Origin of the sequence: Corynebacterium sp. MSK297 (genome assembly GCF_030232885.1) — a bacterium.
Lineage (GTDB): Bacteria > Actinomycetota > Actinomycetes > Mycobacteriales > Mycobacteriaceae > Corynebacterium.
Genome location: NZ_JASPGD010000003.1, coordinates 57,672 through 115,342 on the forward strand (window position 1 = coordinate 57,672; position 57,671 = coordinate 115,342).

The 57,671-nt window shown below is 58.6% G+C and carries 50 protein-coding genes and 1 pseudogene (2 of these 51 cut by a window edge); 21 read left to right on the forward strand and 30 right to left on the reverse strand.

The annotated features are described in order from the left end of the window. From QP888_RS03930 to QP888_RS03975, 10 genes are all read right to left on the reverse strand, one after another. Positions 1-1,012, reverse strand: the 5' portion of a protein-coding gene (locus QP888_RS03930) for an ABC-ATPase domain-containing protein (RefSeq protein WP_284812215.1). It extends 617 nt beyond the left edge of the window; 1,012 of the gene's 1,629 nt are visible here — the first part of the coding sequence; it begins with the start codon at positions 1,010-1,012; the stop codon falls past the left edge of the window. 114 nt (positions 1,013-1,126) lie between these two features. Further along, complete coding sequence (locus QP888_RS03935; protein ID WP_284812216.1) at positions 1,127-2,362, reverse strand: pyridoxal phosphate-dependent aminotransferase; 1,236 nt, start codon at positions 2,360-2,362, stop codon at positions 1,127-1,129. Between the two features lie 21 nt (positions 2,363-2,383). Continuing rightward, positions 2,384-3,043: a DUF1707 SHOCT-like domain-containing protein gene (locus QP888_RS03940; RefSeq protein ID WP_284812217.1), complete on the reverse strand. Its 660-nt coding sequence runs from the start codon at positions 3,041-3,043 to the stop codon at positions 2,384-2,386. A 463-nt stretch (positions 3,044-3,506) separates the two neighbouring features. Next, positions 3,507-4,781, reverse strand: coding sequence for an ATP-binding cassette domain-containing protein (locus QP888_RS03945; protein ID WP_284812218.1), 1,275 nt, complete (start codon positions 4,779-4,781; stop codon positions 3,507-3,509). Then, positions 4,772-5,512 (reverse strand): energy-coupling factor transporter transmembrane component T family protein, encoded by a 741-nt coding sequence (locus QP888_RS03950; RefSeq protein ID WP_284812219.1) that lies wholly within the window; start codon positions 5,510-5,512, stop codon positions 4,772-4,774. Before QP888_RS03950 ends, QP888_RS03945 begins: the two co-directional genes overlap by 10 nt. Continuing rightward, complete coding sequence (locus QP888_RS03955) at positions 5,493-6,323, reverse strand: ECF transporter S component (protein WP_284812220.1); 831 nt, start codon at positions 6,321-6,323, stop codon at positions 5,493-5,495. Before QP888_RS03955 ends, QP888_RS03950 begins: the two co-directional genes overlap by 20 nt. Before the next feature lie 179 nt (positions 6,324-6,502). After that, a complete protein-coding gene (locus QP888_RS03960; protein WP_284812221.1) occupies positions 6,503-6,946 on the reverse strand; it encodes an NINE protein in 444 nt (147 codons plus the stop codon). Positions 6,947-6,972: 26 nt separating this feature from the next. Continuing rightward, positions 6,973-8,067 carry a nucleoside hydrolase gene (locus QP888_RS03965; protein WP_284812222.1) on the reverse strand — a complete coding sequence of 365 codons (1,095 nt, stop codon included), beginning with the start codon at positions 8,065-8,067 and terminating at the stop codon, positions 6,973-6,975. Between the two features lie 25 nt (positions 8,068-8,092). Next, a complete protein-coding gene (locus tag QP888_RS03970) occupies positions 8,093-9,469 on the reverse strand; it encodes an AI-2E family transporter (RefSeq protein WP_284812223.1) in 1,377 nt (458 codons plus the stop codon). A gap of 92 nt (positions 9,470-9,561) precedes the next feature. Beyond that, the gene (locus QP888_RS03975; RefSeq protein WP_284812224.1) at positions 9,562-13,017 is read right to left on the reverse strand and encodes a proline dehydrogenase family protein; all 3,456 of its coding nucleotides are present in this window, start codon (positions 13,015-13,017) and stop codon (positions 9,562-9,564) included. A 433-nt stretch (positions 13,018-13,450) separates the two neighbouring features. On the opposite strand from QP888_RS03975, the gene dnaK reads away from it, so the two are divergent. Genes dnaK through QP888_RS03995 form a run of 4 tightly spaced genes read left to right on the forward strand, consistent with a single transcriptional unit; the run spans position 13,451 to position 17,855 of the window. After that, positions 13,451-15,313, forward strand: a complete 1,863-nt coding sequence (dnaK, locus tag QP888_RS03980) for a molecular chaperone DnaK (protein WP_284812225.1) — start codon at positions 13,451-13,453, stop codon at positions 15,311-15,313. After that, positions 15,314-16,150, forward strand: a complete 837-nt coding sequence (gene grpE, locus QP888_RS03985; RefSeq protein WP_284812226.1) for a nucleotide exchange factor GrpE — start codon at positions 15,314-15,316, stop codon at positions 16,148-16,150. 25 nt (positions 16,151-16,175) lie between these two features. After that, positions 16,176-17,366 (forward strand): molecular chaperone DnaJ, encoded by a 1,191-nt coding sequence (gene dnaJ, locus QP888_RS03990; RefSeq protein ID WP_284812227.1) that lies wholly within the window; start codon positions 16,176-16,178, stop codon positions 17,364-17,366. Between the two features lie 30 nt (positions 17,367-17,396). Then, positions 17,397-17,855: a heat shock protein transcriptional repressor HspR gene (locus tag QP888_RS03995; protein WP_284812228.1), complete on the forward strand. Its 459-nt coding sequence runs from the start codon at positions 17,397-17,399 to the stop codon at positions 17,853-17,855. Between the two features lie 117 nt (positions 17,856-17,972). On the opposite strand, the gene QP888_RS04000 is transcribed toward QP888_RS03995, so the two are convergent. Further along, positions 17,973-19,238 carry an alpha/beta hydrolase gene (locus QP888_RS04000; protein WP_284812229.1) on the reverse strand — a complete coding sequence of 422 codons (1,266 nt, stop codon included), beginning with the start codon at positions 19,236-19,238 and terminating at the stop codon, positions 17,973-17,975. 2 nt (positions 19,239-19,240) lie between these two features. Beyond that, positions 19,241-19,534 carry a hypothetical protein gene (locus QP888_RS04005; protein WP_284812230.1) on the reverse strand — a complete coding sequence of 98 codons (294 nt, stop codon included), beginning with the start codon at positions 19,532-19,534 and terminating at the stop codon, positions 19,241-19,243. 112 nt (positions 19,535-19,646) lie between these two features. Between QP888_RS04005 and QP888_RS04010 the strand changes: the two genes are divergently transcribed. Further along, positions 19,647-20,474: a carbon-nitrogen hydrolase family protein gene (locus QP888_RS04010; RefSeq protein WP_284812231.1), complete on the forward strand. Its 828-nt coding sequence runs from the start codon at positions 19,647-19,649 to the stop codon at positions 20,472-20,474. Positions 20,475-20,498: 24 nt separating this feature from the next. Here the strand turns inward: QP888_RS04010 and QP888_RS04015 are convergent, their stop codons facing one another. From QP888_RS04015 to QP888_RS04030, 4 genes are all read right to left on the reverse strand, one after another. Continuing rightward, the gene (locus QP888_RS04015; protein WP_284812232.1) at positions 20,499-21,143 is read right to left on the reverse strand and encodes an ABC transporter ATP-binding protein; all 645 of its coding nucleotides are present in this window, start codon (positions 21,141-21,143) and stop codon (positions 20,499-20,501) included. 67 nt (positions 21,144-21,210) lie between these two features. Further along, entirely contained in the window at positions 21,211-23,250 is a 2,040-nt protein-coding gene (locus QP888_RS04020; protein WP_284812233.1) for a bacteriocin-associated integral membrane family protein, read from the reverse strand. 43 nt (positions 23,251-23,293) lie between these two features. Further along, positions 23,294-23,563 carry a lactococcin 972 family bacteriocin gene (locus tag QP888_RS04025; protein ID WP_284812418.1) on the reverse strand — a complete coding sequence of 90 codons (270 nt, stop codon included), beginning with the start codon at positions 23,561-23,563 and terminating at the stop codon, positions 23,294-23,296. 99 nt (positions 23,564-23,662) lie between these two features. Next, complete coding sequence (locus tag QP888_RS04030; protein ID WP_284812234.1) at positions 23,663-24,955, reverse strand: hypothetical protein; 1,293 nt, start codon at positions 24,953-24,955, stop codon at positions 23,663-23,665. Between the two features lie 243 nt (positions 24,956-25,198). Between QP888_RS04030 and QP888_RS04035 the strand changes: the two genes are divergently transcribed. From QP888_RS04035 to QP888_RS04080, 10 genes and pseudogenes are all read left to right on the forward strand, one after another. Continuing rightward, complete coding sequence (locus tag QP888_RS04035) at positions 25,199-26,596, forward strand: sodium/glutamate symporter (RefSeq protein ID WP_284812235.1); 1,398 nt, start codon at positions 25,199-25,201, stop codon at positions 26,594-26,596. 222 nt (positions 26,597-26,818) lie between these two features. Beyond that, positions 26,819-29,377 (forward strand): ATP-dependent chaperone ClpB, encoded by a 2,559-nt coding sequence (clpB, locus tag QP888_RS04040; RefSeq protein ID WP_284812236.1) that lies wholly within the window; start codon positions 26,819-26,821, stop codon positions 29,375-29,377. A gap of 67 nt (positions 29,378-29,444) precedes the next feature. Beyond that, positions 29,445-30,233, forward strand: coding sequence for a putative hydro-lyase (locus QP888_RS04045; RefSeq protein WP_284812237.1), 789 nt, complete (start codon positions 29,445-29,447; stop codon positions 30,231-30,233). Between the two features lie 97 nt (positions 30,234-30,330). After that, positions 30,331-31,160, forward strand: a pseudogene (locus tag QP888_RS04050) (sulfurtransferase). A gap of 9 nt (positions 31,161-31,169) precedes the next feature. Next, complete coding sequence (locus QP888_RS04055) at positions 31,170-32,702, forward strand: TtfA family protein (RefSeq protein WP_284812238.1); 1,533 nt, start codon at positions 31,170-31,172, stop codon at positions 32,700-32,702. Beyond that, complete coding sequence (gene pyrE / locus QP888_RS04060; RefSeq protein WP_284812239.1) at positions 32,695-33,237, forward strand: orotate phosphoribosyltransferase; 543 nt, start codon at positions 32,695-32,697, stop codon at positions 33,235-33,237. Before QP888_RS04055 ends, pyrE begins: the two co-directional genes overlap by 8 nt. Beyond that, entirely contained in the window at positions 33,237-33,926 is a 690-nt protein-coding gene (locus tag QP888_RS04065) for a TrmH family RNA methyltransferase (RefSeq protein WP_284812240.1), read from the forward strand. Before pyrE ends, QP888_RS04065 begins: the two co-directional genes overlap by 1 nt. Before the next feature lie 162 nt (positions 33,927-34,088). Further along, positions 34,089-35,294, forward strand: coding sequence for a glycoside hydrolase family 76 protein (locus QP888_RS04070; RefSeq protein WP_284812241.1), 1,206 nt, complete (start codon positions 34,089-34,091; stop codon positions 35,292-35,294). Between the two features lie 58 nt (positions 35,295-35,352). Next, positions 35,353-36,387: a class II fructose-bisphosphate aldolase gene (gene fbaA / locus QP888_RS04075; protein ID WP_018120752.1), complete on the forward strand. Its 1,035-nt coding sequence runs from the start codon at positions 35,353-35,355 to the stop codon at positions 36,385-36,387. A gap of 36 nt (positions 36,388-36,423) precedes the next feature. Beyond that, positions 36,424-37,653, forward strand: coding sequence for an FUSC family protein (locus QP888_RS04080; RefSeq protein WP_284812242.1), 1,230 nt, complete (start codon positions 36,424-36,426; stop codon positions 37,651-37,653). Positions 37,654-37,694: 41 nt separating this feature from the next. Here the strand turns inward: QP888_RS04080 and QP888_RS04085 are convergent, their stop codons facing one another. Next, the gene (locus tag QP888_RS04085; protein WP_284812419.1) at positions 37,695-38,612 is read right to left on the reverse strand and encodes a hypothetical protein; all 918 of its coding nucleotides are present in this window, start codon (positions 38,610-38,612) and stop codon (positions 37,695-37,697) included. A gap of 107 nt (positions 38,613-38,719) precedes the next feature. Here QP888_RS04085 and QP888_RS04090 point away from each other — a divergent pair, with 107 nt between their 5' ends. Further along, positions 38,720-40,012 (forward strand): adenylosuccinate synthase, encoded by a 1,293-nt coding sequence (locus QP888_RS04090; RefSeq protein WP_284812243.1) that lies wholly within the window; start codon positions 38,720-38,722, stop codon positions 40,010-40,012. A 6-nt stretch (positions 40,013-40,018) separates the two neighbouring features. After that, positions 40,019-41,602 carry a formate-dependent phosphoribosylglycinamide formyltransferase gene (purT, locus tag QP888_RS04095; protein ID WP_350338224.1) on the forward strand — a complete coding sequence of 528 codons (1,584 nt, stop codon included), beginning with the start codon at positions 40,019-40,021 and terminating at the stop codon, positions 41,600-41,602. A gap of 52 nt (positions 41,603-41,654) precedes the next feature. Here purT and QP888_RS04100 read toward each other — a convergent pair whose 3' ends face one another. From QP888_RS04100 to QP888_RS04110, 3 genes are read right to left on the reverse strand one after another with little or no spacing between them, the layout of a single operon-like run. Further along, on the reverse strand, positions 41,655-44,219 hold the full coding sequence (locus QP888_RS04100) for a serine/threonine protein kinase (protein ID WP_284812244.1): 2,565 nt from the start codon (positions 44,217-44,219) through the stop codon (positions 41,655-41,657). Further along, positions 44,216-45,277, reverse strand: a complete 1,062-nt coding sequence (locus tag QP888_RS04105) for a glutamate ABC transporter substrate-binding protein (protein WP_284812245.1) — start codon at positions 45,275-45,277, stop codon at positions 44,216-44,218. Before QP888_RS04105 ends, QP888_RS04100 begins: the two co-directional genes overlap by 4 nt. Beyond that, entirely contained in the window at positions 45,274-46,941 is a 1,668-nt protein-coding gene (locus QP888_RS04110) for a GlnX family signal transduction membrane protein (protein WP_284812246.1), read from the reverse strand. The genes QP888_RS04105 and QP888_RS04110 overlap by 4 nt, the downstream gene beginning before the upstream one ends. 50 nt (positions 46,942-46,991) lie before the next feature. Here QP888_RS04110 and QP888_RS04115 point away from each other — a divergent pair, with 50 nt between their 5' ends. After that, a complete protein-coding gene (locus QP888_RS04115; protein ID WP_284812247.1) occupies positions 46,992-47,531 on the forward strand; it encodes an NUDIX domain-containing protein in 540 nt (179 codons plus the stop codon). A 74-nt stretch (positions 47,532-47,605) separates the two neighbouring features. On the opposite strand, the gene QP888_RS04120 is transcribed toward QP888_RS04115, so the two are convergent. From QP888_RS04120 to QP888_RS04135, 4 genes are read right to left on the reverse strand one after another with little or no spacing between them, the layout of a single operon-like run. Next, a complete protein-coding gene (locus QP888_RS04120; protein ID WP_284812248.1) occupies positions 47,606-49,144 on the reverse strand; it encodes a phospholipase D-like domain-containing protein in 1,539 nt (512 codons plus the stop codon). A gap of 3 nt (positions 49,145-49,147) precedes the next feature. Next, entirely contained in the window at positions 49,148-49,972 is an 825-nt protein-coding gene (locus tag QP888_RS04125) for an exodeoxyribonuclease III (protein ID WP_284812249.1), read from the reverse strand. A gap of 35 nt (positions 49,973-50,007) precedes the next feature. Beyond that, on the reverse strand, positions 50,008-51,111 hold the full coding sequence (locus QP888_RS04130; RefSeq protein WP_284812250.1) for an N-acetylglutamate synthase, CG3035 family: 1,104 nt from the start codon (positions 51,109-51,111) through the stop codon (positions 50,008-50,010). Between the two features lie 6 nt (positions 51,112-51,117). Then, entirely contained in the window at positions 51,118-51,735 is a 618-nt protein-coding gene (locus QP888_RS04135) for a peptide deformylase (protein ID WP_284812251.1), read from the reverse strand. Between the two features lie 16 nt (positions 51,736-51,751). Here QP888_RS04135 and QP888_RS04140 point away from each other — a divergent pair, with 16 nt between their 5' ends. From QP888_RS04140 to QP888_RS04150, 3 genes are read left to right on the forward strand one after another with little or no spacing between them, the layout of a single operon-like run. Next, complete coding sequence (locus QP888_RS04140; RefSeq protein WP_502869105.1) at positions 51,752-52,006, forward strand: DUF3263 domain-containing protein; 255 nt, start codon at positions 51,752-51,754, stop codon at positions 52,004-52,006. A gap of 10 nt (positions 52,007-52,016) precedes the next feature. Beyond that, positions 52,017-52,889, forward strand: a complete 873-nt coding sequence (locus tag QP888_RS04145) for a LytR C-terminal domain-containing protein (RefSeq protein WP_284812253.1) — start codon at positions 52,017-52,019, stop codon at positions 52,887-52,889. Further along, complete coding sequence (locus QP888_RS04150; RefSeq protein WP_284812254.1) at positions 52,889-54,067, forward strand: glutamate--cysteine ligase; 1,179 nt, start codon at positions 52,889-52,891, stop codon at positions 54,065-54,067. The genes QP888_RS04145 and QP888_RS04150 overlap by 1 nt, the downstream gene beginning before the upstream one ends. Positions 54,068-54,075: 8 nt before the next feature. Here QP888_RS04150 and QP888_RS04155 read toward each other — a convergent pair whose 3' ends face one another. The 6 genes in view from QP888_RS04155 to QP888_RS04180 are tightly spaced (at most 3 nt apart) and all read right to left on the reverse strand, a layout consistent with a single transcriptional unit that may run on beyond the window. Further along, a complete protein-coding gene (locus QP888_RS04155; RefSeq protein ID WP_284812255.1) occupies positions 54,076-54,468 on the reverse strand; it encodes a monovalent cation/H(+) antiporter subunit G in 393 nt (130 codons plus the stop codon). A gap of 2 nt (positions 54,469-54,470) precedes the next feature. Further along, positions 54,471-54,746 carry a monovalent cation/H+ antiporter complex subunit F gene (locus QP888_RS04160; protein ID WP_284812256.1) on the reverse strand — a complete coding sequence of 92 codons (276 nt, stop codon included), beginning with the start codon at positions 54,744-54,746 and terminating at the stop codon, positions 54,471-54,473. A gap of 3 nt (positions 54,747-54,749) precedes the next feature. Further along, entirely contained in the window at positions 54,750-55,349 is a 600-nt protein-coding gene (locus QP888_RS04165; protein ID WP_284812257.1) for a Na+/H+ antiporter subunit E, read from the reverse strand. Further along, a complete protein-coding gene (locus tag QP888_RS04170) occupies positions 55,349-57,088 on the reverse strand; it encodes a Na+/H+ antiporter subunit D (RefSeq protein ID WP_284812258.1) in 1,740 nt (579 codons plus the stop codon). The genes QP888_RS04165 and QP888_RS04170 overlap by 1 nt, the downstream gene beginning before the upstream one ends. Next, the gene (locus tag QP888_RS04175; RefSeq protein ID WP_018120773.1) at positions 57,081-57,587 is read right to left on the reverse strand and encodes a Na(+)/H(+) antiporter subunit C; all 507 of its coding nucleotides are present in this window, start codon (positions 57,585-57,587) and stop codon (positions 57,081-57,083) included. Before QP888_RS04175 ends, QP888_RS04170 begins: the two co-directional genes overlap by 8 nt. Continuing rightward, positions 57,587-57,671: the final stretch of a Na+/H+ antiporter subunit A gene (locus QP888_RS04180; protein ID WP_284812259.1), read on the reverse strand. Its footprint extends 2,963 nt past the window's final position; only the last 85 of its 3,048 coding nucleotides appear in the window; its start codon lies off the right edge, out of view; it ends in the stop codon at positions 57,587-57,589. Before QP888_RS04180 ends, QP888_RS04175 begins: the two co-directional genes overlap by 1 nt.

Here is a 57,671-nt window from a genome sequence, read left to right on the forward strand (position 1 = left end):
GGATCATGAAATTCGTCGCGGAGGTGTCCTCGTCGATCAGCAACGTTGACGCCCCGGCCTCTAACGCCTCCATCAGCCCCGCAGCCTGGGACGTAGAACCGGAGGCATTATCCGTCGAAAAGCTCGTGGTATCCGTCTGCGCTGGCAGGTTAGAAATGAATTGCGAAATATCCACCCGAGTGATCGCGCGGCCATCCTCGGCGCGCAGGGAAGCAGCGGAATCGACGGTGATCGCAAACTCGCGGCCATCACCAGCAACGTGGTTGTACACGCCACGTTCCAGCGCTTTCAGCAACGTGGACTTTCCGTGATAACCGCCGCCAACAATCACCGTGACACCAGCAGGAACACCCATGCCAGCGATTTCGCGTCCCGACGGCAACTGGAACCTGGTGCGCAGCGAATCCGGTGAGCGAAACGGCACCGCCTTGTCTGCCGGGGTGTCGCGGTGGCCAGCAGCGCGCGGCAAACACGAGCCATCGCCGATAAACGCGATCAAGCCTCGTCCCGGAAGCTGTTCGCGCAGGTAGTTCTGGTCGCGCTCTAGCAGCACCGCTTCGCGCAGGTCGTCGGCAGGAAAATCGAGCGCCTGGTCCAGGGCTGCTGGAAGCACGTCGCACAGCAAAGCCCGTGCCTTGCGGCCCAGGATCTTGCGGCCGCGGGCTGGCAGTTGCACCTCGATGCGCAGGGTAGCGGTGCTAGAACCGTCGGCAAGCACGACGCTGGCCCGGTCCAATACCTGCTGGCCCGGCTGGTCAATGTGCAAGTCGCGGTCGCCGGAAAAGGCCTGGGCAATGCGGCGCGTCAGGAAATCACGCGCGGCCACCCCCGCCAACTCTGCAGGAACCGGATTGGGCACGTCGACCTGCATCAGTGACGGCGGAGCAAAAGGATCAGACTGCACTTTATCCACGCGCAGCCGGTATTCGCCCAGCTCATAGCTGCCGTGCAATTTCTTGTAGGCGCCATAACCAGCGCCGTCGAGGGAAGTTAATAAACGTGCAAGGCTCATGCGACCCAGCCTACGTATTGGGCGGGGTGTCGTGGAAAGCCACCGAAAAACTACCGCGGCGCCCTATTTCTGAGAGTTGTCCGGAGGGTTCTTCCGAGAATTAGCTGACGTAATCTACTGCCGATAACTAGCCAAGAAATTACCCAAGCGCTCAATCGCATTCTCGAGCTGTGACGCCCACGGCAATGTGACCACGCGGAAGTGATCCGGGTGCGGCCAGTTAAAGCCTGTGCCCTGCACCATCAGAATCTTTTCTTGTTTCAAAATATCCAGCATCAGCTTCGCGTCGTCATGAATTTCATGCACATTCGGGTCCAACTTCGGGAAGCAATACAATGCACCCTTTGGCTTGACGACGGATACCCCCGGGATTTCACTGAGCTTTTCGTAAGCGATATCCCGTTGCTTCAACAACCGCCCGCCCTGGCCGGTCAATTGGTAAATCGATTGCTGCCCACCGAGTGCCACCTGGATTGCGTGCTGCGCTGGCACATTCGGGCACAAACGCGTACCAGCCAGCATCTCCAAGCCTTCGATCAAACCAGCAGCATTCCGCTTCGGCCCCGTAATCACCATCCAGCCGGCTCGGTAGCCGGCCACACGGTAAGCCTTCGACAAACCATTAAAAGTAATGCATATCAGATCCGGCGCCAAGGACGCGGTGGAAATGTGCTTGGCGTCGTCATAAAGAATCCGGTCGTAGATTTCGTCGGAAAGCAACAACAGCTGGTGCTCGCGGGCAATATCAACCAGCTGCTGCAGCACCTCACGCGAATACACCGCGCCCGTGGGGTTATTCGGGTTGATGATCACCAGCGCCTTGGTTTTCGGGGTGATCTTGGACTTCAGATCCTCAATATCCGGGTTCCAGTCATCATCCTCATTGCCCAAATAATGCACCGGAACACCGCCAGCCAGGGAGGTGGCCGCAGACCACAAAGGATAATCCGGGGCTGGGATCAGTACCTCGTCGCCGTCGTTCAGCAGCGCCTGGGTGGTCATGGTGATCAGCTCGGAAACCCCATTGCCCAAAAAGACATCGTCAATATCGAACGCTGGGAAATCCTCCAACTCATAGCGAGTGACGATCGCCCGGCGCGCCGGAACAATGCCCTTCGAGGTGGAATAACCCTGCGCAGTGGGCAGCGCGGAAATCATATCCCGCATGATCACATCCGGGGCATCAAAACCAAACGTCGCCGGATTGCCTGTGTTCAGCTTCAGGATGCGGTGGCCGTCCGCCTCCATGCGCTCGGCCAAATCCGCGACCGGGCCGCGGATCGCGTAGGCCATATTCTTGATCTTGTCGGATTGATCAAAAATGCGCGCAGGGTGACGTGGATGACTCATTCCTCTATCTTGCCAAAAACGCTAACGGTTTTTCCATTTGTTCAACTGTTCGCGCGCCATGTTCATCGCATCCCCGCTCAACTCCGCAGCCTGCGCCCGACGCTCCGCCCACTGCTGGCGCGTCAACTCCTTGTGCTCTGCGCGACGCGAAGCCTCTGCAGCGCGGATTTCTTTGCGACGCTGCCGCTCCAACTGCGCCGGTGACGGGCGGTGCCAGGAATCCGGGCCGATCTGCATGACATACAGTGCGATCCAAATCGCCGGAACCACGAATGCACTCAGCATCGCTAAGCCGCCGAACAACACGGCAGTGCCGGTGCTTCCCGCCTCGAAGGCCAACGCGACGAAGCCCGGAAACGCGATCATGCCCGCCAGCGACGTCAGAATCGACGTGCCCAGCCGCGGCTTCTTCGCGGCCTCCCGTGCGCGCTGCACCTGGGATTCGGAATAGTACTTCTCGACGGCGCCGCCGGTGGCTTGCTGCGTAAACGGGATATCCACGAATACCTGATCCAGGTCGCGCTGGTATTGCGCCTGGGCGACGGCCGCGCACCGATCGTCAAATTCGTCGATCTGTAAACGGCCTTCCGCTAAGGCGTGTCCCAGGGCGTTCATCGCCTGGTCGCGGTCTGCATCCGACAGGCGCATCGACGCATCACTCTGATTGAACGGGGTGCTCATACGCTAAATATACAACAAGCAGCATAAACCCTGGATATGTCACCGTGAGCCAAAGCGAGACGCTCTTCATTGTGGGCCTCGAGTGCTCTTTCTGACATCGTAAATGCACGATCAGCAAAAGACGGATCGATGTTGCGAAACGCTTGCAACGTGTCTGGTGATGGTGTGGGCCCAGACCAATAATGAAAGTATTTCCGTAATTCGTCCCGTGTGACTAGCTCAGCATCGATTATGTCTTCATCGTCTGCATTGTTTTGTCTAGTGTGTTGAAGGTTTGTTGCCAGCTGTTCCGGATCCGTGTCTCCGGGGTTGGAATGAGCCTGTTCCGCAGCGGAGCTGGCGTTAGGCTCATTATTTCGACGCCCCGCTTGCGTGCCCTCATTTCTGCCTTTTTGCTCATGCTCACTCACTTCGCGTTGATGTTTCCCCGTGTTGGTCTGGTAGTAGTTTCTTACGATTGTAGTTATGGGTGAGAAAATGGGGGTAGGACACCGGGTTCGATTTGTACTTCTGTTACTTGCGCATATGAAATGACGGACTGTATAAACGTTGGATCGTGGCAGGTCATGATCACCGCCGCGCCACCGGCTAAACACTCATGTATGAGTTCGTGCATGCTTCTGTGATCAGCCGGGGTCAGCCCCACATCAGGTTCATCGAGCAGTACTACGTGCCGATGCTGTGCGACCACCGAAGCCACCTGTAGTAAACGCAGCTGTGAGGGGTTGAGATCCAGCGGGTGCGTATCGCGCGTTAGCTCACTGGTATCGCACTCGCGGTTCTGCGTGCCAGTGATGATTTCCCAGAGCTTTTCGTCTGCCAACATTTCGCTTGCCAACGAATCCAGCACCTGTGCTGCCGGATCTTGCAAGGCCAACGAGACTGCGATGTCTTCTGTGGCTGAGTTATCCGCGCTAATTCCAGCCAATTGCCGCAACAAAGTAGTTTTGCCAGCGCCGTTGGTCCCGCGTAGCCAGCACACCGCACCGGAACGTGCCTGGAGATCCACCGGATTGCTGGAAAATTCGCGGGCAGCGGTGGTGGATTTCTGCAACTGCCACCAGCGCCGCTTCGGCGCACCACGGCGAGCGCGAATCCCGGACCATTCTGCGAGGATCGTGCCCGGCTGGATGCGGGGCAAGCTGGGGTTTGGGCCGCCTGCTTGCACAGGCTCGGAAGCAGCGGTCTCGGACGTAGTCGCAGCAGGCTCGGACGAATTCTGGCTAGTAGTGGTGTCGTAATCCAGGCACAGTACGACACCGGCGCCGCTGCTTGCATATCCCCGCAATGCGTGCACGACTGCCTGCGCGGAATCTGGATCTAGCCCCGCTGCGGGTTCGCAGGCGATGATGAAATCCGGGCAGGCAGCTAAAAAGCTGGCCACCAGCATCCGCCGGGTTTGCCCACCCGAGAGCTGCGCGGGGTGGGCATGCGCGAACTCTTCAAGCCCGAGCTGGCGCAAAATTTCTCGACAGCGTGGTTCCATGTCTGCAGCTGCAATCCCTTGCTGCTCCATGGGCTGCGCGATTTCTTCGATGACCGTGTCGCGCTGGTGTGAGACCACCGAGCCGATCTCGTAGCCGAGGAGTAGCACGCGGGATGCCGAATCGTCGGTAAGAAAATCTCGATAATTCTGGGCCAGCCGCCAGGCATTGTCCTCGTCGGCAAGCAAGAGGTGACAGAATTTTTCGCTAAGCACCCGCTGATGCATGGCCTGGAGATCCGCGTTTAGCTCCATGCGAGCACCACCAACCCGATGGCTGCGGCGGGGAAGATGAATCGCAATAAGATCTCCCAGCGGTGTGCGCGGACCGGGTAAAGCACAGTCCGCCGGCCAGGTGCGTCGTACCCCATGCCCTGAAGAGCGATTCCACGGTCGGCGCCCCGGGTTAAAAGACGGGTGATCACGGGGATGATCATGCGGGGAATCACGGTGGTGAGGGTGACTTTGCGCCCAGCCAAGCGGTTGGCGGTGGTGACCTCACCGATCAAGGCGCTGGCCTGCGGGAGCAGCTGCAATGAGGCACCCAAAACATAGACGACGGAATGGTGCAGGCCGAGGTGCTGGAGGGCTTTGAGCAGATCCGGGATGTGTACATTTGCCATAGCTGCCAGCAGGGACGTCATGAGTGCGCAGAAACGCAGCGCGAGTTCACCCGCGCTAACCAGCCCGTCGGAAGTGAGCAACGGTGCGATCTGGTGTTCGCCGTGCGGGGCGTGCACCAGCAGCATCGACAACCCCGCGGGAATGGATAACGCGATGGACGTCGCCGGGACCGCTAAGCTGCGTGAACCAGCAATGCCCGCGAGCCAACCCAAGGCAATGATCGCGGCGTGCAGCAGCGGCCAGGAAATAGATAAGGCAGCCACCCACGCGGATACGCCAATAATGATGACCGTGAGCGGGTGCAAAAAATGCACTGGCTTGCCGACGGGCGCCTGAGCGATGCTAGCTGTGCTCGGCTTCATCGCGGTGTTGTGGCGGAAGCAATTGGCGTAGGGTGCGCTTCGGCAATGCCTTCCAGGCGGCCCAGACGATGAGCAGCACCAAAATTTTATCCAGCGGGTCCGAGATGAACGACTGCAGCGTCACCGACGCCAACAGCGACTGGCCCATCTCCCGGAACAAGGACACCACCGCACCAGTACCCACACCAGCGGTACCGCCGTAGACGAACGCGGCGACGGGCGCGGCGAGCGCACCAGCGATAATGCCGATGATCGCACCAGAGACAATCAGGCGCCACAGCTGGCGGAATGCCCCGAATTTGTGGATGGCCACACCGGACATCCAGCCGACGGCAGCCGAACCTGCTGCGAATGGCAGGGCAGCAGGGGCAATTAAAGCCCAGATGAGGTTGCTGAGAGCGCCCGTCGCCAAGCCCGCATAGGGCCCGGCGAGAGCCGCGATGAGCACCGTGCCGACGGCATCGAGGTACAGCGGAATACCAGAGGCGCCGATGATCTGGCCGACGACAATATTAAGCACCAACGCCACCGGAATAATCGCGAGTGTGCGCGCCGGGATATACGGCACGGTGGAAATCAGCAGCAAGACAGTGCCGATCAAGTATCCGCCCATGGTGAACAACGCGGCGGTGGAGCCGACAGATTCCCATTCCGTCGGGCGCGCAAAAACCAGGATCAGCCAGGTTGCGGTAATGGCGGCCACACCCAACCAGCGCAGGATCAGTGCGTTACGGGTGGGACTGACAGAGGATTGGGAAGAGGACCGGGCAGAGGACTGGGAAGATGAGGACGAAGATTTCGCAGGTGACATGAATACTCGTTTCTTCAGTGTTGCTGGGGCTTGGATTCTAAGCTCTGAACGCAAGGATCTCAGAAAACAGAAAACCCTCCGCCACCTGCCCCTATGTCACCTCGGGGTGGTCGGCGGAAGCTCGTGTCGGCGGCTGTGCCTGTGGGCGGACTATGGGAGTCGACAAGCAAGTACAGGTTTTAGTCTAATGGCACGCCGTTGCTGTCGGTAGCGTAGTCGCCGCTACGGGCCACAATGAGCACGAATTCCACGATCACCCAGATATACAGTGCACCCAGGAAGAGGAAGCCGACCAAAATAATCGCTGTTGCATAGCCCAGCAGGCACAGCACCAACTGGGTAACTGCCTTTTTCGTATTACCCAGGTAAAAATTGTGTACGCCGAGCGGGCCCAAGAAAAACGCTAGAAGCGCAGCCGCCAGCATCGACTTTTGTTTATAACCCGGGAACGGCAGCTGTGGATCACCGTACTGGATATTCTGTTGCATACCTTGGCCTTGGTAGCCATAGTTGTTCGAATAGCCCGAATACTTTTCGTTCGGCAGCCCGTCGTTGTCATACTGGCCGTACTGGCTGTATTTGTTGTAGCCGTACTCGTTGTAGCCGCGATCCTGCGAGTTCATGACGCTTAAGCTTAGTGGATTTTATTTCAGCGCAGGTAACCCGCGGCCAGTCGTGCCGCACGGTTGAGCTCGGCGAAGGCACCGGAAATATCAGCCGCGCGGACCACCCGAGCGTTGGGCTCCCGGCCCCAATGGTTTTTAAAATCCGCGACGCTGGTGCCCCGGAACAGCTCGGATTCCGCCTCGACAGCCACGCGCGTTTTCGTGCTGATGGTATCGACGGCACCCACAGCGATCATGACCGTCAACAAATCATGGATCTGTGCCTGGTAGCCTTCGCCGACGCTATCGTGAAATTCAAAATAAAACCGCGTGATCTCTTCTAGTAGCCCAGACCACGTGGTGCCTGGCATTTGATTGTGTAGCTCGCGCAGCCGTGCCGGGGTGAGCAGCATCTGCTCGGTAACGCCCAAGGAACACAGAGTGATCGGGACGGGGGCCACCTCGAATAATTGTTGTGCGGCGTGGGGGTCGACCCAGAAATTCCACTCGGCAGTCGGGGTCGTATTGCCTGGATAATTGAGAGAACCCCCCATCACCGTGATGGCAGAAAACCGAGCGAATAGCTCTGGGTGTTCCTGCGCAAATATTGCGGCATTGGTGGCGGGGCCGGTAACGACCAGGTGGACGTCGTCATGCGTGCGTAGCGCAAGCTCCCAAATATCCTGCCACTGTGAGCCCAAGTGCACCCCGTGGCCAGGGGTATCGCTACCCGCGGTCCCCGGCCAGGTGCTGGTGGCATACCCCAAACCAGTTAAACCGTGGGTTTCCGGAGTAGTTTCCAGCTCGAGTTCTAGCGGGGCGGGGTGGCCCATAGCAACTGGGATCCGGGAGATTCCAGGGGAGATTGCAGCTGCATGCATTGATGTCGCACCTGCGGGCGCACCCCGAGGAGGAGTCGGGGAGCAGTGACCGAGCACCCAGGCGGCATTACGGGCAGTATTTTCCACCGTCGTGTTTCCGGCGGTGGTGGTCACCCCGACCAGATTGATTTCGCGTGCATGGTGCAGCGCAGATAGATAAAACAGCGCGTAGGCGTCATCAATGCCGGGATCACAATCGAGGAGAATCGTCGGCACGTTCGAAGCAGATGCACGAGTTGTCGATGCACGAGTTGTCATAGTGCCGAGCTTAACTACTGAGCGGCTAGTGAGTTGCTTGGCTAGTTTTGCGTGCTCGAGCGGCCATTTCTGTGAGGGATTGCTTGACCTTTTCAAAGGCAGATAACGACGACTTCGCATCCTCGTCGTCCTCACTGGAAGCGATTTCAATGTCGTCGATGGTCAGGTCGCCGGCGCGCAGCCCCACCATCTCCGAGTGGTAACGCATAATTACCGCGACGGTAGCGGCAATTGGCACTGCTAAGAACGCACCAATAATGCCAGCCAGAGCAGAACCCAAAGTGATAGACAGCAACACGATTGCGGCGTGCAGCCCCATCGAACGCGACTGCAGTACCGGCTGCAAAATATTGCTTTCCAGCTGTTGCACCAAAATAATCAAGCCCAAAACCAGCAGAGCATTGGTCAAACCATTGGACACCAGCGCGATGATGACCGCTAAGGTACCGGCAGTAATAGCACCGATGATGGGGATGAAGCCAGCGAAGAATGTAATCGTCGCTAGTACAAACGCCAGTGGCACATTCAGGATCCACAAGCCCAAACCGATGAAGACGGCATCGACAAACGAAACCACCGCCTGGGTACGGAGGAAACCTGCGAGGGTGTTCCAGACGCGGGTCAGCAACTCCGTGGCATGCCAGCCGATATCGTGACCGGTGTATTGGCGCAGCCACGGCAGGAATTTCGAACCGTCTTTGAGGAAAAAGAACGTCAGCACAAACATGATCACGATGGTGATGACCAGCGTGCTGGCCACCGAAACACCCGAGACCAGGCTCGAGGCGATAGTGCCAGACTGATTGCGCAAGAATTTCACAATGCTATCGGAAAATTCCGAAACCTTGCTGACGTCGACCTCAAACGGCAGCCGGTCAGTCATGGACATTAACTCGTGGGCGCCGCGTTCCGCCTGATTAACAAGCTCAGAGCCTTGGGAGCGGATGGTTGGGCCCATTGCTGCAAAAATACCGACGACTGCGCCGATAGTACCCAACAACGTGGTTAAAGCGGCTAAGGCCGGTGGGAATTTTATAAACCGCAAAAGCTTAGCCAGCGGTGCTAGCAAGGAAGTCACCAAAACTGCCAGAATCGCGGGAAGGATCGCCCGCCAGGCGAAGTACACGATGACTAGAGCCAGCGCCAGGGCAGCGATCGAGATAATCATCCGCCATGCCCATGCCGCCATAGTTTTACCATCACGTGCCCAGATGACAGAGCGGTCTACATCCTCTACTACCACCGGGGTTTTCCGGTCTGGCGTAATATTGCTCAGCCCGGGTTCTGGTGCCGCGCCATCATTCGCCGTGATTTGATTGGCCGGACTGGCAGGGCGTGATGCCATCTCGGCTGATTGGCCTTCGGTGTTGGCACTGGCAGAAGTGTCATCGTGGTTAGTCACAACGTTGACTATAACTTACCAAGCCAAACAAAAAACGCCCCGGAGGGTACCGGGGCGTTGCGAAGTCTACGCAGCTAACTTAGCGCGTGAATCTAACGCTGGATGTGGCCGGTTGGGCGGATGATGCCGAAGCGGTGCATCGTCACAGACAAGGCCTGTTCCAGCAGGTAAGGCAGCAGCTCGCGACGGCCGTCGGCAAGAACCTCCCAGTCGATGATGACGGACTCGGACTTCACAGCCGCGCGGTACGCCTCTGGCTCAACCTCACCGATGGCACGAACGCGTGTCGACGGCACACCACCGAGTTCAGCGGCGAACTCATTGGTGTTAGCAACCTGGCAGTCGAAGCCCATCTCCTGCAGTTCTTCGGCGATCTCGCGGGTAGCCGACATATTCAGCTTCACGCCGGTGATCTCCGAAGCCAGGATCTGGCGTGCTACCTCGCGTGGCTTGTAGCCCTTGCCGACGCGCACACGCAGGCGCTCCCAGAATGGTCGGTAACGGAAGATATTGGCCTCCGAGACCAGGCCGGTGTAGTCGTTGGAGCGGCCGAACTCGTTGTGCCAGTTCTTGGCATCCAGCTCGGCAGCGCGCCACAGCCAGTTGATGTCGTCGTCAGACAGCTGGGAGTCGAGGCGCTCGGACAGGTCCTTGAGCAAACGGGTGATCCGTGGGGAGATTTCCACCTTGTGGTGCTCCAGCTTGCCTTCGGACCAGGTACCGAACTGGCGAACGTAGTTTGGTCCACCAGCTTTAGCGCCAGGTCCCAGCACGGAGTTCTTCCATCCACCGAAGGACTGACGCTGCACGATAGCGCCGGTGATGCCGCGGTTGACATAAGCGTTACCAACCTCGACATTTTCCATCCAGTACTCAACTTCGTCATCGTTCAGCGAGTGGATGCCGCCGGTCAGGCCATAGCCAGTGGAGTTCTGCCACTCGATGGCTTCTTCCAGGGTTTCGGCGTACATGATGCCCAGGACTGGACCGAAGCACTCGTTCTGGTGGTACCAGGAACCCGGCTGCACGTTGTCACGAATACCAGGCGACCACAGGGTGCCTTCTTCGTTCAGCTTCTCCGGCTTCAGCAGCCACTTCTCGCCTGGCTCCAGGTAGGTCAGGCCGCGGTAGAGCTTCTCAGTGGGCTCTTCGACCAGACCGTTCATGGTGACGGAGATGTCAGTACCGAAGCCTGGCTTCAGAGTCTTGACGGCGTCGACCAGCTGGTTCTTGACACGCTCGGAATCCTTCAACGAACCAACCAGGATCGCCAGCGAGGATGCCGAGCACTTCTGACCGGAGTGGCCGAAGGCGGACTTGTAGAGGTCTTGCACAGCCAGGTCTGGGTCACAGGCCGGGGTGATGATCATGGCGTTCTTACCGGAAGTCTCGGCGTAGATATTCATGTCCGGCTTCCAGGAACGGAACAGGGCACCGGTATCGGAGGCGCCGGTCAAAACGACAGCATCGGTCTTGTCGCTCGAGATCAGGTGCTTACCAGCTTCGCCCTCGTCGGCGTTGACCAGCTGTACCAGGTCAGGGTTCTGGCCAGCGGCTTCCAAGCCGGCGCGCACGGCGTCGACAGCGACCTTCGCACAGTGCACAACCTGTGGAGCAGGCTTGATGATGGCCGCGGAACCAGCAGCCAGAGCAGCGGTGATACCACCGACTGGAATGGCGATTGGGAAGTTCCATGGCGGAACGATGACGGTCAGCTTGTTCGGGGTGAATACCGACTGGGTGCGATCCAGCGCGATGGCTTGCTGGCCGTAGTACGTAGCGAAGTCGATGGCCTCAGAGATTTCTGGGTCCGTCTGATCGACGGCCTTGCCAGCTTCCCAGGCGGCGACGGAAATCAGCTTGCCGCGGGCTTTTGCCAGCTCATCGCCGACGGAGTTCAGGACTTCGCAGCGTTCAGCGCCGGATAAGGCTGCCCAGTCGTCGGCAAGACCCACTGCGGTGTTGATGGCCTCATCCACCTCGGAGGTTTCGGTGACGGACTTGACGCCGTGCTCGCCTGGGTCGGATGCCAACGCCTCCAAAGCCCATTCGCGGTTCGCGCGCAGAGCTGGGTCGGTGTCAGGCTCGTTGATGAAGCGCCCGGTGTTCGGGGTCTGGCGGCCGGTTTCGTTGTTGCGGTCCTGCTGACGACGCTGACCAGCGAAAGTCTTCCAACGATCACGCACGGATGCGTAGAAGCGATCCTTCTGCTCCTGCATTGGGGTCTTACCCTTGTCGCTAGCTTCGTCCGGCGCGAACAAGGCGTACAGGAAGTTTTGTGATTCGGCGTTTTCTTCCAGACGACGCACCAGGTAGGAGACGGCAACGTCGAAGTCCTTCATGTGCACAACTGGGGTGTACAGGATCTGGCGACCGACGACGTCGTGCACAGCCTTGGCCTGTGCAGGGGACATGCCTGCCAACATCTCGGCGTCGATCTGACGGGAAACGCCACGCTTTTCCGCCAGTTCCACGGCCAAGCCCATAGTGAAGAGGTTGTGCGAGGCGACACCGATGCGAATGGCGTCGGCGTATTCTTCACGCAGGATGTAGTCCAGCAGACGGATGTAGTTGGCATCGACTTCCGCCTTGGACAGGTAAGGAGCCAGCGGCCAGCCGTGAACCTCGGATTCGACGCGCTCCAGCGACAGGTTGGCGCCCTTGACGATGCGCACCTTGATTGGAGCACCGCCGTTTTTCACACGCTCGACAGCGAATTCAGCCAACTCCTGCAGTGCTTCGAAGGCATCCGGCAGATAAGCCTGGACAACGATGCCAGCCTGGAGGTCTGTGAACTCGTCTTCCGACAGCAGTTCCTTGAACAGGCGGATGGTGAGGTGGAGGTCGTGGTATTCCTCCATGTCTAGGTTGATGAAGACCTGAGGTTTACGGCTAATAGCTTCGCGGTACATCGGACGCAAGCGGTCCTTCAAACGCTCCACGGAACCGTCGTGATCCCAGTGGTTCAGCTGCGCACATAGCGAGGAAGCTTTCACGGATACATAGGTCACCCGTGGGTTACGCACCAGCTCCATGGTGCGGTCAAAACGGGATTTGGCTTCTTCTTCACCGAGTACGGCTTCACCCAACAAGTTCAGGTTCAGGTCCTGGCCCTGTTCAGCGGCCTTGTCCAGCATCTTATTGAGGGCATCGGACTCCGCATCCAGCACCAAGTGACCCACCATCTGGCGCATGCGGCGACGAGCGATCGGCATGACCAGGTTGGGAAGGATTGGGCCGAAGAATCCACCGGCGCCGACCATCAGGGCGTCGATCTTGCTCAAGAATTCTGGGGATTCAGCAAGTTCCGACAGCGCCTCTGCCGCAACCTTGTTGTCCTCCGGGCGCATCACGCGGTCGACGAAGTCCATGGTGAAAGTGACGCCGTCCGGGTCACGCACCATATCTGCGAGCTGCTCAGTAGAGCGGGAAGACTCACCTTTGGTTGCTTTCAGCCATTCATTGGCGCGTTCTACTGCACCTTCGATGCAAGCTTCCACGTCGTGGCTGTCTTGTGGGGGAGTATAAGCAGTTTCGTTAGCAGTCATTTTATCCTTCTCAGTTGTTCTCAGTTATCGAAGTCTCAATCGGCTCTGGAAGCACCGGGAAATCTGGCTGACTTCGGGAGCTCGTGCGTATTTGAGAAGCAATGTGTACGGAGAATATGGCAGTTACCTATGCCACCTATCGGCTACTCTACTCACACTTTTGACTGTGATGGGAATTTTAGAAACGTGTGATTTTTCACCCTTTTCGTGGGGTTTTCCGCGATTTTTGTGTGCTCGGAATAAAACCTGAGTGGGGTCGGTTATGAAGATTGAGTGAGGTTGACTCAAGAAAGTTGGCATGACGAAAAGTTGTCTGCTACAGTCTCGCTTGTAGTTGAGTCACTGACAATCAAGTTCAGGCTCAAGCCACGAAAGCTCAGAAAACTCGTTCACGCAATTCGAACTCACAACTCGAACTAAGGAGAATTCAGTAATGGGACGCGCTGTAGGTATTGACCTCGGAACCACGAACTCCGTCGTTTCCGTCTTGGAAGGCGGAGAAGCAAAGGTTATTGCTAACTCGGAAGGTGCTCGCACCACCCCATCGATTGTGGCCTTCGCTAAGAACGGCGAGATCCTGGTCGGTCAGTCCGCCAAGAACCAGGCGGTTACCAACGTTGACCGCACCATCCGTTCGGTCAAGCGCCACATTGGTACTGACTGGACCACCGAAATCGACGACAAGAAGTACACCCCACAGGAGATTTCGGCTCGCACCCTGATGAAGCTGAAGCGGGATGCGGAATCCTACTTGGGTGAAGACGTCACCGACGCTGTTATTACTGTTCCTGCTTACTTCGAGGACGCACAGCGCCAGGCCACCAAGGAAGCCGGCCAGATCGCAGGCCTGAACGTCTTGCGTATTGTCAATGAGCCAACCGCTGCCGCACTGGCTTATGGCCTGGAAAAGGGCAAGGAAGAGCAGACCATCCTGGTATTCGACCTGGGTGGCGGCACCTTCGACGTTTCCTTGCTGGAAATCGGCGACGGCGTCGTTGAGGTAGTTGCTACCGCCGGTGACAACAGCCTGGGTGGCGACGACTGGGACCAGCGCATCGTTGACTGGTTGGCAGAGAAGTTCCAGCAGTCCAACGGCATCGACCTGACCAAGGACAAGATGGCTCTGCAGCGTCTGCGCGAGGCTGCTGAAAAAGCCAAGATTGAGCTGTCCTCGGCACAACAGGCATCGATCAACCTGCCATACATCACCGTCGACGGCGACAAGAACCCACTGTTCTTGGACGAGACTTTGACCCGCACCGAATTCCAGAAGATCACCCAGGATCTGCTGGACCGCACCAAGAAGCCATTCAACCAGGTCATCAAGGACGCAGACTTGGGAATCGGCGACATCAACCACGTCGTTTTGGTCGGTGGCTCCACCCGTATGCCAGCGGTTGCTGAACTGGTTAAGGAAATGACCGGTAAGGAGCCAAACAAGGGCGTCAACCCAGATGAGGTCGTTGCTTCCGGTGCCGCCCTGCAGGCAGGTGTTCTGCGCGGTGACGTCAAGGACGTTCTGCTGCTGGATGTCACTCCACTGTCGCTGGGTATCGAAACCAAGGGCGGTGTGATGACCAAGCTCATCGAGCGCAACACCACCATCCCAACCAAGAAGTCCGAGACCTTCACTACTGCGGAAGATAACCAGCCTTCCGTGCAGATCCAGGTCTTCCAGGGCGAGCGTGAGATGGCACAGCACAACAAGCTGCTGGGATCCTTCGAACTCGGTGGCATCGCCCCAGCACCACGCGGTGTCCCACAGGTGGAAGTCACCTTCGACATCGACGCCAACGGCATCGTGTCCGTTTCCGCGAAGGACAAGGGCACCGGCAAGGAAAACACCATCAAGATCCAGGAAGGCTCCGGCCTGTCCGATGAAGAAATCGATCGGATGGTGAAAGACGCCGAAGCGCACGCTGAAGAAGACAAGAAGCGTCGTGAAGAGCAGGAGACCCGCAACAACGCGGAAAACACTGCTTACCAGACCCGCAAGTTCCTGGACGAGAACGGCGAGAAGATCGACGAAGAGACCAAGAACAAGGTCACCGAAGCCGCTGATGCCGTCGATGAAGCGTTGAAGGGCGACGATATCGAGGCCATCAAGTCCGCCGTCGAGAAGCTATCCACCGAATCCCAGGCTATGGGCCAGGCTATGTACGAAGCTGAAGCCGCTCAGGCGCAGGCTGATGGCGACGCCGGCCAGGCCGGAGGCAATGACGACGTCGTCGACGCCGAGGTTGTGGACGAGGACGATGCCGACAACTCCGACGAGAACGCAAAGGGTGACAAGTAAATGACCAACCGGGACGAGATGCCGGATAACCCCGGTTCCCCGGACGCGACCGACCCGGAGGCCACCTCTGCCGCACAGGCAGAAGCCGCTGCGGATGCCGCCGAGGCAACCCAGCAAGAAACTGGGCAGCCTTCCGGTGGTGCCGGTGCGGAAGGTCTTGCCGACGACGTCGCTGTGGAACCTGAGGTTGACGAAGTAGAAGAGCCAATTAGCACGGCCGAGGACGAAGCAGCTGCTCGTGATGCGGTTGCCGACGAGGCCAAAGAGGCTGATGCTGACGCTGACGCTGCTAATGGCGCTGCTGCTGAAGAAGAAGCAGCCGATGAGGCAGAAACCCCAGAGCAGGCCTTGCAGCGCGAGCTCGATGAACGCACCGACGACCTCAAGCGGCTGAATGCGGAATACACCAACTACCGCCGCCGTAGCGACCGGGAGCGCCAGAACGTTTCTGAGTCCGCGAAGGCTTCGGTCCTGTCCGCACTGCTGCCAATCCTGGATGATCTGGAACTGGCCAAACAGCACGGTGACCTGGAAGAAGGATCCCCGCTGGAGAAATTCGGATCCAAGTTCCGCGAAACCTTGAAGGGCCAGAACCTGGTGACCTTCGGTGAACCGGGCGAAGCATTTGACCCGGAGATCCACGAAGCTGTGCAGGACCTTTCCAGCGGTGGTGAGCAAGTCGTCGGCACGGTCTTGCGTAAGGGCTACAAGGTAGGAGACCGCCTGGTGCGCAACGCCATGGTGATCATCGCTGATCCAGAAGGTTCGGAAACTGGATCTGAAACTGGATCTGAAGCTGGCTCCGACGCATCCGCGCAGGCGAACGACAATCAGTAAACAATGAGGAAGGAGGGGACGAACCATGTCCCAGAGTGAATGGGCCGATAAGGATTATTACGGGGACCTCGGCGTTTCCTCCGATGCCTCAAAAGCTGAAATTCGTAGCGCCTACCGTAAAATCGCCCGGGAAAACCACCCAGATACCAACCCGGACGACGAGCAGAAACTCGCTAAGTTTAAGGCGGCAGCGTCTGCCTACGATGTGCTTGGCGACGAGAAGAAGCGCAAGGAATACGACGAATTCAAAGCGATGCTGCGTTCTGGGGGCGGCAGGTTTGGAGGCGCCGGCTTTCCCGGCGGGTTTCGCCGCTCGTCGCAAAGCCAAGACGGCTTCTTCTCGGGCGGGGCGCCCGGGGCTGGCGGATTTGGAGGAGCATTTGAAGACGGCGGTCTGGGTGACATCTTCGGCGGCCTCTTTAACCGCGGCGGTACTGGTGGGCACCAAGCTCGGCCGACGCGGGGCGCCGACGTCGAAACCTCCATTACGCTCGACTTTCGAGAAGCTGCGAAAGGCACGACGATCCCGCTAGAGCTGCGTGGGAACGCGCCGTGCACTACCTGCCACGGCTCCGGATCTAAATCCGGTAAACACGCCACCTGCGGGCAGTGCAACGGCACCGGCTACACCAGTGAAAACCGGGGAGCATTCGGATTCTCCCAACCGTGCTCGAACTGCGACGGCACTGGTTCCAAGATCACCGACCCCTGTGAGACCTGCTCGGGAAGCGGAACCGTGAACCGGACCCGTTCGATTACCGTGCGGATCCCGGCCGGTGTCGTCGACGGACAAAAGGTGCGCTTGGCAGGCCAGGGCGAAGCCGGGCCACAAGGCAAACCATCCGGCGACCTGTTTGTGTCGGTGAGCGTGCGGGAAGACAAAGTCTTTTCCCGCGAAGGCGATGACCTGCTGATCACGGTGCCGGTGTCCTTTGCGGAGCTGGCGCTCGGTGACACGATCACGGTGCCGACCCTGGATGCCCCGGTTCGGGTGAAAATCCCGGCAGGTACCGCTGACGGCCGCACCCTGCGGGTTCGCGGGCGTGGCATACCGAAATCCTCGGGAAAACACGGTGATCTGCACGTGAAAGTACAGGTCACGGTGCCGACGAATTTGGATGACGCCGCAAAATCCAGCTTGCGCACCTACGCACAAGCAGAAAAAGATTCCGGTTTCGATGCCCGCGCCGGTTGGGCCGGAAACCCAAGTAAATAACGACAAGCAACCACAGGAGGTGACAACACCATGGCGAACGATTCGCACGAGGAATTCCGTGAAGAATATCGCGAGGTTTTCGTTATCTCCGTGGCTGCTGAATTATCCGGCATGCACGCGCAAACCCTGCGCACGTATGACCGGATGGGCCTGGTCTCGCCCGCGCGCACCCGCGGTGGCGGGCGCCGGTATTCGCAGCGTGACATTGCGATGCTGCGCAAGATCCAGCAATTATCCCAAGATGATGGCGTGAACTTGGCCGGAATTAAAGCCATCATTGAGCTGACCGAACAACGCGATGCGCTCGCCGAAGAACGTGATGCGTTGGCGGCAGAGGTGGAAGAATTGCGTGGCAAGCTCCGTGCTGCGTCTACAGCAAACCGTGCTCCCGCGAACGCAAGCAAAGGCGAGTTGGTGCACGTCCCGCGGTCTTCGGCCGTGGTGATGTGGGAGCCGCGCTCGTCGCGCCGTGGACGTGGACGAGCATAGACGGGATAGCTCAGAGGTATTTGGGGAATAGTCAGAGATAGCCCGTCGCACTGAGCCCTCATCAGAAATTAGTGGCCTGGCCAGATAATGGTCTGGTTGTAGAAAATAGCGGCCTGGTTACTGCGGCCCGGCCAAGCCCCGGCGGCGCGCAAGTTCTGCAAAACCGTCGAGGTAGGCTTCATCATCGAAAAACCCACTGTGATCGCGCATCCCGTCTCCCGGCCACGGCTGGGCACCAAAGGTGGGTGCGGCCGGGTTTACCCCAAATAGCCCGCCATTGGAATAAGCCATCCCGCTGACCGGATCCAGCGCGCGCCGGGCAGCATGAACCTGTGGATTATCACCCCGCAGGTTCATTTCTTCTGTGCTGGCCAGGCCCGTGCCAGGCGAACCAACGAATAACACGTCGTCGGCACGCATCGGTGCCTGGCCACCAGCCGCGTTGCCGACCACCACTGATCCATAGGAATAGCCGACGACCGTGACGTGGTGGTTGGGGTAACGCTGGTCGACGTCGGCAAGAAACTCCCGCAACTGCGGCCCCGCGGTTTTTGCCGCGCGTATAGACGTACCGCTGAGTAGTTGATCTGGGGCATCGTAGCCGTAGACCACACCCGTGCCACCCATCGCTGCTGCCTGGGTGCGGGCGCGCTCGATTTGGCCACCGATGCTGTCATTGCCGTCCGAGCCCACGCCGGGAACGAATACCACCAGGTTATCGGTCTCCTCCGGAGGTGGGCCGACCATGCCCGCCCAGTGCTTATCGGATACTTCCAACAAGCGGAGATCGGGGTGATCCACGGTTTGCGCCAAGAGCGGATCGGGTGCACGGCAGGCTTGGACGGTGTGAATATCGTCAACGTCCATGTCGACGGCACCGTCAGGTCGGGTACCGCCAAGTGCGGAGGGTAAAAAATCTCCCAAACGGTGCGGCAGGTGCTGCGAGCCGAAGCAAGCGGCCTCAATAGATAAGGCACATGCGGCGTCGATGCTTTTGCCGATGAGCTGGATGGCCTGCAGCAGCTGTGACATCGCAGGGCCCGCAGGTAACGCATTCACGGTTGCAGTCGCGATGCGTTCCAGGCGCTCGGCCCATTCCATGTGCCCGGCGAAGGTTTCAACGATCCCGGCGATGGTGCGCATAGTGCGCGTTGCCGTGGTGATGGTGTCGATGATCTCACGGGCACGATCAATACCGGCTCTGGCTGCTGTGCCGTCGAACTCTAAGCCCACCATGCTGGTGATTTCACCGGAGAGTTGCTGCTGGTCGTGCTCGAGAGTGTTAGCACGGGAGCGGATTCCGGATGCAGCGGAGTACATTTCTTGTGCAGTAGTGGTGCCGCTGGGCTGCGCAGCGCTGGACTGTGCGGTGGTTAGAGCCATGATCAGTATCCTTTCGATGCCGAGAGTGTGTGGTTCAGGTGATACGCCATGGCCTCGTCGTCTTCGGCGAGTCCGCAGAAGGTTCCGCGCATCTCTGTGAGGTGGGCCTGGAGCTGGCTATCGATGTCCACGGCGGTGTCATACCAGCTGCCTTCGGCATGACGCAGCGCTGCCAGGGTTGGGGTGGAAGCTGTTGCGTCAGTGGAAGCCGCACCTGCGATACGCGGGGCGAATCGATGTCGGGCGTGCGTGGCGAGTAGATCAAGGACGGTATCGGTGAATTGCAGAAAGTTCATGGGTGCGAGTCTGCGCGGACCAGCGTTGTGCGGCCAGCCGGGGCGAGCTATACCTGTGGATAAATGGAGTTATCCACAACACAGGGTGGTGGCGCGCGATTAGACTGGCATCATGAAGATCGCACTAGTACAGCTGACCTCTGGACCCGATGTGCAAGCGAATTTGGCGCTGGCCAAAGATAAAATTACCGAGGCCGCAAACAGTGACGCGCAGCTGATTGTGCTGCCGGAAGCGACGTTTCAAGCCTTCGATTCTGGGCGCCTGGATGGCAACGCCAACGAATACGCCGAGCATTTCGCAGACGAAATCACCACGCTTGCCGACGAACTCGGCGTGACCGTCGTCGTCGGCATGTTCCGCCCCGCCGATACGGTGGAGGTTGACGGGAAAACCATCAACCGCGTGTACAACTCCGCCCTCATTACAGGCCGCGGCAGCAGTGAGTTTTATGACAAGATCCACACCTTCGATGCTTTCTCCTACCGCGAATCCGATACCGTGCACCCGGGGGATTACACCGTGGTGGTTGATGTTGCCGGGCACAAAGTTGGCGTAGCGACCTGCTACGATGTTCGATTCCCGGAACAATTTAAAAAGATGGCCGATGATGGTGCACAGCTGGTTGTGCTGCCTACTAGCTGGGCGGATGGCCCGGGCAAGCTGGAGCAATGGCAGGTGTTGACGAGCGCTCGGGCACTCGATGCCACGGTGTATCTACTGGCGGCTGGGCAAGCCCGCCCCGGTGGTGCAGATAAGGGCGGGGAAAAATCCGGCCCGACCGGGCTGGGGCATTCGCGGGTGCTGAGTCCTACTGGCGAGTTGTTAGCCGAAGCTGGTTACGACGACGAGATCTTGTATGTGGAGCTCGACGATATTGCTGGCGAAATAGCGAAAGCCCGGAAAGCACTACCGGTGCTGCGTGGCACGCGTGAGCTATAGCCGACTATAAACAGCGATAGCCAGCTATAGCCGAATTTCTGCGTCACTGAATTCGGTGACGGCGGGATCATGCGTGGAGATGATTACGGTCGCGCCGTCGTCGGCAAGAGTGCGAAGATGCTGGAGCACGATGTCGCGGTTGGCAGCGTCTAAAGCGCCGGTGGGTTCGTCGGCAAGAATGAGCGAGGGGGTGCGCAACAGCAGCCTGGCAACAGCGACGCGCTGCTGTTCACCACCGGATAATGCATATACTTCCCGGGGCGCATAACCTTCGAGGCCTACCGCGGTTAAGGTTGTGTCGATAGCGTGCAGCCCCGGTTTTTTAGCACTTCCTAGCAAAGTTCGCTGGTCGCGCGGAAGTGCGAGAATGAGATTGCTGCGTACCGTTTGTTCTGGGATGAGGGCGTAATCCTGGAATAAATAACCGATGGTATTCCGTCGCAAGGCTCGAAGTTTGCTTTTCGACAGTGCGGTGATGGGGGTGCCTGCAAATTCGATAGAGCCAGAGTCCAGAGTATCGAGCCCACCGATGCAATTAAGCAGAGTGGATTTTCCAGACCCGGAAATTCCTGTTAGAGCGGTGATACTTCCAGTAGCAGCTGTGGCAGTGAAATGGCGGAATAGCTTTTTCGAACCGAAACTTTTATTCGCATTTTTGATTTCAAGCATGGGCGATTTCTTTTCTGGTAGCAGGCTTTGAGATGGTACTTGGCATCAGCGCGGCATTAGCTAGGCATTACATGCGGTGGCGGATTTGGGCGCGTTCACGTGCAATGATGGTGAAAAATACAGTAAGTGTGGTGCAAACAGGAATGGCGAAAACGGATAGGGCAGTAAAAATCGACGGTGATTCCAAACGTAACATCCAGCTCATCGGGGTATCGATGGCTAGATAATCTTGGTACGAGAAATACCTGTGAACTAGCCAGATGGCAATGGCGAACACATAGAGAAGTTCTGTGATAATTAACCCGCGGAATTTTCGTACTACGGGATGGCCCAGAATCTCATAAACCCGGAGTTGGTGGTGGCGGCGGTTGAAAAATAGCACGGTGCTAGAAATTGCGGCAATGATGATAATGAATATCGCCACCAGCGTGGAAAAAGTCGTGTTGCGCAGATCAGAATATAGCGACTTGTTGGACTTCCCCCAATAATCAATCATGGGACGGCTGGCTAAGACGTACTTTCCGGCAGGAGATTCATGGCGTAATTGTTCTACGGCACCTTGATCCGTGAATAGAATTTCGGTTCGGGTGAGAGTTGCACTGATGTTGTGGTCGCTGAGCGGCTCCAAGCCCGGAGGCAAAATTACGAGTTCTGGCGAATGCACCAATGGAGACTTAGTCAGCGAACCACTAGGATTGAAATAATCAAAAACCGTAAATGGTTGGCTATGGTATTCGACCCTGGTGTGTTGTGCAGGATCGTAGTCGGTGTTCTCTGCGAATTCTGCTTCCCCGGCGAGACCTTCGCGAATTTCTGTCACTACTGCTGCATCGGCTGCTGCGGGAAGATAAATAATAGTTTCATTTTTCTTGGCAGCATCGGTAAGTACTTCCTCAGAAATCGGGGTTTCTTCTCGCGCAAATTCCTGGTTGGCCAGTATCCGATCGGTTGTGGAAAATTCTGACGAAGACTGCCAGAAGCTATTGATAAAAAGTAGTTTGTGCTTGTGATCGAGCCTGCGTAATTCGGACCCCAATTGCTTCATATCATCGCCAATTCCGCCGGATACTAAAGCGCTGAATACATCGCTACGCTTGGCCCATTCCTGAGAATACTCCGCATGACGGTTGGTTTCCTGGATAAACATGACGAGCGATGCGATTGACACTAAGCCGAAAAACAGTGCGACGATGCGAACGCTATGGGCGGAAAAAGACAGTGGGCGGGAAACCAGGTTGCCCTTGAGAGCATTAAGAACGTTGGTGCGTGTGATGACGACAAACGCTGCGGCATAACCTGTCACAGCCCAGAAAACTCCCAGGACTGCGAAGATAAACACGTTTGCGGAATATAGCTGCCACTGTGCGAAGTCATTGTAGCCGTGGAGGAAGAAGGTGGTGCCAGCGCTAACCACAACGGCTGTGCCAGTAATCGCCGGGACGCTGGAACGCCAATCACCGACAATGCTGAAGCTGTGTGGTAACCCGTGCATACTGTGGATAGCGTAACGGCGACTGCCGAGAATGGCATGCAGCCCAGCAAGGATAAAAGTCAATAAGCCAATGATTAAGGCCGTCAGTTTCACCGGGGTTGGAATTGTTGCCAACAATGAACCATCATTCGTTGGCACAGTAGTGTATCCGTGTTCGTGTGCTAGATCTACAAATTTCTCTCTGATATCTGGTGGGCCATTGAGGAAATAAATTCCACGAACGTCATCGCTATTCAGGCGAGAAAAACTGGTAATGGTTCTGGTTTTTTGTGGATCAAAGGGCTGCGGATTTCTCGTTCCCGCTAACCATTGTGTAACCTGGTTATCGGATGCATCACTACCTGTGGCAATAGCTAAATGAGTGTGTTCGGCAGCGAGATCACCATCGACGACATCAAAGGCGATTGTTGCGTCATGGTCGTCGACGAGGTTGTGTAGGTCATTGCGAAAGTCAGTGGCGATGGGAAGCCCGGAGACACCGTCGATGACCACAGCGGCTTCGTTGAATGGCAGCAGCCTGTCGTCCAGAAAGCTCGTCGCGGAAAATGCGGCGATCGGACTAAGCAGAAAAGCGAAGCATAAGCTTAGCGACAACAAATTAAATTGTGGTTTCATGTAGTCATCTTTGGTGAGTTAGGGAACGTGTGGAACATTCTTGTTAGCAACGTCGGTAATACGACTGTCCGATTTGGAAAAACTCTTTTTCTGCTGATGCTCGAGCCCACTGGTGTTTGAGGACGCAACCACTGTCTGCTTTGTATTTCCCAATAGCGGTTGATCCGTGTTTTACACCCGGGTGGTGATAGTGGGACCATACTAAATTGCTAGTAGTCCCGTAATCCCAGGTTCCACCATCGACGTGAACTATCGTTGCTTGTGCTGATGCAAGTGGAAGTAGCGTTGCTGTTAGTATCCCTGTAAATACGATCTTGGAATGCGTCTAAAGAATCCCATGTGAATTTCCTTTTGCTGTCTGATGACGTCGAATGTCGACACAGTTGATGATACTAGATCAATTAAGATTAGTCTAGGCTAAACATGTATTGATTTGATCAATTCTTTTCGGCTGCTCGTTTTTCGCGGTCGGCGCGGTATCCACACCCGTGCGACCCCAGCTCTGGGTCTGCACGGTATTCGGGTCTAATCCGGCTGCCGCGAATGCTTCCAGCATGCCGTTGACTTCAGTTTCCGGGCCCAAGACAAACACGTCGTGCTCGGACCAATCGCGGTAGTGAGCGATGGTCTCCTCCGGGTTTTCCTCCACCGATAAGCTTGCAGATGAGTCCGTATCGCTGCCGCCGGTGTCGTCGTTGCCGTCGGCAAGCATCTGGCCGTCGGCAAGCGCTCGTTGCAGCTCGCGATGCCGAGCCCGTTGTGGTTTCAACCAATGCGGATCAGAACCATGGCGGGCAAACGCGTGCACATCCAACCACGGGGTGAGGTTGTCCAGGCTGTTAAGCGTGGCGCGCTCATAATGCTGTCCGGGGAAATCATTAATCACCAGCGCTTGCACCGGGGCATGCTGCTCGCCGTGGGCATCAAAAGCATCGAATAATAAACAGCGCAGGGTAGCCACCGCGGTTCCAAAAGCAATGATCAGGCTTTCGCGCTGTGGATCGAGCTCCAGCTGGCCAGCCGGGTTGCCTAGTGTCCACTGATCGCCGGGGCGTGTCATCATAAACCGCCGCGAATATCCCGACGCGCCAGGAAGCTGCGAGACATCGCGAACGTGAAATTCCAACGTGCCGCAGCCATCTGCGGGGCGGGCAGCCGCCAAAGTGCGCCACACGCCCGGCATCAATGTGGTAGCCACAGAAAAATACTGGCCGGGCTCATAATCGACCGGTAGCCCGCATTCCAGACGCACGATGCGGGTATGGGCATCAACGCGCTCCACATCGACCACCTGCCCCATGTGCGCAGGCGGAACCCCGGCTACATCGGCCTCGTGCGCGGCAGCGGACATGAACGCGACGATATCGTCGACAAGCGCACCGGCCTGCTGCAACACGTCGTCGGCAAGGTCGATCTCTGCTAAAGCCTGGCGGGTGGCAGTGGAGAAAATAGGGTAGGTATCCGGCGGGAAACCGTGCCGACGATGCGAGCGACCCAGATCAGCGAAGTATTCATCGAGGTCCGGGGCATCAAAGGCCGCAGCGAAAGACTCGGCGAGCCCTCGGTGCGCCTGTGCAGCATCCATGGGGAAAGATTGGCGGGCGTCGGGAAGTGCCGCGAAAAAATGGCGGTGCACCGCATCCCGGAACGTCGCAGGGTGGGCGCGCAGGTGCGCGGCGAGGCTGGCGAAATCCCGGATAGTCATGTCCTCCACAATATCGCGCGGACCGGACAGGGCAGGCTGTGCGGTGTTGGTTGGGCAGTGTTGAGCAAGTAGCGAATAGCGGTGGGTAGCACAATTATGGCATGGGTACTATGATCGTCTCGTTCTCGTGCTGTGTTTTGATCGCCGTATCAGCCGCGGCTTCGTCTAGATCACATGACATTGCGTCTAGGTGCAAGCATCGCACGATCTCGTTCACGCTCACTCTGTAAAGGCAGGTGTTCCATGGAAGGCTTTTCCGCGTACGACCTCATGCTCGACGTTGGCTTTATCTCGTTGCTGATGATCATCGGTAATGTATTGCGTCACCGCATCAAATTCTTCTTCCAGGACCTGCTGTTGCCCGCACCAGTGACGGCAGGCTTACTGGGCTTGCTTCTGGGGCCCCATGTTTTAAACGTGATTGGTTTTTCCGAAAACCTAGGCAGCTACACGTCCATCTTGATCGCCGTGGTGTTCGCGTCCATGGCTTATTCCATGGAACTGGGTGGCTCCGTGCGCAAAGGTGCGCGAAATATGTGGGCGTTTTCCACATTTATGTTCACCGCACAATGGGGCCTGTTTGTCGTGCTGGGCGTGTACCTGTTCGCCCCGGTATTTGATACTCCGGACTGGTTTGGCATGATGCTGCCAGTTGGTTTCACCGGTGGTTTCGGTACCGCAGCTGCCGTCGGCGGCGCGCTGGAAGGAGTGGGCGCAGCCGAGGCGTCGTCGCTGGGCTTTACCTCTGCAACCGTCGGCACGTTGGCTGCGATTATCGGTGGTGTGATTGCTGGTAACTGGGGAATTCGCCGGAACAAAGTCTCGCAGCTTCCTGGTGAGCTGCCAGACGAACTGCGTCGCGGCTATATCAAAAACCTGAGTGAGCGCCCATCGATTGGCCACGCTTCTACCAATCCATCGGCCATCGAGCCGCTCGCACTGCACCTAGGCTTTATCATGCTGACAGTGCTGACTGCGTACGGCATCAACACCGGAATTTCTCACCTGTGGGAAAACGTTTCCATTCCGCTGTTCGCAATGTCTCTGGTAGTAGGGCTGATTTTCCGCGCGATTATGAGCGGAATTGGTGCGAGCGAATATTTGGACAAGGACACCGTTTCCTCGGTGTCTGGGGCGTCGACAGACTATCTGATTGCCTTCGGTATTGCCGCTATTGTTCCTGCTGCCGTGGCTTCGTATTGGCAAGCGCTGTTGCTGCTGTTTGTTTTGGGCACGGTGTTCTGTACCTTCTTCTTGCTGTGGTTCCCCGCGGAATTTTTCGGCGCTGCATGGCTGGAGCGTGGCATTTTCGGTTGGGGCTGGGCAACGGCGACGGTCGCTACCGGTATTGCCGTCTTGAAGATTGTCGATCCGAAGCTGAAATCCGGCACCCTATCCGAATACGGCGTGGCCTATGTGGGCTTCGGTCCATTTGAGATCGGTATGACGGTGCTGGCTCCGCTGGCCGTGATTTATGGAATGACTGCCGGGCTGGGTTGGTTGGCGCTGGCTATTGCCATTGCGGTGTACTTGACCGCCAAGTTTGGTGGTTGGATGCCGGTGCGTGGTGCGATCATGGCCAAAGGCGTGGTTGACATCAACGGTAATGGGCCGGATCCTGCGATGCAGGGCAAGGTTTAGGCTAGGCCACACACGACTGCCGCGGCCGGGTGGCTGCCTCACGTGGGCACCGTTGCCAAACATGAGTGACTATCACTCAAGTTTCTGGCAAAAAATCCCACCAAATCCTAACTTGAGTGGAATAGACTCAACTCATGGTGTGTTATACCCAATGAAACCCCTGAAACGGTGTCACAATAACGGTGACGAAAGCAGGGAAGAAAAGGGAGGATATGACACACCATGAGTTCTTTTAACCCCACGACAAAAACCCAAGAAGCCCTTCAGTCTGCGCTGCAAACCGCCTCGGTGGCAGGCAACCCGGATATTCGCCCAGCACACCTGCTGCAGGCGATCCTCAGCCAAGAAGAAGGCATCGCCACCCCGGTATTGAAAGCCACCGGAGTAGACCCCGATACGGTGCGCAAAGAAGCCACCGAATTAGTCGAAGGCTACCCCACAGCCGAAGGCGCAGGCGTGGCTAAGCCGAATTTCAACCGCGATGGGCTGAACGTTCTTACCAAAGCCCAAGAGTTGGCCGGTGAGCTTGGCGACGAATACGTCTCCACCGAAGTGCTGCTGGCAGCCATCGCGGCCTCGAAAACCGATGCCGCGCAGCTGCTGACCTCCCGTGGCGCTACCTACGACGCCATTAAAGGCGCATTCCCGGCCGTGCGTGGGGCCGCGAAGGTGACCACGGAAAATCCGGAAGACTCCTTCCAAGCACTGGAGAAATACTCCACGGATCTGACCGCACAGGCCCGCGAAGGCAAGATTGACCCCGTCATTGGGCGCGATTCGGAAATCCGCCGCGTCGTGCAGGTGCTATCCCGTCGCACGAAGAACAACCCGGTGCTCATCGGTGAACCGGGCGTCGGCAAGACCTCCATCGTGGAAGGCCTGGCCCGCCGCATCGTCGGTGGTGACGTACCAGAATCGCTCAAGGGTAAGCGCCTGGTCTCGCTGGATCTCGGATCGATGGTCGCGGGCGCGAAATACCGCGGCGAGTTCGAGGAGCGGCTGAAAGCCGTGCTGGAAGAAATCAAATCTTCTGAAGGCGAGATCATCACGTTCATCGATGAGCTGCACACCCTGGTCGGCGCCGGTGCCACCGGCGAAGGCTCGATGGATGCCGGAAATATGATCAAACCGATGCTGGCCCGGGGCGAACTGCGCCTGGTGGGTGCGACCACGTTGGATGAATACCGTAAGTACATCGAAAAGGATGCCGCGCTGGAGCGTCGTTTCCAGCAAACCTACGTCGGCGAGCCTTCGGTGGAAGACACCATCGGTATCCTGCGTGGCCTGAAGGAGCGCTACGAAGTACACCACGGCGTGCGCATCCAGGATTCCGCGCTGGTGCAGGCCGCCGAGCTGTCCAACCGGTACATCACTAACCGCTTCCTGCCGGATAAGGCCATCGATCTTGTCGACGAAGCCGGCTCCCGGTTGCGCATGGAGATCGATTCCTCGCCGCAGGAAATCGACGAACTCGAACGCGTCGTTCGTCGGATGGAAATCGAAGAGCTGGCGCTGAAGAAGGAATCCGATGCTGCCTCCAAGGAGCGGCTGGCGCGCCTGCAACAAGAGCTGGCGGACCAGCGCGAAACCCTTGGTGAACTCAAAGCCCGCTGGGCGAACGAGAAAAAGGCCATCGATGATGTGCAGGCACTGAAAGAAGAACTCGACGATCTGCGTCGGCAAGCAGAAATCGCCGAGCGAGAAGGTGACTACGAGAAAGTCTCCACGCTGCGCTACGGCCGCATCAACGAGCTGGAACGCGACATCGCCGTGGCCGAGGAGAAAGCCGCTGAGCAGGCGCGCAGCAACACCATGCTCAGCGAGGAAGTCACCCCGGATACTATCGCCGAGGTAGTCTCTGCCTGGACCGGCATCCCGGCGGGCAAGATGCTGCAGGGTGAGACGGAAAAGCTCCTGGATATGGAGAATATCCTGGCTCGCCGCGTCGTCGGACAGAAAGACGCTGTGGTGGCGGTCTCGGATGCGGTGCGTCGTTCCCGCGCGGGCATCGCCGACCCGAATCGGCCAACCGGCTCCTTCCTGTTCCTGGGGCCCACGGGCGTCGGCAAGACTGAGCTAGCGAAAGCGCTGGCGGAGTTCATGTTCGATGATGAATCCGCGATGGTGCGCATCGATATGTCTGAATACGGCGAGAAGCACTCGGTTTCGCGGTTGGTCGGTGCCCCTCCGGGATACGTCGGCCACGATGCTGGCGGCCAGTTGACTGAGGCCGTACGACGTCGCCCCTACACGCTGGTGCTTTTCGACGAGGTGGAAAAGGCCCACTCGGATGTTTTCGACGTGCTGCTGCAGGTGCTCGACGAAGGACGGCTGACCGACGGGCAGGGGAGGACCGTGGACTTCCGCAACACGGTGATCATCCTGACCTCGAACCTGGGCGCTGACGGCGATCGCGAGCAGATCATGGATGCGGTGAAGGCCGCGTTCAAGCCGGAGTTCATTAACCGCCTGGATGATGTGGTGACCTTCGAGCCGCTATCCAGTGAGCTGCTGGAAGGCATCGTGGATATCCAGCTGGATACGCTGCGCGAACGCCTGGCTGGCAAGCGCCTGAGCCTGAGCGTGGATGCGGCAGCCAAAGCCTGGTTGGCTGAGCGCGGTTACGACCCCGCCTACGGTGCGCGTCCGCTGCGCCGGTTGATCCAGCAGGCCATCGGCGACAAACTGGCGCGGCTGGTACTCGCCGGTGAGGTCGTGGAAGGCGATGCCGTGCAGGTTTCGCTTGCCGACGGCGGCGAGGAGCTGGAGATTTCCAGTTAGTAGCTCAACTACCCGGTGCGTACTGGGCGGCTGCGCGCTCGCTGGCTAGCGCACTAGCCTGGGTTGCATGGATACTCGCAGCCTCAGCCCAGCACAGGCCCGCCGGAGATTTCGTGAGGGGTTGGTGACCCCGACCAGTGGCTGGTCTGCCGGGTATACGCAGGCCAACTTGCTCGCGTTGCCGCGTGAGCTGGCCTTTGATTTTTTGTTGTTTGCCCAGCGCAACCCGAAATCGTGCCCGGTATTAGAGGTATTGGAGCCAGGGCAGGTGCGCGGCGGCATCTTTGCTGGTGATGAGGCGGATGTGCGCACCGACGCCCCGGCTTACCGCGTGTTCAAAAATGGTGAGCTTGTCGACGAGGTCCCCGATGCGAGCGAGGCGTGGCGGGATGATCTCGTAGCGTTTTTAATAGGCTGTTCTTTTAGCTTTGAACACCCACTGCTGGATAATGGCGTGCCAGTGCGGCACATTCCTGTGGGACGTAATGTGCCGATGTACAACACCAATATTGCCTGCCGTCCGGCTGGAAGTTTGTCGGGCAACCTGGTGGTTTCATTGCGGATGATCCCGGCGGCGAAAGTCTCTGATGCAGTGCGTATTAGTTCACGCTTCCCGGCGGTGCACGGCGCACCGGTTCATATTGGGGATCCGGAAGCACTGGGGATTACAGATTTAGATGCACCGGATTTTGGCGACCGGCCGGTTTCTGAAAAAGGCGATATTCCGGTGTTCTGGGCGTGTGGAGTGACCCCGCAGGCGATGGTAATGCAGTCACGCCCGGAACTGGCGATTACTCATGCGCCCGGGCATATGTTGATTACTGATCAAGAAGACCGTAGCTACCAGGTTCCCTAAAGCGTTGGCGGCGAGCTTTGCGTCGGCAAGCAACGCTGCCCACGTCGGCAAGCAATACCACCTACACGCACACGCGATTGCACCTACACTGGGCACCATGAGCGTCCTGGTCAGTGCCGAAGAATTACACGAGAAAATCCACTGTGGAGAAAAACTCACCCTGCTTGCCACCACATGGGCACCGGGGCAGGGAAACAGCTTCCGACAATTCCGCGCCGGGCATATTCCCACTGCCCAGCACGTCAACCCCGCCACCGCCCTTGTCGGCCTGCCGGGGTCCAAGGCCGGGCGCAACCCGCTGCCGGATCCGGCGCGTTTGCAAGCCAATGTTAATCGCTGGGGGCTGCGCGAAGATCGCCCAGTGGTGGTTTATGACGATGGTCAGGGGTTTTTGCTGGCCGTGCCTGGTGGGTGCTGCGTTGGGCGGGTATTAAAAATGTCTCTATTCTGGATGGCGGATTGGCGCAGTGGTATCGCAGAGGCTTCGACACCATGTGCGGGCCCGGCAATATCGCGATGGGTTCTGCGCTGACCATCCAGCCGGGGTCTATGCCTTCGGCCACTATTGATCAGGTACGCAATTTCGACGGCATGCTGGTTGATACTCGCTCTTATTGGCGTTACTCCGGTAAACAAGAGAATTTGGATTTGAAAGCCGGTCATATCCCGGGCGCGGTGAATGCGTCCATGCGGGATCTGCTGACGCCGAATCGTTTGGCGAAGCCAAAAGAAGAAATCCGTGAGGTCTTTGCTAAAGCAGGCGTCACCAAGGGTGAGGACACCGTGTTTTATTCCGGTTCTGGAAACCATTCGGGCTTGGCGCTGGCCCTGGCGGAACACGTTGGGCTGACCGGTGCGTCGCATTACGTGGGCGGTTGGTCGCAATGGTCGGCGAATGCTGCCAATCCTGTGGAAACTTCACGTTAAACTAACTGCATGCCGTATGTTCTACTAACTCTGGCCGTCATCGCCGGGGCCGCAGCCGTATTTCTGTGGTACCTGGATTCGAAGCAGCGCCGCGCCCAGCACCAGGAATCGCTTGCTGCCGTGGAGCCAGCGGAGCAGGAAGGCCGCACCACTACTGGTGCTGCGCTTGCCGACGATACGTTTTCCGACGAACTTATTTCCGACGAGCCAGGCACTACGGAAGAACACGCCGAATGGTCCGCCCAAGCCAGTTATGGCGATGCGCCGATCCGGGGGCGAGTCCTGGATGATGAAGAACTCGCGACCGCGGAACAACTGCCACAACATTATGATGTGCTGGACGTCGAACCGGTCACCGATGACGTGCTTGCCGACGATTCCGGGCTATCTGAGCAAGAAATTGCGCACGAAACTGAGCACGATTTTGAGCGCGACTATCAATTCGAGAAATCCGAGGGTGAGCGTGAATCTGCGCGAGAGCCTGAGCTAGATCTAGAACAACAACCAGGCCTAGAACAGCAGCCAGATCTAGAACAACAGCCCGAGTTAGGACTGGAGCAAGAGCAAGAACCAAAACCAGAACCAGCCCCCGAACCGCAATCAACCCCCGTCGCCAAGCCCGCCGGCCCGCGCCGCGATTCCATCATCCCTGGTGCGTTGCGCAGGGAGCGTCGGCAGTGGGCAGAAAAGAACGGCTTCAGCTTTGCCAAGCATGACGATTACCTCGTTGATGAGTGGACCCGCGGTGCCGCAGCTGGCGGGGCCGCGCCGAAAGATATCGTGCAAGGTTCGGCCTATGGCCACGAGATGGTGTTGATGGATCTCGGCGGCGTGAACGTCATGGCCATGCGCACCGGGGCGGCGACTGAAATTGTCGTGGATTTCCGCCGCGCGGACCGTGACCAGCGCACTGACCGCACCACCGGTGAGGCAGATTTTGATGATCTGCTGGAGGTCGGACACATCGGAGATTTCACGGCCTACGCCACTGATGCCGCCGTCGCTAGCCGCATGATCGACGCGCGCGTGGTCACTGCTTGCGACAACCTGCCGGAGATTGTCACCGCGGTGTGGATCGAATCCGATTGGGTACTGGCGCAAACCGACAAAGGCTCCCACGCCGCAGACTGGGATGAGATGCTGGCTCCACTGGGGCTGCTTGCCGACGCCGCCCGCGTGTTGCCCCCACGATCGATGGCAAAGCAAATTTTAAAATTCGACGGGGCGGATCCCACCCGGATGATGGGTCCGAAACAGCCCCCGGTCTTCGAGAATAATCAGCCGCTGCGAGTCGTGCCGGACCCGCAGGATCATCCGCCAGTGCAACGTCCCAGTGAACCTGTGGAATTGCCAACCCGCAGCAAAGCCGATGCCCGCGGCTACCTGGAGCCGTACGCGTTGGGCGTCGACGAAGTAGATGCCATAGCCGATGGCGTCGACAAGCCAGATGAGAAGGGCCATAGCAAGCGCCCGCACGTTAAACGCGACCTGTCTGCCGGGCCGTCGATTTTTGGTGATGACTACAGTGGTAGCCATGACTGAGAAAACCCAAGACCTTTCCCGCCTAGCCGAACTCGTCCGTGAGCTTGCCGTTGTCCACGGGCGCGTGACCTTATCTTCTGGCAAAGAAGCCGATTATTACGTGGATTTGCGCCGCGCGACGCTGCACCATGAGGCTTCCCGCCTGATTGGCTCGTTGCTGCGGGAGAAAACCGCGGACTGGGATTATGTTGCCGCCGGTGGCCTGACCTTGGGTGCGGACCCGGTGGCCACCTCGATCATGCATGCCGACGGCCGCCCGATCGATTCATTCGTGGTGCGCAAAGAAGCGAAAAAGCACGGTATGCAGCGCCGCATCGAAGGTGTGAATGTTGAGGGGCAGAAAGTGCTGGTTGTGGAAGATACCACCACCACGGGTAATTCCCCGTTGACTGCTGTTGCTGCGTTACGTGAAGCTGGCGCGGAAGTCGTTGGTGTGGCCACCGTCGTGGACCGCGCTACCGGTGCCGCCGATGCCATCCGCGCCGAAGGCCTGGAATATCGCAGCCTGCTGGGTTTGGATGACTTGGGTCTGTAATGCCCGACCACGAAGCAACGAGCACCCCAGAGCGTGCTAGCTCGCCGGAGCACAAAGGCCCGACGGAATGGGCAGAAGGTCGGCATGGCGTCGGCCCGTGGAAGGGCCCGCTGCCGAATGATCCCCGCTTGGATCCGGAGCTGCTTACCGAAGGCGATCAGCGCAACGTCGTTGATGCTTACCGATATTGGAAGCGCGAGGCGATCATCGAAGACATCGATACTCGTCGTCATGAGCTGCATATCGCGATCGAGAATTTCGAAAACGATGCGAATATTGGCACGGTGGTGCGCACGGCGAATGCTTTTGCCGTGGACACGGTGCACATCGTGGGCAGGCGGCGCTGGAATCGTCGTGGGGCGATGGTCACCGACCGCTACCAGCACCTGCAGCACCACAGTGACGTCGCCACGCTCATGGCTTGGGCGGCGGAGAATGATCTGACTGTCGTGGCTATCGATAACACCCCTGGGTGCGTGCCGCTGGAAACCGCCGAATTGCCGAGGCGCTGTTTGCTGGTATTCGGCCAGGAAGGCCCCGGGGTGAGTGCGGAAACCAGCCAGGCGTCGGTGATGACGTGTTCGATCGCGCAGTTTGGTTCGACGCGTTCCATCAACGCCGGGGTGGCTGCTGGGATTGCGATGCACGCGTGGGTGCGGCAGCACGCGGATCTGGATCAGGCGTGGTAGACGTGCCGGCGTCCGTAGGGCAGTGAAATCACAGTAGGCAGTGAGATCTCAGCGGGGCAGTACAACCACTAGCACATCACTATACATTCGTGATGTATGCTACAGGTGATCGAATTTTCGGTAATAGCCCCGTGAATAAGCCCAGTTAGTGATGGGATAATAGTGCAAGAAAAATGGTCCCACCGGGCGGATCTCGCAGAGACCGCCATCAACGACCGGCATGCCGGCCCAGTCTGGTCTGTGCCAGGCACGAACCTCGCGCGGGTGAGCTGGCCCGCGTTATTCAAAGAACGCCTATTTATCCATTGGCATTACTGGTGGCAGGCGCACTACCTGGACTGTCAGGTTGATGCCGCGCTGCGCCAGCCGACGAAAACCCGCAGCAAACGCATCGCGAATACCATGCGCGGGATCAAGCTGCGGCAGTTGCGCGGGCTGGATCGCAACAAATATTACGACGATAAAGCCTGGTTGGCACTGGCTTTCGGGCGCGTGGAAAAAGCGGACAAATTAGGCACCCCGCCACAGCTGAATGCGCTACGTACCAATCTGCGCGCCGGGTTGGATTCAACGCTTGGGGTAGCACCCTGGCGCGATAGCCGTTCGACGTTTTATAACGTGCCCACCAATGGCCCGGTGGCGATCATGCTGGCGCGTACTGGGTATTGGACAGAAGCCATCCACATCGTCGATTGGGTCTTTGACAACCTGCAGAACGATGACGGGCTGATTATGGATGGGATGCGCATGCGGATGCACGGTCCGGAAATTGTGCGTGATATTCACCCCTATTGCCAGGGTGTGATGCTCGGAGCCAGCTTGGAAATTGCCCTCAAGCTGCGCGAGGAACACGGCATCCACAGCCTGGAAGATATTCGGTCGGTGCATGAGGCCGAACGTGCCGATGAAGCCATGCCCTATATCAGCCGGATCCGCGGCTTGGTGCACGCGATTTCCCAGCACATGGCTACCCCGGCGGGCGTGATCGACTGGGACACCGGCGATGGCGATGGTGGCCTATTCAAAGGAATTTTACTGCGCTATCTTGCCGACGTCGCGGTGCGTTTGCCTGATGATTCCCCGGCGAACCGGGCGACCCGCAAGCTTGCGACACGGCTGGTGCGGGCGTCGGCGGAATCGGTGTGGACCCACCGTTTGGAAGTCGACGGGCTGCCGGTTTTCGCGACGGACTGGACCAGTGATGCTTTGTTGCCACACAACTTCGGGTTGGGGCCCATGTCGATCCGCGAGAAAGTCGGCGTTGTGCGCATCGCAGAACGAGATTTATCGGTGCAGTTATCTGGCTGGATGGCGCTGGAAGCGATGGCCCGGGTTGCGCTGTCGGAAGGGGATGCGGCTGCAGGTTAGTGCTCGCTCAGGCATAATTGGTTTTCGAGACTGCAGATCCAACGTTGGAGGATGTTTTATGCCTATCGCTACCCCTGAGGTTTATAACGAGATGCTCGATCGCGCGAAGAAGGAGCAATTCGCTTTTCCCGCGATCAATTGCACTTCGTCCGAGACCATTAACGCTGCACTACAGGGGTTTGCAGAGGCCGAGTCTGACGGCATCATCCAGTTTTCTCTCGGTGGTGCGGAATTCGGTTCCGGCCAGGCTGTGAAGAACAAAGTTGCTGGCGCGAAGGCTTTGGCTGCGTTCGCACATGAGGCCGCCTCACACTACGGCGTGAATATTGCGCTGCACACGGACCACTGCCAGAAAGAGCGCCTGGATGAATTCGTGCGCCCGCTGTTGCAGATTTCCCGCGAGCGCGTCGACGCTGGCCAACTGCCGCTGTTCCAGTCCCACATGTGGGACGGATCCGCCATCCCGATTGATGAGAACCTGGAGATCGCCCAGGAGCTGCTGGCACAGTCGCGCGCAGCGAATATCATTCTTGAAGTGGAAATCGGTGTCGTCGGCGGTGAAGAAGACGGCGTGGAAGCCAAGGCGGGCGCTAACCTGTACACGACCCCAGAGGATTTTGAGAAGACCGTCGACGCGCTCGGCACCGGCGAAAACGGCCGCTACCTGTTGGCCGCCACCTTTGGCAACGTGCACGGCGTCTACAAGCCGGGCAATGTGAAGCTGCGCCCAGAGGTCCTGGATGAAGGCCAGAAGGTCGCCACGAAGAAGTTGGGGCTTGCCGACGGCTCCCAGCCATTCGATTACGTCTTCCACGGCGGTTCCGGCTCGGAAGCTTCTAAGATCGAAGAATCCCTGCGCTATGGCGTGATCAAGATGAATATTGACACCGATACGCAGTATGCCTTCACCAACCCGGTCGCACGCCACATGTTCAGCAATTACGACGGCGTGTTCAAGATCGACGGCGAAGTGGGCAACAAGAAGGTGTACGATCCACGCTCCTACCTGAAAAAGGCAGAGCGCTCCATGGCTGATCGCGTCATTGAATCGTGCCAGGTGCTGCGCTCTGCTGGGCAGACCACCGCGCGTTAAACCGCGTTTTGTGTTTCACAGGTAGTCACGGCGCCTATGGCAAATAACAGGATCTCCACCCGCGAACGGCTGCGGTATTTAGATAATTCACTGACTTCGCGTCTGCAACGCGTGCGCAAACGTTTCATCTTCATTGTGCAAGCTGCGTTCGGCGCGGGATTGGCGTTTTGGGTGGCGCAGACGTTTTTCGGGCACGAGGTCCCATTTTTTGCGCCGATTTCCGTGGTGGTTATCCTCGGTATTTCCGGTGGCAATCGCCTGAACAAAGCCGTGGAAATGTCGGTTGCTGGTGTCGTGGGCGTGGGCGTGGGCCAGTTATTGGTGCACACCTTGGGCACTGGTGACTGGCAGATCGCCGCCGGGGTGGCGATTTCGTTGACTGTGGCAGCATTGTTATCGAAATCGCTGCTGGTGAGTAACCAGGTAGCCATTGGGGCGATCCTGATCGCTACAATCATGCCGCAAGGCGGTGGCACTGAACGCATTATCGACGCCGCCATTGGCTCGGTGATTGGAATCATCTCCATCGCGTTGATCCCCAACTCAGCGCTGCGGGATGCCCGGCATGAAATCGCCAAGGTGCTTTCTGTGGCCTCCTCGGTGCTGCACGATGTGGCAGAAGGTGCGGAAGCAGGGGATTCGGAACGTATCGAAGACGCGCTCCAGCAAGTCCGCGGCACGCAATCAAATATCGACCACATGCTCGAAGCCACGGCTTCCGGCCGCGAAATCGCGGGGGTATCGCCGTTTCGATGGGGCTCACGGAAACACTTACGCTCCATCGAGCGCATTCTCACGCCCGTCGACAACGCCACCCGTAACGTGCGCGTGTTAGCCCGCCGCTGCATGGTTTTGAGCGTCGACGGGGATAAAATGACCCCGCGGTTGATCAATATCATCGATGAATTGGCAGAGATCGCGCTGGAGCTGTCGCAAATTTATGAAACCAGCGCACGCGTGAGCCAAGCCCACGAGATCCCGGGCATCGTCAATCGTTTGCGCATTATTGGTGCGCGGACGGATCTTTCTGTGATTAGTGACGATCCCGTGCTCTCGGAATACGCCATCCTGTCGCAGGTGCGTTTTTTGACCGTGGATCTGCTGATGGTCTCTGGTATGTCACGGGAGTCTGCCGCTGCAGTGCTGGCACCGACCTCGTCGACGCCGGCTTATCCGCCGGAAGTCTGGGAAATCGAGGATATCCAGGATAATGCGCACAATGAGGCGGATCGTTACGACGAGTCCGAGGGCTCACAGAAGAAGTAGAAGTGAGTAGAAGAAAGTAGAGCGTGTAGCGCGCCCGGAACTCACGGCCGGATGATTTGTGCATCCCGTAGGTGCCGGTAAAAAGTCACACGCTTTTGCGGGCGTGGGCTGCCTACCCCGTCGACGTGCACCGCCATTTCTGGGCCGCCGGCTTGCACCGCGCGCCCGGTGACCAGCGTGCTGGGATCTAGCTTGCCGACGTTGGTGTCTGCCGCTTGGGCGGCGCCTTTTTTCTTGCGCCAACGAGCAAAGAGGCCACGCGGTTGTTCTTGTGCTGTGTGTGCTGCCGCAGCGATGCCCGGTGCGCTCAGCATCGGAACCAAACGTGCGCCAAAAGCCGTGGCACCGCCACCGCCGTCGGCAAGTCTCCGCGCATCCTGCTGTACTAAGGTGGCGTCGTCGACGATGATTTCGCCGGTCATGGCCCCGCCATCCCACTGGGTGATGGTGGCCGAACCTGCTACGGCTTGCCCGGCGTCGTTGCGGATCAGCGGGACGGGTTTGACCTCGTCGGTCAGCGCTAATTTGAGCGCGGCGGTCGGATCAGTGGGAAGGGACCAATTTTGCGCGGCGGTACTGTCGTCATCACATGCAGCATCTGTCATCGGCACGAACCCGATCTGTGGCCACAAGTGATCCACCCGCATCAACCGGGTGAGCACCGCCGACAAGGCAGCATCCGAACCAATCACGATGATTCGCAGTGGCATCACCGGCTGTTGCGGCGCCAGTTCCGGGGCAGCTTGGTGCTCGACGCGCGGCTGCGCTTGGATTTCCTCCAGCGATGGAGTCGGATCAACCGGCAGCAACTCCGTGGTGTGGTCGGATAAAAATTTCAGATCGCCCCGAGCTGGCACAGCAGGCAGTGAAAAAATTTCCACACCGGCAGAACGATGCAAGGTGGCGGGCAAAACTAGCTCGGCTGCGGCCTGCCCGCAGCGCAGAATCAGCACACGCATGCCAAGAATCGTATCTGACGACACAAAAAATTATTGCAGGTGGGGCAATACCTAGTAGGCTATAAGGCTGATCAAACTACTGACCGCAGAGAAGTGATGAGGTAGGTATGGCAGCGATCGTCATCGTCGGCGCCCAATGGGGCGACGAAGGTAAAGGTAAAGCCACAGACATTTTGGGCGGCCAGGTGGATTACGTCGTCAAGCCCAACGGAGGCAATAATGCCGGCCACACCGTCGTCGTTGGCGGTGAGAAATACGAGCTCAAACTGCTCCCGGCGGGTATTTTGTCGGAAAATGCTACCCCGGTGCTGGGTAATGGTGTCGTCATCAACCTGGAAGCGCTGTTTGAGGAGATTGATGGCCTGGAAGCTCGCGGTGCGAACGCCTCGCGGTTAAAGATTTCCGCCAACGCGCACCTGGTTGCTCCGTACCACCAGACACTCGACCGGGTGCAGGAACGCTTTTTGGGCAAGCGTGCGATTGGCACCACTGGCCGTGGTATTGGCCCGACGTACCAGGACAAAGTCGCTCGCGTCGGCATCCGCGTGCAGGATATTTTTGATGAGTCCATCCTGCGGCAAAAAGTGGAATCGGCACTGGATGTGAAAAACCAGATGCTGGTGAAAATGTACAACCGCAAAGCTATCGAAGCCGACGAGGTTGTCGACTACTTCTTGTCCTACGCGGAGCGCCTGCGCCCGATGGTTATTGATGCCGAGCGCGAACTCAATGAGGCACTCACAGCCGGTAAGCACATCCTGATGGAAGGCGGTCAGGCTACCATGCTGGACGTCGACCACGGCACCTACCCGTTTGTGACCTCGTCGAATCCTTCGGCAGGTGGCGCGTGCGTCGGCTCTGGTATTGGCCCGACCCGCATTGATACTTCCCTGGGCATCATCAAGGCATATACCACCCGCGTCGGCGCGGGCCCATTCCCGACGGAACTTTTCGACGAATGGGGCAACTACCTGCAGGAAACCGGTGGTGAGGTCGGCGTGAATACTGGCCGACGCCGCCGCTGTGGTTGGTATGATTCCGTGATCGCGCGCTATGCCAGCCGCGTCAATGGTTTCACCGATTACTTCCTCACCAAACTCGACGTACTCACCGGTATCGGGGAGATCCCGATCTGCGTGGCCTACGATGTTGATGGCGTCCGCCACGATGAAATGCCGGTCTCGCAGTCCGAAGTACACCACGCCACACCGATCTACGAAAAGATGCCAGCGTGGGATGAAGACATCACCGGCTGCTCCACCTTTGAGGAGCTGCCGCAGCGTGCGCAAGATTATGTGCTGCGCCTAGAAGAACTCTCTGGCACGCGCATATCATATATCGGTGTCGGCCCGTCGCGTGAGCAAACCATCGTGCGCCACGACGTACTGGCGGGAAAATAGGCTGTCATGACTGAAAACACGCCTGATACGCCAGCTGGTGCCACGATTGGCACCCCGCTGACCCCAAACGCCACCCGCGTGCTTCTGCTGGGCGCCGGTGAAATCGGCCGCGAGTTAGCGATCAGCTTCCAGCGCCTGGGCTTGGAAATCCACGCCGTCGACAAGCGCAATGGGGCGCCGGGCCACCAAGTCGCGCAGTATTCCTACGTCGCAGATGTCACGGATGCGCAGGCGGTTTTGGATCTGGCCAAGCGCATTGATCCACATTATGTGGTTCCGGAAGTTGAGGTCGTCGCGGTGGAAGCGCTCCGCGAGATCGAAGAAGGCAGCTCCGCCGTCGTGGTGCCCGGGGCGCGTGCCTGCGAGTTGACCATGGAACGTGAATCCATCCGTCGTACCGCCTCAGAACAATTAGGCTTGCCGACGACCGCCTATGATTTTGCCTCCAGCCCGGAAGAACTGAAAACCATTTTGGATGAGATGGGCTACCCGTCCATCGTGAAACCAGCGGTGACGTCCAACGGTCGCGGCCACATGGTCGTGCGCTACGGTGACGATGTCAACGAGGCTTGGGAAACTGCTTCCTCGGAGGCGCATTTCGATGGCCGCGTGATCGTGGAACGCTTCGTCGATTTTGATTTTGAAGTAACCCTGCTGGCGGTGCGTTCGATTGATCCGGCGACCGGGGAGATGGCCACGTGGTTCGCTGAGCCGATTGGACATGATCATCGCGACGGCGGGCTGATCGATTCTTGGCAGCCGTTGCAGCTGAGCCAGGTTGCGCTGGAGAATGCGCGCTCGATTGCCGCTCGTATCTCGAATGAGTTGGGCGGTCGCGGCGTGTACGGCGTCGAGTTGTTTGTTGCTGGTGAGGACGTGTATTTCTCCTCGGTTTCGCCACGGCCAACCGATACCGGCATGGTGACCATGGCCACGCAGCGCTATTCGCAGTTTGATTTGCACGCGCGCGCGATTCTGGGCCTACCCATTGACGTGACCCTGACGTCTCCGGGGGCTGCGCGCATGTTGCGCTCGGAAGTGGATGCGGAGAGCTTATCCTACGGCGGGCTGGAAGAAGCTTTCGCGCACCCGGAGACTTCCGTGGTGTTGTTTGGCAAAGCCGGGAGCTATCCGGGTCGACGCATGGGTGTGGTGTTGTCCACTGCGGATAACACCGATGCTGCGCACCTGGCAGCGCGCGAAGCTGGTATGCAGATCACCATCGAATCTGATGATGTCGGGGCTGGTTTAGCGGCTGGGGCTGGCGGTACTGAGCATGCAGACGATGCTGGGCGTGCAGACAGTGCTGAGAACGTAGACAGTGCCGAGAACACAGACGGCACTGAGGGTGCTCATGGTGCTGAGAACTCAGACGGCGCTGACGGCACTGAGGGGGCTGAGAGTACTGACGGTGCTGAGAGTGTAGAGACCTCGGGTACCTCCGTCACAGACGGGGCAGACGCGTCGAAGAGCCCTGCCCGCGATGAGCAGGACCAGCGACGGGACAATGATCAACTCACTGCTGATCAACTCAGTGCTGATCAACCTGCTGATGATGCCTCCGCTAACGCCGAAGAATCACGGCACTAAAACCAAGTCACCAAAACCAGGTCACTAAAACGAGGCCGTTAAAACCAAGTCGCTAAAACCAGGTTACTGGGCGGATCATATTCGCTAGGTCCACCAGTGCGTAGCGGTGCCGCGGGAACGGCGCCACCCGCGCCTGGGCTCGCAGCGTGTCGTACAAACCAGAGCGCAAGCCGTGTTGGCTAAACGTGTGATCGAAAAGCTCGTGCGGCGAGGCCGATTGCTCCAGATCCTCGGCACGCAAAAAATTCAACGCGGAGGTCAACACCGCAGTTTTGATCTGCAAATAGCGCGGCTCATTCGTCGGAATCGATTCCAAACGCCGTGCGGCACGGCGAATATACGGCTCATTCAACGGGCTAGTTAACAGCTGCAAGATCGTCGTCAAGATTGCCATTCGGTGATGCCGCGACGCCGGCGAAACCCGGTCCAGCACCCGCACGGCCAGCTCCACCTGATTCTCGGCCATAAGCTGACGTGCTAAACCGAACGCCGAGGATACCGTCGCCGGGTTGGTCTCCCAGACGATGGAATACAACCGGAGCGCATGAAAACGCAGCGCAACGGGATCTTCGGTGCGGTGTTCCCAAATTTCTGGGCGCTGCAAGAAAAACTCATTCGGGATATTCGACAACGAATCCGGGATCCCCGTGGTTGCCCGCGACAATTCCGGCGGAATCAAACTCAAATGGTTGCGGCCTTGTTCCTCCAGCAGCAATTCGTCGACCGCAGCCAAAGCCAGCTTCGGTGCGGCCTCACCGGGCAGCAAGAACATCACCGACGAAAAATGATCCTGTGCATCCCGGTAATCATCCAACAACGTCGCCGTGACCCCGGAATACCAGCGAAAACGCCAGTCTTGGGCCATGTTTTCTTCCAACGAACGCAACCATTCGCGCGCTTGGGTAGTCAGGCCCAAATCCAGCATCGCGCGTACCACGCCCAAAGGGATTTCCCGGGAACCAACGTATTCGTTAGTGTGCATCGCCTGACGTAGCGTTTCCAGGGCTTCTTGCGGCTCGCTATACGACGAGCCCGATAGCATCGAAGCACCCGGGTCGCTGCGATCAATCAGCGGCACCGGCAGGGCAGAAACGACCTCCGCGGCGGTGATATGCACGGAACGCTCAATGCCGTCGATCAACTGATCTGTGCGAAAGACCACGTGCTTGGTGCCAAACGTGGTACGTTGCGGGGAAAATAGCGAGTGCTGTGCCGGGTGCTGGATGCGGTCACGAATGGCGATGACTTCGCGCAACACCCCGTACAACTGGGTGCGCAGTTCTTCGATGGAAGAAAACCGCTGCTCCGGGTCTTCGTGCGTGGCGCGCTGCAGCAGCCGATAAAACGACAGGTAACGCCGCAAGGTAGGTTCTTCCGACGGGCCGGGCAGGCCTGGCAAATAAATGCCGTTTTCCGAAGGAAGATTGAGGGTGAGTGCCGCCAGGGTGCGGCCAATGGAATAGATATCGCTGGCGACGGACGGGCCTTTCGTGGCCACCTCCGGGGCCTGGAAACCCTTGGTGCCGTAGATATAGCCGTAAGCACCAATACCGGAGACCGCGCCCAGGTCGATGATTTTCACCTGGTCTTCGCTGATAATGATGTTATCCGGCTTCAAGTCGTTATAGACCACCCCGCGGGCGTGGAGATATTCCAGCGCAGGTAGGATTTCCAGCATATAGGCGATCGCGATATCGATGGCGACGACGTGGTTGGGCTGTGAATTCCGCCGATGCCGCAGCGAGGGGCCGCCGACGTATTCCATGACGATGAACCCACCGGGTACGCGCTCGTCGTCAATGAAATTGAAAATCTTCACGATGCCCGGGTGGGTAATATCTGCCAAGAATTCGCGCTCGGCTTCTGCTGCGGCGGTTTCCTCGGCGGATTTTTGCGATTGCATGCCCTTGAGCACCACGATGCGCCCGGAAACAAAATGATCGTTGGCCAGGTAAATCCAGCCCATGCCGCCGTGGGCGATGACCCCCAGGATCTCGTATTGCTGGGCGACGATATCCCCGGGCTCTAATTGCGGCGCCGGGATCTTTTTCTTCTCGATGGCCTCGTGCGGGTCAATGAGTGCTTCTTGCGGGTCTGTCGGTACGACGAAAGGCAGGCGCACCATCCGGTCGGCTACCGCGCGGGCGGTGCGCTGGGTGCGACGGCGTTTCCGGAAAGTGGATAATGCTTGCCGACGTGCGCGCGTGGAAGTATCTTCCAGCGGTTTTTTCTGCTGGGATTGTTGGGCCTGCTGGGCTTTTTCGTCGCGGATTTTCTGCAGGTCCTGCAACAGGGAAGCGATATTGTCTTGGTCAAGACTAACCTCCACCGATGAGGTATCGCCGTCTTCGCTCGGGCCGGGGTAGTGCGCAGCACCGGTGCCGGTGCTGGCGTCGGTGCTGGCGCCGTCAGCGAAGTCATCGTCATCATCGTCGTCTGCGAAAGGGTCGAACGGCACCGCGGATGTCGCCGGTTCTGCTTCCGGAACTGCGGTGGCTTCTGTGGCTTGAGTTCCCTGGGGTTGCTCGGCCACGGTCTTGCCTGTCCTAGGCTTGTCTGAAGTCTCGTTAGAAGCACCAGCAGAAGCCTTGTTCGAGCGATCATTGTGTTCAGTCACTGTGTCACCGTCCCTGCATCAGCGTGGTCGCCAGCATTTTCTGGCCGGTAGTTCACTGGCGGCGGGCCAGCCGTCGACAAGCGTCCGCCGAACCAGTGACGGAATAGCTCCCACCACGTGCCGTCGTCACGGATGCGCTCCAGCGTGGAATTAACCTGGCGCACCAGGCCTTCTGCCTCCGCGATGGCCTTCGCATCCGAGCTGCGCGGTGGCTTGGGCATGCCGACGCCGTAAATATCGGAGTCCACAGGCGGGCCGACGATCTCGGTGTATGGATCCTGGATTTCGAGGCCGGAAAGAATCACATCGTCGACAAGTATTGCGTCAGCCTGATTATGTTGCATCGCGTACAGGCAATCCGCCCAGGTCACGACCTTTAAAATATCAGCCTCCGGGGCATGCAGCCGTGCGAGGTTGATACCGGTGGAATTATCCGTCACACAGATGGTGCGATCTGCCAAATCCTCTAACCGGTCGACATTCGAATTCCGGTTGACCAGCAGCCGGGTATTCGTCGACAAGTACGGCGTGGAAAATTCCACTTCTTGTTGGCGCTCCGGGGTGATAGTCAGTGTGGATAATAAGAAATCAATCTTGCCGGTCTGCAGCGTGTGCACGCGGTTCTGTGATTCGACAAAGCGGAAATCGACGGCGTTGCGGTCACCAAAAATATCTTCGGCGATCTCGTGGGCTAAGTCGACTTCGAAACCGGAGAGCTGGCCGGTGGTGGGGTCGCGGAAAGACAACAGGTTTTGCGATTGTTGAATGCCGACGATGAGATAGCCGCGCTCCACGATTGTGGGGATGCGCTCGGCTGCGGTGCGGTCATCGGGTTCCAATGAGCCGCGCAGTGTTTGTTCTTTGAGTTCGACGCCGCGGCGGGTGCCGGCTTCCTCGAGATGGGCCCCGGCGGGCAGCGGGACGAGAACGCTGCTATCACGGGGGAGATCCAGCGAGCTTTTTCGGGTATCGAAATCCGGTGTGGTGCAGGCGGAAAGGCCCACTGCGAGCGCGGTGACGCTGGCAATAAGGGTCATGCGGTGGTTGGGGGCGATCATAGGTATTCCACCATCCTTGGCCGAATACCGAGCCAGATTGCCAGCACCGACAGCAACGACAACAGGCTGACGGCGGAAGCGACCAAATTCAACGCGGCCAAACTTTCGCTTAAGTACGAGCGCATGGAATCACGCGCGTTTGCGATCAACGTAGCCAACGCGGCATCGACCTTTTCGAAGGCGGCAGCTGAACTCATTATTTGGTTGGTGCCGGATCCTGCTGTGTCAGAGCCGGAGCCTGCTGCGCTAGCGTCAGCGCTGTCAGTACCAGAGCCTGCAGAATCAGAGCCTGCAGCGCCTGAGCCTTGTGCACCCATCGTGGAATCCGTCGCCAAGGCCAAGGCCTGTTCATAATTACCGGAATCTAGCGCGCGCAGCAGGTGTGCTTTGGCCTCATCCCATTCTTGCAACGCGGTGCGGGCCTCGTCGATTGATGTTTTTTCGATGGATACCTTGTCGACGGATGCCTCGTCGGCAGATGCTTCGGCGGCAGTCCGAAGTGCAGAAGAATTGCTGTAATCATCCAACGCGGCAGAAATACGCTTGTTGGTGGAAGAAAACTCTAACGACGGGTTGTAATTCGTGCGGCGCTGCACCAATGCCAAAATTTCCTCGGTGCGGGTGCGCTGGGCATCAATACGGGCCTGGGTCAGTGAATCCCATGGGGTGGAAGCCTCAGCAAAACCGCGACTGCCCAAATGCCAGGTGTACACATTCGTGCCGGACACCCACAGCAGCGCCACCACCATCATCACGGTTGCGGCGGCGAATCCGCGGTTAAAACGTCGCCTACTGATACGCCACAGCCAATACTGCGCGAGCCCCAAAAACATCAGGGCAGCGACCAGTCCGGATAACGGCACCCACTGTGGACGGGTGAGCTGATCCTGCTGCTCAGAAACATTGTTGCTGGAAAGTCGGAACAAAGAAGCCGCCGCGGGGAGGATCTCATCGCGCATCATCGCCGAGGCATTCGACATATACGCAGCACCGACGGCATTGCCAGCACGGTTATTGGTGCGCGCGGCTTCCACCAACCCGGTGTAGACCGGTAGTTGGCGTTGGATCTGCACGGCCAGTTGGCGAAGATATTCTTCGTCGTCGTCAGAATCCAGCACGGCCGAGGTGGCTTCGGCGGCGGCAGAATCAATCGCGCCTAGATACTGTTCGCGGGTGTTTTCTGGTTCCACGCCAGCCTGCACGAACCCGGTGGTAGCAATGGTATCCGCCAGCGAGAGCGACATGTATAACTTGTGCGCCGAATTGCTCATGGGTTCGGTGGAGGTCAACAAATGGTTGAGTTCAGTTTGGCGATTAGACACGGAATTGGCCATCGACAAACCCGCGGCCAGCAGCGCTGCGGTGAGCACAATCATGCCGACGACAATCTTGCCCGGGGTGGTGCCAAAAAAACCGAAAACGCGGGTGATGATTTGCGTGGAACCCGAAAATGAGGAGCGGAAAAAGCGCCGAATGAATGACATACCGGGCGCGTCGGTGGTTTCGGCTTCATCGAGCCAGTGATCTTGGGCATGCGCCGGGACGGATTCGACGCGCAGCGATGGACCAGCAGAGGAGTGGGCGGAATGTGCCGAGACCTCATCTTCTGAATCATCTACATCGACGTGGCGATCGAGGCTCGTCGCAGGCCTGTGACCGTTCATTACCTTAGACTAACGCACACTATGTGCGCTGGGCTACTAAAATGGGCGGCATGTCAGATTCACACCGGGCAAGTACTCACCGACCTAGTATTCACCGAGGCAGCGGTGACGGCTGGGCGGCCGGGCCGAACGGCAGTAAGTTGTGGGGACGCTTCGGTGCTGCCGGACTGTTTTTGCTGTCTGGCGATTCCACGGTGTTGATGCAGCTGCGTGCACCGTGGACGTCCCAAGGCGGCACCTGGGGCATTCCCGGTGGTGCACGGGATGGTCACGAAACCGCAAGCCAGGCCGCGGTGCGGGAAACTTTCGAAGAATGCGGAATCGAAGAAACCGATGTGACGGTGCTGCAGGAAATCGTGACCGCGGGCCCATTGCCAGGAGATCCGGAGCGCCCGGAGCTGGCCGGAGAGTGGACCTATACGACGGTGCTGGCGAAAACCGCCGACGGCAGCGAGTTACAGACTTTCCCGAACGCGGAATCCGATGATCTGCGCTGGGTACCGATCGACGAGCTGGAGCAGCTGGATTTGCTAGTCCCGTTTGCGGAATCCTTGCCGACGTTGCGCAACGCGCTGGCCAAACTGGGCTAAGACCCGGGCAGGATGAGACCCGGGTTAGGTGAGGCCCGGACAGGCTTAGGCCGGACAGGGTGCGACCGGGCTCGTTATTGCAGCGCAGAGGTCAGCCGCATAACGTTATCGACATAACGGCGGAAGAACCCGCGTTTTTCCCATTCTTCCAGCGTGAGCGGGCGGCTCACGGAACGGTAGGTGGCGGCAAGCTCGTTGAGAGCATCAATGAGTGACCCCGAGACCACAAACAGCGTCGACTCGTAGTTCAAACCAAAAGAACGCATATCCATATTCGACGAGCCGAGCATGCCTACCGCGTGGATGCCCTCGCAGTGATTATCCTGCGGATCCGCCAACGCGAATTTCGAGTGCAGCACGTATGGCGCAGGGAACTGGTAAATATGCACCCCGGCTTCCAGCAACGTCTGGTAGTACGACGACTGTGCGTGGTGCACCATGAACTGATCCGCACGTTCCGAAACATAGAGTTCGACGCGCACGCCACGAAATGCAGCGCTGGTCACGGCCTCCAGCAGAGATTCGTCAGGAATGAAATACGGCGAGCACAGCACCAGCCGGTTTTTCGCGTGGTGGACCACCTGGTTGAACATGCGCAGGTTTGGCTCGGAACTATAGCCCGGCCCCGACGGGATCATCTGTACGACGTTGGCATCATGGATACCTTCCGGCTGGGTAAGGGCAGCAGGCTGTGCAGGGGTATCCGACTGCGTGCTGCTGGGCTGTCTTTCCGGGTCGAGCACCTCATCGGATTCCAAGTACCAGTCGATCGCAAACACCGATTCCATCGAGGTGACGATCGGCCCGGCCAGCTCCACCATGTAATCAATCCACTGGCGCCCAGCGCGTACGTTTTTCCGGATCCGGTAGCTGCGATCAATCAGGTTCAGCGAACCCATAAAACCGACCTTGCCATCGACGACGATGATCTTTCGGTGATTACGCAGGTCGGGGCGACGAAAACGCCATTTCCACGGCTGCAGCGGCAGCATCAAATGCCAGTCGACGCCAATCGCATCCAAGCGTTTACCCAGCTTGCGGTAGCCCGGATATTTCACACTGCCGATCTGATCAAACAGCAGCCGCACCTTCACCCCGCGGGCAACGGCGTCGGCAAGCGCCTGATAAAACACATCGGTGGTCTCATCCCAGGATTGGATATAGACCTGCACGTGCACGTACTCGGTGGCGGTGTCGATGACTTCTGCCATGCGCTTGATTGCCTGGTCATAATCGGCGAGCAGGCCACGTTGATCGCCAATGACGGCTGGGAACCCTGTCAGGCGGCGATTCAAGGCGATCACGGACGCGACTTCGCGGGATTGGCCCAGGTGTGGCGGCATATCCGGCAACTGCTTCTGGGCGTCGTTGAGCTGAGCATTCGCGTTTTTATACACCTCGTGGCGGCGCCGGTTGATAAACGGTGAGCCCATAAGGAAAAACAGCGGCAGCCCCAAAAACGGGATCAGCAGAATCGCTAACAGCCAGGCCGTGGACGACGACGGGCGCCGCCCCTCCGGCACGAAGCCGACCGCCAGGATCTTGATGGTGTAATCCAGGATAAAAAACGCGGCCTGCCACCACGTTACGTCGATCGACAGCGCCGGTTCCACGATTTAGCGAACCTCGTCGAAATCACTCGCTTGGAAATCCACCACCACCGGTGCGTGATCAGAAGCACCTTTGCCGTGGCGCTCGTCGACGTCCACGAACCCAGCACGGGCCTGTTTCGCTAGTTGTGGTGATGCCAGCTGGAAGTCGATGCGCATGCCCTCGCCTTTGGCAAAGCGCATGGAGGTGTAATCCCAGTAGGTATAGCGGGCTTCGGTGAGCTCGCGGGTGATTTCCCGGGTACCGGCTTCCTCCAACATCTGGAAAGCGGCGCGCTCCGGTTCGGTGACGTGGGTGGCGCCATCGAAAACGCGCAGGTCCCACACGTCCTCGTTGCGCGGAGCAATGTTGAAATCACCGGTGAGCAGGATTTTCCTGTCGGCGTCAAGGGCAAGCTGCTCGCGGACATAATCGCGCAGTGCGTAGAGCCAAAACAGCTTGTATTCGTAGTGGCGGTCGGTAATCTCGCGGCCATTGGGCACGTACAGGGACCAGACCTCGGTGTCAGTATCGCCGATGCGGGCGCCGATCGCACGGGCCTCAATGTTTTGCGGTTCGTCGGGATCCTTGTGAAATCCCGGTTGTCCAGGGAACTCGCGGCGGATTTCGTGGAGTTCGTGACGGGAAATCAGTGCCACACCATTCCACTGGTGAAAACCGCAGTGGGCGATGTGGTAGCCGGCATCTTCGAAAGCCTGGTAGGGGAACTTGTCATCCGCACACTTGGTTTCTTGCATCGCCAACACGTCAATGTTGTGGCGCTGTAAAAAATCCAGGACACGCTCGGTGCGCGTGCGAATAGAGTTCACATTCCAGTTAGCGATCCGCATGGCGCTTTATTTTACGCGCGCAGGCGTGCCGACGCTTATTGCGGGCCAGCACCCAGCCAGGTGGCGCAGCGGTGGCGGTGATGTTCGATGAAACCCAGCTTGTGGTACAGAGAAATCGCCGGGGTATTGGTGGAAATGACCTGTAGATACGCCGAATCTGCCCCGTGGCTTGCGCCCCACGCCAGCATGTCCGCGCCTAAGCGGGTGGCTAGGCCGCGGCGTCGCCAATCTTCGGCGACCTGGACCGCGGAATAGCCGAGCCATTTTTCCCCACTTTCGGATTCTGTCAGTGTGGCGCGGGTGATCGCGACTGTCCGGCCGGTTTCTGGTTCCAGCAGGCGGGCAAAGCCCATCTCGCCAGCAATGCGTCCGGCTAGCAGTTGCAGCGCGTGTTGCGGCAGCGCGGTGCCGCGGAAGGTATATAGGTCAAACCATTCTTGGTCCGGGGCGTTGTCGACGCGGAAGATGAGCTTGTCAACATCTGGTGAGCCTGGTGAGCCTGGTGTTGGCGCGGCGGGTGCTTGGTGTGCGTCCGGCCCGGCGTCGGCAAGCGAACGGGTCATGACCAAAATCTCTGGGCCAAGATCCCACTGGCCTTCCGGGGCACTGCGCAACAGACGCTCGGCGGGAGCGCCGATACGCTCGGGGATCAGCAACCGCGGCGGCAGGTTGTGCTCGCGATAAAAAGCAAAAATCTCGGCAATCGGCACCGGCACAAAACCCGCCGAGCGCCCCAACGGCACCGCGGAATTGGAACGCTCCGTGATGCCATCACCCGCACGCATCAGCCACTGGCCATCAGAAGAAACCCGGTTGTGAATGCCCGGGAACGCCGCCGCCGTGGCCTCTTCTACCGCGCGGATCTCCGAATTGCGGATCCGGCGCGGCGAGAGGCGCTTGATCACATAGATCTCTTCGTCGGCAATGTGCACCGAAGGCTTCTCCGAGGGGAAGCCGCCGATTTCTTGTGGGCGCACCACCAGCGGATCCAGCTCCACCACGTGCCCGGTGACATCCGAATACACCGGGGCATTGCGGTTTCCCAGCACGCGACGCACGATGACGCGATCGCCGAGAGAAACCTCATCGCTGCGGAAAATCCGGGACTTCGTGCTGCGTGGAGCGTGGGGGTGGTTCATGAATGCCTACTGTTCGTCGTGGCCGAAAGGATCGCGGTCCTCGCCCGGCATCCAGGTTAGGCCCGGTGTGGTCCAACCATTGGCTTTGATGGTCTTTTTTGCGGCCCGCTTATAACGTCCGGTCAGCATGTCGGTATACAGGTAGCCATCCAGGTGGCCCACCTCATGCTGCAGGCAGCGAGCGAAAAATCCGTAGCCTTCGATGGAGATTTCCTCACCATTTTCATCCAGGCCGGTTACCCGAGCCCAATCAGCGCGACCAGTCGGGAAACCCTCGCCGGGGACGGACAAGCAACCTTCGTCGTCGCTGCCGTCGTCGGCAGGCATGGTTTTGGGAATCTCGGAAGTCTCCAGTTTCGGGTTGATCACGCAACCACGACGCATGCCCCCGTCTGGCTTATCGCTGCCGTTTGGGCCGTCGACATCTGGGCAACCGTAGACGAAAATGCGTAGCCCGACGCCAATTTGGTTGGCAGCCAGGCCGACGCCGCGGGCCGCGTCCATGGTTTCGTACATGTCTTTAATGAGCTGCTGGATCTCTGGGGTGTCCAGTGGGGTATCGACAACAGTCGTTGGGTTATGCAGCACGGGATCGCCGTGGATAACAATGGGACGTACAGTCATGCCCTACAGTTTAACTATGACCGATCACCAAACGCTCACAGACCGTGACAGGGAGCTTTTGGATTTCACCGCACGCGCGCCCAGGGCCGCCGGGGCGAAAGAAGAAGCGATTCGCGCCGAATTAGGGATGAGTCCGGTGCGCTATTACCGGCGGCTGAATATTTTATTGGATTATGCCCCTGCGATGCAGGAATACCCGTTGTTAATAAAGCGTTTGCGGCGGGTACGTAATCGGCGTGCCGTGACCAGTTCTGGGGCTACTGAAGATTAGAGTGGCTACTGTGACGAACGTAAACCAGGGTGATGAGGCTAATATGAACAATTCCGACGCGTACGACACCGGTGCTGGCGCGGGCTCTGCCGGAGGCGCTGCGGGAGCAGTTGGGGGTGCTGGTGTTGCTGGTGCTGCTGGTGCTGCTGGCTCCAAACTTCCCCTGCGCGGGCTGGCGATGGTCCTGATTTCTGTGGCCATCTTGTTAGGGCTATGGGGAATTTTTGCGCTGACCAGCTCGGATGAGACCACGGCAACAAACACCGCGAATAACGCGCAGGAATCCGCGGCCAACGGTGGTGAGGGCGCGAATGGCTCCGGCAATAAAGCTGGCGATAAAGATGGTCGCGGTGACGGCCACAACGGCGCCCCTGCCGACGGCGACCGCCGCGAAGGCGATCACGCTGATGGTGACCACGCTGATGCTGAGCATGCCGACGGTGCACACCCAGACGCCGCTGGACACAACGGCGAAGCAGGCATGGCCCGTGATGGCGCACGCCCAGAAGGCGCACCCGCGCCGGGTGAGCGTCGACAAGGCGCTGGTGGTGCCGGAGCAGGCTCGGGCGCTGGGGGCCAACAAACTTTCGACGTCACCGTGCTGAATAACTCCACCGTGTCAGGCCTGGCACACCGGGTGACCGAATCCCTGGAACGCGAAGGCCAAAAAACCCGCGAATCCGGCAACCTGCCCGGCGGCGAAAAGGTGCTGCGCGAAAACACCGTGTTCTTTCCAGCCGGCAATGCTGCCGCAGAACAACGCGCCCGCGAACTTGCCGAGCGCGTCGGCGGCGTCGCCCGCGAAAACATGGATTACCTACCACGCGAAGCTACCGATAATAATGGTTTGACCATGGTTCTTATCGGAGAGGTCTCTATCTAATGGCGAATACGCCTGCAGCGGGCACGGAAGTATTCAAACGCTCGCCACAACCCACCGTCGGCATCGAGTGGGAAGTTGCGCTGATCAACCCAGAAACTTGGGATCTGGCGCACCAGGCCGAAGCCGTAATCACAACAGCGCAGCAGATTCAGCCGGATATTCACCTGGAAAAAGAATTCCTGCAAAACACCATTGAGCTTGTCACCGGCATTTGCGATACCATCCCGCAGGCCGTGGCCGAGCTCGACCGGGATCTTTCCGTCATCCGCCAGGCCGCCGAGCACCACGGGCTGGTGCTGTGGGCATCGGGCGGCCACCCGTTTTCGGATTTCCGCACCAACCCCGTCAGCGCAAAGATGACCTACGCCGAGATCATCGAGCGCACCCAGTACTGGGGCAGCCAAATGCTGATCTGGGGCACACATGTGCACGTCGGCATCCGACACGAAGACCGCGTGTGGCCGATCATCAACGCCATGATGACGAAGTTCCCGCACCTGCTGGCGCTATCCGCATCCTCGCCGGGCTGGGATGGCATCGATACTGGCTACGCCTCCAACCGCACCATGCTGTACCAACAGCTGCCGACGGCGGGCCTGCCACCGGCGATTAACACCTGGGAAGAATGGCAAGGTTATATGCGCGACCAGGCGGCATCCGGGGTGATCAGCCATACCGGTTCGATGCACCTGGATATCCGCCCGGCCTCCAAATGGGGCACGATTGAAGTGCGGGTTTCTGATGCCTCGTCGAACCTGCGCGAGTTGTCCGCGGTGGCTGCGCTCACGCATTGTTTGGTGGTCTACTACGACCGGATGCTGGATGAGCAGCTTGCCGACACCGACACCAATAACCAGCTGCCCAGCCTGCAGCCGTGGCATATCGCGGAAAATAAATGGCGCGCCGCCCGCTATGGGCTGGACGCGCTGGTCATTACCTCGCGTGATACTCACGAACGCTGGGTCAAAGACGAACTCGCGGATTTGGTAAAAGAACTCGCCCCGATCGCACAGGAACTCGGCTGCGCTGACGAACTGCAGCTGGTGGCAGAAATCGTCGACAAGGGCGCCGGGTACCAACGCCAGCGGCAGCGCTTCGCGCAAGCTGGGGGAGACTGGAAAAAGGTTGTGGCTGCCACCGCAGAAGAGATGACTACCTGGCAGCCGTTGGAAAACTAGGTTGCCCGTTAATTTTTGCGGGGGTCTTTTTTGCGCAGCGTGCGCTTGGCTGGGCGGTCGTTACGCGACATCGCAGAATCTGGCGCGTACAATCCTTCACGACGCCCAATGCGGCCCAGGCGCTGCGCGGTCACAGGGCTGGTCAGCAGTGCGAAAATCACCAGCAAGAACAGCACTCCGATATCGGATTGCCACCCGTTGTTGTAGTCCGCGACCACCAGGTGGATTCCGGCGCCGATGATGCACATGATCAGCCCGGCGGTCTGCGGTTTGGTCACCGCGTGCACGCGCGACATCGTATCGCCGAAGCGTGCTACTCCGATGGCAGCGGAAAAGACGAAAATTGCGCCCATCGTCACCAGCACCAGCGAGACGATATCGGCAAGCAAAGCCCAATTCATGGTTAACTCACATCCCTTTTGCGGAAACGCGTGACGGCAACGGTGGAAATAAACGCCAGCATCGCGATGACCATCATGGCGTAGACCACGGTGGAATTTTTCGTCCACGCGATATACGTGGCGCCTGCGCATTGCATCATCGCGACCATGCCATCCAGACCAATGAGCCGGTCCAGCGAATTCGGCCCGACGATAATGCGCCACACCGTGATTGCCAAGGCCGCGCTGATCAGTAATGCGGGGATGATCAGTAGCGTGGTATACAACTCTGGATCCATGGGCTAGGTCCTTTCGAAGATCTCGATCATCCGGGCTTCGAGGATTGCGACGCGTTCGAGTTCTTGCTCGATGCGCTCGTCGTTATCCGCGTCGAGCAGGTGAATCGTCAGGGTGCGGTTGGCAATATCAATATCCGTGACCGCGCCGCCAGGCTGCAGGTTGTACAGCGTGATTGCCAGGACCAAAATGAATTCGTTGGATACCCGCATCGGGGCGGTGACGATTGCGGTTTTCGGCAGCTGTTTCGGGCGCAGCGCCAAATATGCTACGTGCAGTGAGGCTCTGAGCAGTTCGACAACGAATACCACCAAAAACCATGCCAGTTTGTGCCAGGAGACGTGCAGGCCAGTAACGGGCATCGCAGGCAGTGGTAGGAGGTAGACCACGAGCGTGCCGACGAATAACCCAGCGGCGATATTGCCCCAGCTAATCTCGCCGACCAGGATGATCCACATGATCATCAGCCAGGTGATAAACCATGGGCGGAAGCGGTTACGCAGGCCCTTAGGCACACGTTTTCTTAAATGCGCTTCGCGGGCTCGGCTTTTCTGCGATTCATCGCGGGCCCGGTTCTCCTTCGAGTCCTGTGTCTGGGTTCTCATTAGGCATCGCCTCCCTTGACGGATGTACGGGACTCTGTTGTGCGGGACCCTGTGTGTTTTTCAGACTCTTCCCGACGATCCTCGCCGTCGTCGAGCCGCTCGAGTTCCAGGTTGCGCGTCGGCTCGCTCGGATCGGTGCCTAATACCGCGGTGCGGTAAATGTTGACGTCCTGGGTGGAATTGGCTGCACGGTCGGTGATGCTGGCGATAGGCCCAGCCACGACGCTGATGGCGGTGGATGCGAGCACCAGCATCGCGGTCGCTGCGATCATGCCGAATGGTGTGCGCCCGACGGATTCCCGCTCGGAAAACTCCACTTCCTGGGTGATATCCGCTAAAGGGGCGGGCCGGGCGATGGCCATGTTGCCTTCCGGGGCGTCTTTCCGGTCGCGGAGGAAGCCCTTGGACCAGACCATGATCATCACGTAAAGCGTCAGCAGGGAGGTCACCACGGCACCGCCGATCAGTACCCAGGACATCCAAGTATTGGCTTCGGCGCCAGCATGGAAGAGCATGACTTTGCCCATGAAGCCGGAAAACGGCGGGATGCCGCCCAGGTTGAGCGCCGGGATGATGTACAGCACGGCGATAATCGGTGCGGTATACATCAGCGATCCCAACCGGCGCAGCGACGATGTGCCCGCATGGCGCTCGATCAGGCCGACGACCAGGAACAACGCGGTTTGCACCAAAATGTGGTGCACCATGTAGAAGATTGCACCGGATAGGCCTTGCGAGCTGCCTAGGCCGATACCGAAGATCATAAAACCGATGTGTGAGACCAGTGTGAACGACAGCAAACGTTTGATATCGTTTTGCGCCATCGCGCCCAAGATACCGATGAGCATCGTGGCTAGGGCGACGAGCATCAGTAGCGAATCCAAGCTGCCGTCGGTGAACACGGTGGTGCGCATGCGGATGATGGCGTAGACACCAACCTTGGTCAACAGGCCCGCGAACACGGCAGTGACCAGCGATGGGGCGGTGGGATAGGCGTCGGGAAGCCAGGAATCCAGCGGGAAAACCGCGGCTTTAATACCGAAGGCGACCAGCAACACGCCGAAAATAGCGGCCTGCGTGCCACCCGGAATATCTTCCATGCGCTGGCCAATCTGGGCCAGGTTCACCGTACCGACGGCCGCGTAGGTTACGGCAATGCCGAACAAGAACACCATGGAGCTGGCCATCGAAACCATCACATAACCCACACCGGCACGAACACGCGATGGGGAAGCACCCAGCGTCATCAAGACATACGAGGCCACCAGGAAGATTTCGAAGCCGACGTACAGGTTGAACAAGTCACCTGCCAGGAATGACAGGTTCACGCCCATCGTCAGCAGCATGTACGACGGCAGAAAAACCGCGACGGGCTCATCTTTCGTGTCATCACGGATGCCCTGCGCGATGGCGAACCACATCACCGCAAACAAAATGATGGAGCTGACGAACAGCATCATCGTCGACAAGCGGTCAGCGACCAGAGTGATGCCCAGTGGGGCGTCCCAACCGCCGATCTGCAGGGTTTGGATGCCTTCGCCGTCGACGACGATGAGCATGGTGGCCGAGAGCACCGCGAGTGCCAACAGGGTGAAAAACACGAAGGCACGCCGTACGTTGAGCATGCGTGGGAACAACAGACACCCGGCCGCTGCAAGCGCGGGAAGGATCACCGGCAGCGGGATCAAAAAAGGCATGTATGGCAGTACTGCCTCGGTGAGGGGTTCTAGTCTAGTCATCGGCGCCTTCCGTTCCTTTGGCGTCTTCGACGGGCTTTTCAAACGACTCTGGGCCGAAGCGGTCGCCTTCTTCGGTGGCGCGCCCGGTCTTCGGGTCGTCGGAGGCGTCGTGGTCTGGGCCGGCGGCAGCGTTGATCGGCCGGGCGGCAATTGCTGCGTCCTCGTGGTCGTCTTCGACGACGTCGGCAGAACGGTAGCGGTACTGGCGGTAAGCCAAGGAAAGCAAGAATGCCGTCAGCGCCATGGCGATCACGATCGCAGTCAAGATCATGGCTTGGGCCAGAGGATCAGCTTCCCGGTCCGGATAGAGCGAGGATTCACTGCCGGTAATCGGTGGTGATCCGGCGGGGCCGCCAGCTTGCAGAATCAACAGATTGGCGGCGTTGCCGATCAGCAGCAAACCAAGCACGATTTTCGTGACCGCGCGGTCGAGCATCAGATAGACCCCGGCGGCGAGCATCACCCCGGAGGCGAGTAGCAGAAACAGGTTTGCTTCCATTAGCTACGGCTCCTTTCTCCGGTTGCTCCCGAGGTGGTTGCTCCCGAGGTGGCGGCTGCCTGTTGTTGTGTGCGTGTGGCAGCC

Excerpts from the sequence above, each read along its gene's own strand:
- QP888_RS04000 (WP_284812229.1), bottom strand. The coding sequence starts at position 19,238 with ATGGCTCTAACCACCGCACAGTCCAGCGCTGCGCAGCCCAGCGGCACC.
- QP888_RS03955 (WP_284812220.1), bottom strand. The coding sequence starts at position 6,323 with ATGTCACCTGCGAAATCTTCGTCCTCATCTTCCCAGTCCTCTGCCCGG.
- QP888_RS03940 (WP_284812217.1), bottom strand. The coding sequence starts at position 3,043 with ATGAGCACCCCGTTCAATCAGAGTGATGCGTCGATGCGCCTGTCGGAT.
- QP888_RS03945 (WP_284812218.1), bottom strand. The coding sequence starts at position 4,781 with ATGGAGCTAAACGCGGATCTCCAGGCCATGCATCAGCGGGTGCTTAGC.
- grpE (WP_284812226.1), top strand. The coding sequence starts at position 15,314 with ATGACCAACCGGGACGAGATGCCGGATAACCCCGGTTCCCCGGACGCG.
- QP888_RS04105 (WP_284812245.1), bottom strand. The coding sequence starts at position 45,277 with ATGATCGCCCCCAACCACCGCATGACCCTTATTGCCAGCGTCACCGCG.
- QP888_RS04005 (WP_284812230.1), bottom strand. The coding sequence starts at position 19,534 with ATGAACTTTCTGCAATTCACCGATACCGTCCTTGATCTACTCGCCACG.
- QP888_RS04155 (WP_284812255.1), bottom strand. The coding sequence starts at position 54,468 with ATGAATTGGGCTTTGCTTGCCGATATCGTCTCGCTGGTGCTGGTGACG.
- QP888_RS04065 (WP_284812240.1), top strand. The coding sequence starts at position 33,237 with ATGCCCGACCACGAAGCAACGAGCACCCCAGAGCGTGCTAGCTCGCCG.
- QP888_RS04085 (WP_284812419.1), bottom strand. The coding sequence starts at position 38,612 with ATGCGTGTGCTGATTCTGCGCTGCGGGCAGGCCGCAGCCGAGCTAGTT.
- pyrE (WP_284812239.1), top strand. The coding sequence starts at position 32,695 with ATGACTGAGAAAACCCAAGACCTTTCCCGCCTAGCCGAACTCGTCCGT.
- clpB (WP_284812236.1), top strand. The coding sequence starts at position 26,819 with ATGAGTTCTTTTAACCCCACGACAAAAACCCAAGAAGCCCTTCAGTCT.
- QP888_RS04160 (WP_284812256.1), bottom strand. The coding sequence starts at position 54,746 with ATGGATCCAGAGTTGTATACCACGCTACTGATCATCCCCGCATTACTG.
- fbaA (WP_018120752.1), top strand. The coding sequence starts at position 35,353 with ATGCCTATCGCTACCCCTGAGGTTTATAACGAGATGCTCGATCGCGCG.
- dnaJ (WP_284812227.1), top strand. The coding sequence starts at position 16,176 with ATGTCCCAGAGTGAATGGGCCGATAAGGATTATTACGGGGACCTCGGC.
- QP888_RS03950 (WP_284812219.1), bottom strand. The coding sequence starts at position 5,512 with ATGAAGCCGAGCACAGCTAGCATCGCTCAGGCGCCCGTCGGCAAGCCA.
- dnaK (WP_284812225.1), top strand. The coding sequence starts at position 13,451 with ATGGGACGCGCTGTAGGTATTGACCTCGGAACCACGAACTCCGTCGTT.
- QP888_RS04030 (WP_284812234.1), bottom strand. The coding sequence starts at position 24,955 with ATGACTATCCGGGATTTCGCCAGCCTCGCCGCGCACCTGCGCGCCCAC.
- QP888_RS03975 (WP_284812224.1), bottom strand. The coding sequence starts at position 13,017 with ATGACTGCTAACGAAACTGCTTATACTCCCCCACAAGACAGCCACGAC.
- QP888_RS04010 (WP_284812231.1), top strand. The coding sequence starts at position 19,647 with ATGAAGATCGCACTAGTACAGCTGACCTCTGGACCCGATGTGCAAGCG.
- QP888_RS04135 (WP_284812251.1), bottom strand. The coding sequence starts at position 51,735 with ATGACTGTACGTCCCATTGTTATCCACGGCGATCCCGTGCTGCATAAC.
- QP888_RS04165 (WP_284812257.1), bottom strand. The coding sequence starts at position 55,349 with ATGAGAACCCAGACACAGGACTCGAAGGAGAACCGGGCCCGCGATGAA.
- QP888_RS04090 (WP_284812243.1), top strand. The coding sequence starts at position 38,720 with ATGGCAGCGATCGTCATCGTCGGCGCCCAATGGGGCGACGAAGGTAAA.
- QP888_RS04045 (WP_284812237.1), top strand. The coding sequence starts at position 29,445 with ATGGATACTCGCAGCCTCAGCCCAGCACAGGCCCGCCGGAGATTTCGT.
- QP888_RS04110 (WP_284812246.1), bottom strand. The coding sequence starts at position 46,941 with ATGAACGGTCACAGGCCTGCGACGAGCCTCGATCGCCACGTCGATGTA.
- QP888_RS04015 (WP_284812232.1), bottom strand. The coding sequence starts at position 21,143 with ATGCTTGAAATCAAAAATGCGAATAAAAGTTTCGGTTCGAAAAAGCTA.
- purT (WP_350338224.1), top strand. The coding sequence starts at position 40,019 with ATGACTGAAAACACGCCTGATACGCCAGCTGGTGCCACGATTGGCACC.
- QP888_RS04140 (WP_502869105.1), top strand. The coding sequence starts at position 51,752 with ATGACCGATCACCAAACGCTCACAGACCGTGACAGGGAGCTTTTGGAT.
- QP888_RS04115 (WP_284812247.1), top strand. The coding sequence starts at position 46,992 with ATGTCAGATTCACACCGGGCAAGTACTCACCGACCTAGTATTCACCGA.
- QP888_RS03935 (WP_284812216.1), bottom strand. The coding sequence starts at position 2,362 with ATGAGTCATCCACGTCACCCTGCGCGCATTTTTGATCAATCCGACAAG.
- QP888_RS04150 (WP_284812254.1), top strand. The coding sequence starts at position 52,889 with ATGGCGAATACGCCTGCAGCGGGCACGGAAGTATTCAAACGCTCGCCA.
- QP888_RS03960 (WP_284812221.1), bottom strand. The coding sequence starts at position 6,946 with ATGAACTCGCAGGATCGCGGCTACAACGAGTACGGCTACAACAAATAC.
- QP888_RS04080 (WP_284812242.1), top strand. The coding sequence starts at position 36,424 with ATGGCAAATAACAGGATCTCCACCCGCGAACGGCTGCGGTATTTAGAT.
- QP888_RS04055 (WP_284812238.1), top strand. The coding sequence starts at position 31,170 with ATGCCGTATGTTCTACTAACTCTGGCCGTCATCGCCGGGGCCGCAGCC.
- QP888_RS03965 (WP_284812222.1), bottom strand. The coding sequence starts at position 8,067 with ATGACAACTCGTGCATCGACAACTCGTGCATCTGCTTCGAACGTGCCG.
- QP888_RS04020 (WP_284812233.1), bottom strand. The coding sequence starts at position 23,250 with ATGAAACCACAATTTAATTTGTTGTCGCTAAGCTTATGCTTCGCTTTT.
- QP888_RS03995 (WP_284812228.1), top strand. The coding sequence starts at position 17,397 with ATGGCGAACGATTCGCACGAGGAATTCCGTGAAGAATATCGCGAGGTT.
- QP888_RS04170 (WP_284812258.1), bottom strand. The coding sequence starts at position 57,088 with ATGACTAGACTAGAACCCCTCACCGAGGCAGTACTGCCATACATGCCT.
- QP888_RS04175 (WP_018120773.1), bottom strand. The coding sequence starts at position 57,587 with ATGGAAGCAAACCTGTTTCTGCTACTCGCCTCCGGGGTGATGCTCGCC.
- QP888_RS04125 (WP_284812249.1), bottom strand. The coding sequence starts at position 49,972 with ATGCGGATCGCTAACTGGAATGTGAACTCTATTCGCACGCGCACCGAG.
- QP888_RS04130 (WP_284812250.1), bottom strand. The coding sequence starts at position 51,111 with ATGAACCACCCCCACGCTCCACGCAGCACGAAGTCCCGGATTTTCCGC.
- QP888_RS04035 (WP_284812235.1), top strand. The coding sequence starts at position 25,199 with ATGGAAGGCTTTTCCGCGTACGACCTCATGCTCGACGTTGGCTTTATC.